Raw genomic sequence first — 57,671 nt, forward strand, 5'->3', positions numbered from 1 at the left:
GGTCGGGCCGTGCGGTTGGTGTCAGAAGTTGAGTTGCCAGGCGTCGAGGTAGCCGGCCTCCGAGGTGCGGTAGACGTCCTGCACCCGCAGCTTCCAGGTGCCGTTGGCGAGCTCGGAGGAGGCGTTGAGGGTGTAGGTGACGTGGAGGTTGTCGGTGGAGTCGGTCAGCGAGGCGTTGCGCAGCCGGTAGGCGGTGCCGTCCGGGGCGATCAGGTCGAGCTGCAGGTCGCCGCGGGCGGTGTGCTTGACGTCAACGGTGATCTTGAGGGTGGCGGGGGCGTTGCCGGTGCGGCCGGTGACGGTGATCGGGCTGGTGACCGTGCCGGTGCCGGGGATGCTGACGTTGGCGGTGTTGGCGAACGTCGTGGGAGCCGGGGCCGGAGCAGGGGCCGTCTGGGTGGTGCCGACGTGGAGCAGGGTGTTGGGCGAGCCGGTCTGGGCGTTGCGCACCAGGCCGGTGGTGGCGGAGTCGATCAGGGCGGTGCGGACCTGCGCCGGGGTGGCGGCGGGGTTGGTGGCCAGGTGCAGTGCCGCGGCGCCGGCGACGTGCGGGGTGGCCATCGAGGTGCCGCTCATCGAGCCGGTCGAGGTGTTGGAGGCGAAGGTGGAGGAGGTGATGGACACGCCGGGGGCGAAGATGTCGACGCAGGTGCCGTAGTTGGAGAACGAGGCCTTGGTGTCGGTCTTGTCCACCGCGCCGACCGTGATGGCCTCGCTGACGCGGGCCGGGGACACGGTGCAGGCGTCCTGGTGCACGCCCTGGGCATTGCCGTTGCCCGCGGCCACCGCGTAGGTCAGGCCGGAGGCGATCGAGTTGCGCACCGCCTGGTCGATCGAGGAGTTCGCGCCGCCGCCCAGGCTCAGGTTGACCACCGCCGGCTTCGCGGCGTTCTGGGTCACCCAGTTGATGCCGTTGACGATCTGCTCGCTGGTGCCGGAGCCCTGGCAGTTGAGCACCCGCACCGCGACGAGCTTGACCTGCTTGGCCATGCCGTAGGTGGCGCCGCCGACGGTGCCCGCCACGTGCGTGCCGTGGCCCTGGCAGTCCTGGCCGTTGTAGCCGTCGCCGATCGCGTCGAACCCGACGCGGGCCCGGCCGCCGAACTCGGCGTGCGCGGTGCGGATGCCGGTGTCGAGGATGTACGCGGTGACGTTGCTCGCCGTGGTGGCGTAGGTGTACTTGGTGTCCAGCGGCAGGTTGCGCTGGTCAGTGCGGTCCAGCCCCCAGGTCGCGCCGGACTGCGTGTCGCTCATGTGGACCTCGGTGACCGGCTGCACGTAGGCGATGCGGGGGTCCGCGGCCAACCGGCGGGCCTGGGCTTCGTTCATCTCGACGGAGAAGCCGTTGAGCGCGGACGACCAGGTGGTGCGGAGCTTGCCGCCGAACCGGTTCGCCAGTTCGCCGGCGGCGCCGCCGCGGCCGTCCTTGAACACCGCGATGTAGCGGTCGCCGACGACCTTGGCGCCCGGCACCGGCCGGATCTCGCCCTCGGCGGCCGACGCGTTCGCCACGCCACCCGCACCGAGCAGACCCAGCACCGCGATACCGAACGTCGCCGCTGCCGCCACCACACGCGTTGTGATCACTGAGACTCCCTTGTGAACATCTACCGTTTCGATGTCACAAGGTTCGAGGCCTCGAGTAGCGCGACCCGGTCGCGCTCGGTTGCGCTACGGTTGCGGCGATTCGGCCGACAAACCGGCCGGCAGCACGATCGTCACCATCGTTCCCTCGCCAGGCCGGGACGCCACCGAGATGTCGCCGCCGTGCCTCTCCACGATGTGCTTGACGATCGCGAGCCCCAGGCCGGTGCCCTGGATTTCGTGCTCGATCGCGAGCGAGGACCGGAAGAACCGGCTGAACAGCCTCGGCAGCTCGTCCTGCGCGATGCCGATCCCGGTGTCCGCCACGGTGATCCGCGCCTCTGCGCCGACTTGGCGCACCCTGACCACCACCGATCCCGCGGCCCTCGTGAACTTGACCGCGTTGCTCAGCACGTTCAGCAGTGCCCGGTCGAGTTGGTTCGGGTCGGCCAGCACCAGGATCGGATCAGGTCCGACCTGGCGAACCAGGGTGATCCCCTTCCTGATCGCAGCCGGCTCGACGCTCTCCACGACGGCTTCCACGGCAGCACCGAGCTCCGTCGGCTCGACAGAGGGCTGGAACTGACCGGAGTCGATCTTGCCGACGGTCAGGATGTCCTCGACGAGCCGCAGCAGCCGCCCGGTGTTGCGCTGGATGATCGACGTCATCTCCCGCTGGTCGTCGGTCAGCTCTCCGGCGACCCCGTCCACGAGCAGCTCCAGGTAGCCCGAGATGCTCGTCAGCGGCGTGCGCAGCTCGTGGGACACGTTGGCGACGAAGTCGGTCTTGATCCGGTCGAGCCCGCGCAGCTCCTCGACCACCTCCTGCTCACGCGCGTACGCGTCACGCAGGGCGCGTTCGGCTTCCTTGCGCTCGCTGATGTCCTTGACGAAGGCGTTGAAGCGGTACGGACCGGACGACTCCGGTTGCCACACGTACAGCTCGATCGGGAATTCCGCTCCGTCGCGGCGCAACGCGGCGAGCTCGATCTGCTGACCGAGCACGGATCCTTCGCCGGTGGCCTTCAGACGTGCGATTCCAGTCACGTGGTCGGCACGGAACCGTTCCGGCACAACGGTGTCCGCGAGCAATCTGCCCAGGATGGCGGTGCGCGGCCAGCCGAACATCCGCTCCGCCGCCGCGTTCCACTCGGTGACACGACCGTCCTCGTCCAGCGCGATGAACGCGTCGTGCGCCGTGCCGATGATCGTCCGCAGCCGGTGCACGGTCTCCCGCAACTTCTTCTGGTCGTGCACCAGCTCCGCGTGCTCGGACATCCGCGCGACGGCCTGGCCCACCTCTCGCCCCAGTTCGGTGACCAGGTCGAGGACGCGCGGACCGGGGCGGCGGACGCCGGGGTCGTAGAACTCCAGCACGGCGACCACGCCGTCCTCGGAGTGCACGGGGAACGCGAACCCACTGCCCACGCCGAGCTCCGAGAGGCCGAGGTCGCCCATCCACTTCGGACGGAGGGTGGCTGCCACCTCGCCGCAGATGCCGATGCCGGGCGGCACCGTCGTGTCCTCGATGATCTCCCGCAGCCGTCCGGAACGGCCGTCGTCCGGACCGTGCCACAACTTCGCCGACACCAGCTCGCCGGTGCCGGTGGGAACACAGACGTGCCCGATCGGCCACCCGGCGTGGACGCACACCTCGTCCAGGCAGGACTGCAGCACCTCGGCGAGGTCGGACGTCCGCTGTGCCACCGACATCACCCGGCCGCGCATCTCCACCGCGCGCGCCGCCTGCTCGGCGCCGAGCTCACGCTCGACCTGACAACCCAAGGCCTGCAACGCCTCCACCGCATCGTGGTCGAGGTGCTGGACCTTCTGAGCGGCGACGAACAGCACGCCGACCGGCTCCCGGTCGTCTCCGCGGACGGGCACGCCCGCGTAGAAGTGGACGGACCGCCCCGCGGACCGTCGCGGCTGGGCGAACACGACCAGGTCGTCAGCTTCCACGGTCTGCCTGCACAACGGAAGCAGCTCCTCCCGGCCGTGCGGCATGCCCCGCACCTCGTGCAGGTTCAGCACGTCACCTTCGACGAGGGCGATGCCCGCGATGGTGGTCCGGGCGAGCGTGGCGGCGACCAGCACCGCCGGACTGAACCCCGGCCGCTCGGTCACCACCGGCGGCTGAGTCGTCGACGTCCTGTTCACCGTGCTTCTCCCGTCCCGTTCCCCGGCAGGAGCACGGTCACCGTCGTGCCGGCGCCCTCGGCGGAGGTGAGCGAAACCCGTCCGCCGTGCCTGTGCACGATCTGCCGCACGATCGCGAGTCCTAGTCCGGAGCCGGGAATCGCCTGCTCGGTCGCGTTGCTCGCCCGGAAGAACCGGGTGAACATGGCGTGCTGCTCGGCTTTCGGAACACCCATGCCGGTGTCACTGACCTTCACCTCGACCCAGCCGTCACCGCACCGGCGCGAGGTCGCTCGGACGTCGCCTCCGGCAGGCGTGAACTTGACCGCGTTCGACAGCAGGTTGGTCAGGACCCGGTCGAGCTGCGCCGCGTCGCCGCACACCACCAGTCCCCCGGCGTTCTCGTGCTCCAGGCGAACTCCACCCACGTCCGCGGCGGGCCTCAGCGCCTCGACGACACCGTCGACGAGCTCGCCGACGTCGACGGGTTTCTCCTCCGTGATGACCGTGTCCGACTCGAGCTTGGCGAGCAGGAGCAGCTCCTCGATGAGTCCGCACAGCCTGATCATGTTGCGGTGGACGATGTCCAGCATCTTCCGCTGGCTGGCGTTGATCGTGCCGCCGTCTCCGTCGCGCAGCAGCTCCAAGTACCCGGCGATGCTCGTCATCGGGGTGCGCAGTTCGTGGGAGACGTTCGACACGAAGTCGGTCTTGCTGCGGTCCAGCGCCCGCAGCTCCCGGACGAGCAGCTGCTGTTCCTGGTACAGCCGGGCCTGGTCGACGCCGCGGGAGAGGTCGACGGCGACGTGCTCGAGCGCGTCCACCTCGACGGCGAGCCAGCTCCTGCCGCGACGGGAGAGAACCAGCACCCCGAACACGCTCTCCCCTCGCCCGAGCGGCAGGACCAGCACCGCGGGGTGCCGCAGGGCTGCGGGCAGTCCCAGTTCCGCGGCCTTGTCGGCGTCGTCGACCTCGGTGCTGCGCCGGTCCGCGTACAGCCTGCGCAGCGGCGCCATCGGCACCATGCGCTCGTGCTGAGCGGTCGACGAGGCGAGCGAGGGGAGCTCCGGCCGATGCCAGTCCGGTACGACGAGCTCCGCGGAGATGTCTTCGGGTGCTCCTTCGGCCAGCCACACGCACACCCGCTCGGCGTCGAAGTGCTCCCCGATCTCCGCAGTGGCAAGCTCGACGACGGCGTCGACGTCCAAATGCTCGCGGATCTTCATGCCGATGTCGGCGGCGATCTCCCGGTGGCGCTGCCGTTCCTGCTCCACCGCCTGCAGTTCGGCCGCTTCGTCGGCCAGCGAGTTGATGGACCGCGCGACTTCCCGGAGCTCCGCGATCCCGAGTTCGGGGATGCGAGCCTGCGCGTCACCCGCGGCCCACCTCGTCACCGTGTCACGCAACGCGGAGACGGACCTGCCGAGCCGCCGGGCGGCCGTGACCGCCGAACCGGTCGCCAGCAGGACGGCGACGGCGCCGCAGCCGACCAGGGCGAGCATCGCCTGACGCCGGGTCGCGGCGCTGCTCTGCCGCAACGAGGCGCTGCTGGAGTCGAGTGACTCGGCAAGCCGGGCGCTGGTCCCGAGGAACTCGTCCATGACCGCCGCACCGGTCGACAGCCGCGACGCCGTGTCCGCCGTCCCCGGCCGGGCCTCTCGGACAACGGCGGTCACGGCGAACCACCGGTCCGCCAGCTCGGCCACCCTGCTGGTCGCCTGCCGCTCGTCCGCCACCGCCAACCGGACCAGCTCGTCCGTCACCTGGGCGTAGCTCTGGCGACCGCGGTCGTAAGCCTCGCGGAATGCCTCGTCGCCGTTGTAGGTGTACCCGCGCAAGCCGCGGGAGCTGTCCAGCATCAAGCCGCGCAGCTCGGAGTTCAGGTGCTGCATCGGCTGGACGCGGGAGGTCAGCTCCTCCACCGAGCTCGCGACCGTCGACACAGCTCCCAAGCCGAGCAGGAGCAGAACCACGACGACGGCCACGAGCGGCCCGAACGTGAGGACGAGCAAGTGCCGGAAGGACTGTCCAGAGCTCATGGCCGTTTGCCACCTCGGGGTGTCGGGACGGTGAATCCGCGCCGGGGCATGACTCCCCATGAGCGCTCGGACCGGCGCAGCGCCGCCCACATCCCCCACATGCGCCATCGTGCGGTCCGCTGCCGATAGCCGATGTTCTCCGCGAGCGCGGCGAAGAGCGCCATCCCGAGGTCCGCCCACCGGCGGTACCGGCGGAACGAGTACTCCTCGACGGTGAGCGCGCAGACGGAGATCAGGAACGCGAAGCCGTAGGCCGCCGCCGTGAGGGACACCGCGAACGACAGGGTGATCGTGCCCGTGGTGAGTCCGAACACCAGCACGAGCGCCGCCACGAACTCGGCCAGCGGGGTGATCAGTTCGAACAACATGTGGTAGGGCAACGTGAACAGGCCCACGACGCCGTACCTCGGGTTGCCGATCATCCGCCGGTGCTTCACCAGGATCTCGGTGAGGCCGCGGTTCCACCGCTTCCGCTGCCGGCCGAGCACCAGTGCGGTGTCCGGCACCTCCGTCCACGACACCGGTTCGGCCACGAACACGATCCGGTAGTCCTGCCCGTCGTCACGCATCTTCCGGTGGATCCGGACCACCAGCTCCGCGTCCTCGCTCATGCAGTCCGGATCGAGTCCGCCCACCGCCACGACGACGTCCCTGCGGAACAGGCCGAACGCCCCGGAGATCACCAGCAGCCCGTTGAACCTCGACCACGCGGTCCGGCCGAGCAGGAAGACCCTCAGGTACTCCACGGCCTGGATCGCGGGCAGCAACGTCGTCGGCATCCGCACGTCGACCAGCCGGCCGGCCACCACCCGGCACCCGTTGGCGACGCGGACGGCGCCACCCGCAGCGACCACCCGGAACGGATCGTCGAGGAACGGCCTGGCAACGCTCATCAACGCGTCCGGGTCCAAAATGGAGTCGGCGTCGACCATGCACACCAACGGGTGCTGGGCAAGGCACAGCCCGGTGTTCAGCGCACGGGTCTTCCCCCCGTTGTCCTGACGCACCACGACGAGCGGGATCGCACGAACGGCCGGAACGTACACCGACCGCACAACCCCCCGCTGCGGCAGCTCGTCCGAGACGACGACAGGAAGGTTCACGAGCTGGAACTCGGCTTCAAGCCGGGCGAACGTCTCGTCGGTGGACCCGTCGTCGATGACCACGACCTCGAACACCGGGTAGCGCAGCGCGAGCATGGCCCGTACCGCCTCGACGATCCCCGCTTCCTCGTTGTGCGCGGGCATCAACACCGACACGGCAGTGGTGAGCGGACCCGAGTACAGCTCGTCCACCGCCAGGAACGGTTTGCGCCTGCCCTCCCGCGCGAACTCCACCGCCGCGACCGACAGGAACACGAGGTAGCTGCAGTTGATCAGCAGGAAGTAACAGGCCGCCACGAGGCCCGCCACCTCGACGGCCTCCCTGATCACGCCGCCCTCGCTCCCGTGCCATCGGCCCTGGTGGTCATGGATGGCTCCGAGCTGCCGCAGCCAGGCGCGCGTGGGTGATCTGGTCCCACGCCAGTGCCTCGGCGGCGTGCGCGGCGGCGGCCGCGCCGAGGCTGCCACCCGCCACGCTCGCGAGGGTGTCGCGGCCGTGGTCACCGAGCCTGAGCAACGAGCGGGACGCGTTGTGCGCCAGCCGATGCGGCTCCTCGGCGAGCAGGAAGCCGAGGGTGTCCGCGGCCGCGGGATCGCCGAGCACGCCGAGCGCCTCCGCAACCACGATCCGCAGCTCGTCGGGACTTCCACGGCCGACGAACCTGATCAGCACCGGTGCCGTGGCCGGGGTCCCCGTCCTGGCGAGCGCGCGTACGGCCGCCAGCCGGACCGGCAGTTCGGCGTCCTCGTGCAGAAGACGGACGAGCAAGGGGAACGCGGCCACCACGCCTCCGCATCCCAGCACCTCCGCCGCCACCGCCCGAACCGTCGCATGTGGATGGTTCAGCGCGTCGACGAGCACAGGATGCGCGGCGGCACCCAGCGCCAGCAACGCGTGCGCCACGACGTGCGGCGGCACCGGCCGGGAGCAGCTGAGGCCGCCCAGCAACGGCCGGGCGGCCCGCGCGTCCGCGAGGACGCCCAGTGTCCTGGCGGCCGCCACCCGCACCTCCGCACGCGGGTCTCCCATCAGCGACACCACCTGGGGCAGGTCTTCGCTGCTGCGCAACAACCCCACCACGCGGACGGCCTCGATCCGCAGGTGGGCTCGTCTGGAGCGCAGGCCACGTCGTGCCGAGTCGAGGACCCCGCGGCGGGTGAGCAGCTCGACGAGCAGCTCACGCGCCGCGCCGCTCACGTTGCCCAGCAAGGAGATCACGGTCGGCTCCACCGCGCCCCAGGCCCGGTGGTCCAGCGCGACCAGCTCCGAGAGCACTTCCGGATCGCCGAGCAACCGGAAGACCAGCGGCCGCAACCGCTGCGCCTCGTGCTCACGGCGAGCCCGGCGGCGCGCCGATGCCACGTGGTGCACCGTGATGAGCAGCCCCAGTACCAGACTCGACACCGCACCCGCCAGCACTACGGCGGAGCCCACCGAACTCATGGGCCGACCCTGGCGAGCACGGCGTGCACGCGGCTGAGCAGTTCGCGGGGACTGAACGGCTTCGTCACGTAGTCGTCGGCACCCACGCCGAAGCCGGACTCGACGTCGGCCTCCTGCGCGCGAGCGGTCAGCAGGATCACCGGCAGGGTCTTCGTCGCGTGCTCGGACCGCAGTCTCTGACAGACGTCGAGTCCTGACATGCCGGGCATCATCACGTCGAGGATGACGAGATCCGGGCGCTCCGCCGCCACCGCGTCGAGCGCGGCCGACCCGTCGGCGACGGCCGTGACGTCGAACCCGTCCTGCATCAGCTTGAACACCAGCAGATCGCGGATGTCGGCGTCGTCCTCCGCGATGAGCACGGCGGTCATGACACACTCCCAAGTGCCGCCCACACGGCGGCGCGGTCGAACGGTTTGAGCAGCATTCCGTCGACGTCGTCGACGCGGATGTCCGCGGGATCGAGCATCGAGGTGACGAAGACCTGACAGTGCCGGGTTCGCTGGTGCGACCGCAGTTCGCGGATCACCCACCGCCCGTCCTTGCCGGGCAGCACGATGTCGACGACCACCGCGTCCGGTGGATCGGCCAGCGCCAGGTCGAGCCCTCGCTCTCCGGTCTGCGCGAGCACGACCTCGTGCCCCATGGCCCGCAAGTGGCGCGCCAGCAGACCGAGGATGTCCTGATCGTCCTCGATCACCAGCACCTTCGCGACCACGGGGCACCTCCGGTCACTCTGCTCACGCCTGCCGGAACCGCCCGGAGACCCGATGCTGACACAGGGTTCGCGGTGCCAGGCCGCTCAATACCGCAAACTGGTGACCGTCCACTGTGGTCAGGCGCTGCGCAGGCCGATCAGGCCGCGGTCCAGTGCGGTCATCAACGCCTGCGCCCGGCTCGAGGCGCCGAGCTTCTCGTAGAGCCGCGCCACGTAGGTCTTGGCCGTCGACGTGCTCATGTGCAGCGCCCGAGCCACTGCCGGCACGGACAGCCCGTCCTGAAGCAGGCGCAACACCTCGGCCTCGCGCGGGCTCAGCGGTGAACGGGCACGCGACTCCCGCAGCCGGGTGAACGCGTCCGCGAGTCCCGTGGCGGTGAAGGACGAGGCAGCGACGGCGGCGTGCCTGATCGCGCCCACGATCTCCACCAAGGTCGAGGTCTTCGGCACGAACGCCGACACCCCTGTCTCCATCGCGCGGAACAGCACGTCGTCCTCGCCGTTGGAGGTGAGCACGACGATGCCGATCGACTGCCAGCGGTCCCGCAGCTCGCGGGCGAGCGTCAGCCCGTTGCCGTCGGGAAGTGTCACGTCGACAGTCACCACGTCCGGCTTCGTGGTGGCGATCAGGCCAAGCGCCTCGGCCGCCGTGGTCGCCTCACCGACGATCTCCACGTCCGTCTCGGTCTCGAGCAGCCGGGTGAGCCCGAACCGGGCGAGGGGCTGACCGTCCACGACCACGAGGCGAATCGACATGACGTCCTCTGCTTCCCGCTGACAACTGTGTGCCTCAATGAAGCGGCTCGTCCGTTGTCAGGCCGGGTGTCGAACGGTTGCTGTTCGGTTGCGGTCAACCGGCGACCAGGCTGTCGTAGATCTCGATGCCCGCCGGTCCGATGATGATGATGAACAGTGCCGGGAAGATGCACAGGAGCAGCGGAAACAGGATCTTCACCGGCACCTTCTGGGCCTTCTCCTCTGCCGCCTGACGGCGCTTGACCCGGATCTCGCCGGCTTGTTCGTGCAACACCCGCGCGGTCGGGATGCCGAGTTCGGACGCCTGGATCAGCGACGAGGCGAACGTGTGCACCGCGTCGACGGTGGTGCGGCCGGACAGCGCCCGCAGCGCCTCGACCCTGGACTTGCCCAGCTGCATCTCCTGCAACATGCGGGAGAACTCCACCGACAGCGGACCGGAAGTGTTGCGGGCGACCTGGGACACCGCCGCGTCGAAGCCCAGCCCGGCCTCGACGCACACCGTGAGCATGTCCAGCACGTCCGCGAGCTCCTTGGCCATGAGCGCCTGGCGCTTGGTCGCCGCGTTGTGCACCAGCAGGTCCGGCAGGAAGAAGCCAACCGCGGCGCCCACCAGTGCGTAGGCGATCAGGGTCAGCGCGGACCCGAGCCCGTACAGAGCACCGATCGGTGCCAGCGCGATCAGTCCGATGCCCTTGAAGGCCATCACCCGTTCGGGGGTCCACCTGGACGGGTTGCCCGCCAGGTCGAGCCGGTGCTCGAGCGACGCGGTGGTGGAGCCTGGCGAGAGCCGGGCAGCCAGCGCGCGCAGCCGGTCGAGCACGGGAGGCAGTGCCTCGCCGTCCGTCTCGGCGACGTCGGCGGGGCCCTGGCCGTAGGTGGCCTCGATGTGGGCGAGCCTGCGTGACATGCGCGTCGAACCCGTGGTGGCCGCCACGACCTGGACACTCACCAGCGTCAACGCACCGGTGATGGCACCAACGGCCACCACGAGCAGCAGTGTTCCGTCCACCTCAGACCTCCACCTTGATCATCTTCTGCATCCAGAACCAGCCGATGCAGAGGCTGACCGCCGTCGCGCCCAGCAGCATCCAGCCGACCGGACGGGTGTAGAGCGGTTCGACGTACTCCCGGCGGCTCACGAACAGCCAGAGGCCGAGCCCGATCGGCAGCGAGATCAGCACGTACGCCGACATCCGGCCCTCGGCGGTGAGCGCCTTGATCTGCCTGCGCACGGTCGCCCGCTCACGCATGGTGCCGACGGTGGTCAGCAGCAGTTCGGCGAGGTTGCCACCCACCTCGCGCTGGATCCGGATCGCCATGACCACCCAGGAGAGGTCCTGGCACCGCATCCGGTCGGCGGCCTTGTCGAGGGCGTCCTCGACCGAGACGCCGAGCCGGGTGCGGGCCAGTGACCGGGCGATCTCGCCCGCGATGGGCTGGGTGCCCTCGCGCACCATGCTGTCGAGCGCCTGCGGCAGCGAGAAACCGGAGCGCAGGGCGCCCGCGACCAGTTGGAGCGTGTCCGGCAACTGCTCGCCGAACAACGTGCGCCGCCTGCCGATCCGGAACTTGAGGAAGAAACGTCCGCCGAGCCAGCCGAGCAGCGCCCCGAGCGGTCCGCACACCATCGGCGCGCCGGTGACCGCCGCGAGGACCACGCCGAGCACGACCGCGATGCCGAAGCGCACCAGCAACCACTCCGCCGGACGCAGCCGGACGCCGGCCAGGTCGAGGTCGAACTCGATCCGCTCGCGCAAGCCGCGGGCGGCGATGATCCGCTCGCTCAGCGCCAGCAGCAGGCGCATCGGCCGCGACGGCTCCTGCACGGCGCCCGTCTCCGGCTCCGCACCGTCGCGCACCCGGTAGCGCCGCACCTCGGCCAGCCGGCCGGGCCGCGCCCGCCGGACGACGCGGCGGCGACCGAACCAGAGCCAGCCGAGTCCCGAGAAGACGGCGAAGCTCGCGCCGAGCACCGTGCCGAACATCCAACTCGGTGCCGCGGGCGCGACGGCGCCGCGCCGATCAGGGGCGTGCACGACGGTCTCCGCGACGAGGTCTCCCACTCGGACGGTCAACCGCACCTGCCTGCCGGAGAGCTCGTCTGGCACGGCAGCCCTCACCTCGAGCCGCTGCGGAGCGGCCGCGGCGAACACCGCCGCACCAGCCCGCGCGTCGCCGGCCGCCACCACGTGGCCGCCGCTGCCCTGTGCGAGCCGATCCCGGCCTGCGATCGCCGCCGCCGCGCCGTCGAGCGCCACCACATCGGCGGTGACGCCGGTTTCGGACAGCACCTTCAGCGCGGCGTCGAGCGAGGCGCCACCGTCGGCGTCCTCACCGTCGGACAGCACGAGCAGCCTGCGCGCGCCGGGCGTTCCGGCCAGGCTGCGGGCGGCCAGCGTCACCGCGTCGTTGAGCGCGCTGCTACCGGCGGTGCCCACCCCGGCGAGTGCGGCCGTCACCCGCTGCCGGTCGGCGGTGACCGGCACCGCGAGCGCCGGCCGGTCCGAGAAGGTGACCAGCCCGGTGTGGACGTCCGCCGGCAGCGCCGCCAGGTAGGCGGTGAGCACGCCGCGTGCCGTTGCGATCGAGGGACCGTTCATCGTGCCGGTCGTGTCGAGCACGACGACCACCGCCCGCGTCGGTTGCGGCTCACCGACGACCGCCGCGCTGGCGGGCACCGGCGTGCCGTCGACCTCGACCCGCACTCCCTGCTGGCCGAGCGAACCTGGCACGTCGCGTGCGGTGATCGTGACGTGCGCCCGGCCGTCCTCGACCTTCACCGAGCCGACCTCCACCGCCGGGTCCGCGGCCGCCGGGAGCATCGACGCTCCACAGAGGACGATCGCGACCGAGATCATCCTGAGGATCATCGGTTCCCTCCGAGCATCTGTCCGTGCACGTTGTTCGGGGACGGACCGCTTGCGGTCCTCAGGCGGGCAGAAGAGCCGTCCACAGCAGCTCGGGGCCGACGCCGCCGGGGAGCGGGGCGAGCCGGCCGGCCACCTCGCGGACCTCGGGAGCCACGTCGCCGATGAGACCGGCCTTGGTGCGGGTGGGTCATCTCTCCGCGGAGAAGAGGCCGGTGGGCAGCGGGATGCCGTGCTCGGCGAGCCGGTCGGCGAAAGTCGGACGCAGACCCGTCGAACGCAGGGTGCCGCGGAACTTCCCGTGCTCGTCCACACCCGCCGCGAAGTCGAACACGAAGAGGTCCTGGAGCGTGATCACGTCACCCTCCATGCCGACCACCTCGGTGATGTGCGTGATCCGCCGGGTGCCGTCCTTCAGCCTGGCCTGCTGGATGATCAGGTCGAGTGCGGAGTTGACCTGGTCCCGGATGGCGCGGCTGGGCAGGTCGACGCCCGCCATGAGCACCATCGTCTCCAGCCTCGACAGCGCGTCGCGCGGCGTGTTGGCGTGCGCGGTCGTCAACGACCCGTCGTGCCCGGTGTTCATGGCCTGCAACATGTCCAGCGCGGCGCCGTCGCGGACCTCGCCGACGACGATCCGGTCCGGCCGCATCCGCAGCGAGTTGCGGACGAGCTCGCGGATGCTCACCTGGCCGCGGTTCTCGACGTTCGCCGGGCGGGACTCCATCCGCAGCACGTGGTCCTGCCGCAGCTGCAGCTCGGCTGCGTCCTCGATGGTGACGATGCGCTCGTCTTCCGGGATGAACGACGACAGCACGTTGAGCGTCGTCGTCTTGCCCGAACCGGTGCCGCCGCTGACGAGGATGTTCAGCCGCCCGCGCACGCACGCCGACAGCAGCTCGGCGACGGCGGGGCTGATCGTGCCGAACCTGATCAGGTCCTCGACCTGGAGCGGGTCCGTGGCGAACTTGCGGATCGTCAGCGACGAGCCGTCCAGCGCGATGGGCGGCACGACGGCGTTGACCCGGCTGCCGTCCGGCAGCCGCGCGTCCACCATCGGGCTCGCCTCGTCCACCCGCCTGCCGACCCGCGACACGATCTTGTCGATGATCCGGCGCAAATGACTCTCGTCGGTGAAGGCGGCGTCCACCAGCTGGAGCTTTCCCTTGCGCTCCACGTAGATGTGGTCCGGCCCGTTGACCATGACCTCACTGACATCGGGGTCCCGCAGCAGCGGCTCCAGCGGGCCGTGACCCAGGATCTCGTCGGCGACCTCGATCGCCATCCGGCCGCGGTCGGCCAGGGTCATCGGGGTGTCGTCCTGCTCCAGCACGGCCTGCAGCGAGTTGCGCACCCGCAGTTCGAGCTCGTGCTCGTCCAGGCGCTCGTCGTAGAGCTTGGGGCCCAAGGTGTCCAGCAACGCGCCGTGCACCCGGCGCTTGACCGCGGCGAAGTGGTCCGGCGTGCGCTCCCTGCGGGCCTCGGGCACCGCGACGGACGTCGCCGGCACCGGTTCGCCCTCGGTCCTGACCGGTGCGGTCAGCTGGACCAGTCGGTCGCTCAGCCTCATCCGGACCTCCTGCGCAACCCGAACAACCCGCGCCGGGCGGCGGCCGGCTCGTGCTTCGCGCCCGCGAGAATCCGCGAGGCGATCTCCCGGAACGCGGCGCTGACCTGGTGGTCGGGCTGCTCGACGGTGATCGGCACACCCCGGTTGATCGAAGCGGGCACCGCGAGGCTGGCCGGCACGCGCACGGCGACGCTGGTCTTCACGACGCTCTCGACGTCGGCCACCGTGAGCCCCACTCGCGAGTCCTCCCGGTTCAGCACGATGAGGCGCCGGTCGCGCGGGTAGGACAGCATGTCGAGCATGTCGATGGTGAGCCGCAGGTTCTTCAGCGTCGGCACGTCCGGGGTGGTGAGCAGGACGTGGTGGTCGGCCTCGTCCAGCACTGCCAGCACGTGCTCGTTGAACTGCGGCGGCGTGTCGATGACGACGTAGTCGAACATGCGGCGCAGCACCCGCAGCACGTCCGTGACGAGCGAGGCGGGAATCTGCTCCGAGTCGCCGGGCTCGACCGGCGCCAGCACGCAGTCCAGCCCCGGCCGGTAGCGCGTGAGCAGACCGGACACACCGGTCTCGTCCAGCTGGCCTTCCATCGCCATCGCGTCCACCAGCGTGCGGACCGGCGTGAGCTGCAGGGAGATGGCCACGTCACCGAAGGCGAGATCCAGGTCCACCAGGCAGACGCGGTTGGCACCGCCCGCCTGCAACACGACCGCCAGGTTGGTGGCCGTGGTCGTCTTGCCGCAGCCGCCCTTGGTGGCGAACACGACCGCGATCTTGCCCTCGGCCGACTGCTGAGCGGGAATCGTGACGCCGGCGGGGGCAACTCGCGACAGGTCCCGCGAACGCAGGCACGACTCGGCGAGCAGGTCGAGGTCGGTCTCCGGCACCACCTCGCGAACCCCGGCGCGGATGGCGAGGGCCAGCACGGTCACCTCGAGCCGTTCGCGCAGCAGTACGACGCCCAGTGCCGGCCGGACGAGGCGATGGGCGGAGGTGAAGTCGAGCGCCTCCGTCAGGTCCACATCGGACCCGATGACCACCAACGTCTCGAGCGGGTCGGACGCGAGCAGGCGTCCAGCCGCGGCGAGATCATCCACATGGGACACTTCGCCGCCCATCGCTCCGGTCAGCGGTGGTATCACCGCCTTCGTCCTGGTGCACAGGATTGCCATGACTGTTCCACTCCTACTTGGCCGGGTCGAAGACGGACCTGCTGTCCGTGCCGTTGCCCGGGGCGATCTGCGAGCTGTCGGTGAGCAGTGCGAAGTGCAAGGTGCCGAACTGGGCGCGCTGGATCAGGCGCTCGGCTTCGGCCTGGGTCGCCGCGACGGTCACCAGCACACCGCCCTGGCTCTGCCCTTCACCCGCCTTCGCGTTCGGAACCGGCGGCGCGCCGAGCGCGAGCACCTCGACCTTCGGCAGCAGCAACCGGGTGACCTGCGTGCTCTCGTGCTGCTTCTCCAGTCCGGCACCGGACGGCGTGCGCGACTTCTCGTCCATGACGGTGTGCGTGTCGAACACCGCGATCTGCGAACCGGCCTTGACGTAACCCGCCACCCGTTGCGGGGCGCCGAGCTCGATGCTGACGGCGACCTTCCCCTCCGGGATCGGCAGGCCGGCAGGCGTCGGTTTGGCGGCCGCGAACATGGGCTTCAGCAGGAGCTGGCCCGCTTGGACGTCAGCGGTGGCCACCAGCTTGGCGAGATCCGCGCCGATCTCTCCCAGCGCGTTCTGCGGCACCGTCTCGGCAGGCATCTTCTCCATGCGCAGCATGCCGTTGCGCAAGGCGGCACCCGCACTCGTGCCCGCGGGCACGCGCTTGTCCGCGACGACCACGGGCACGGCGCGTTTGCCGGCCAGTGCTCGCGCGTCGGCGCTGCGCACGTAGAGCAACACCGCGACGGTGCCGACCGCGGCGAGCAGCAGTGTGAGACCGATGCTGAGCAAGCGTCGTTTCATGATCCTTCTCCGAAGTCAGCCGAGCATGCGCACGGCTGTCGCGCCCATCTCGGGGCCGCCGAGCACGGCGTCAGCGGGCAGCAGGCTGTTCGTGAAGTAGCCGTAGATGCACTTGTCGTCGCCCTTGCAGTGGTTCTTGGCCGTGAGCGACGACGCCACCTTCAAGCTCGGCAGGTTGTAGCCGGTGACCACGAAGGAGGCGAAGCCCTTCAGGTGGAAGTAACCCTCGTGCCCGGTCCCGCCCGCGCCGTCGTACACCGGAATCAGCAAGGTCGACTTGTAGGTCTTGGCGTCGGTGAGCTTCGTCTGGCACGCGCTCGACACGCTCACTCCGGGGTCGCTCTGGTAGACACCGTTGAGGTCGACGTACGCCTCGCAGGTTCCCGTCGCGTCCGCCAGCCAGCCGAAGCCACCGGGCAGGGCCCAGCCAGCCGGGTTACCGGAACAGGTCGTTCCCGATGTGGTGTGCAGCTTCAGCACGCGCTCGAAGCTCGGGGCGACCGTTCCGGACTCCGGCGCGAACGCGGTGCCGCCGGCGGTCGCGGTGTTCCACTCGCACAGCGAGATCGTGACGCCGAAGCCGTAGGTCGCACTGGGTCCGCCCCAGGCCACGCGGGTGCACGCGGCCACGCCGCGTCCTGTGTAGCCGGAGCCGAGCAGGACCTGCCCGAACGTCGCAGGCAACAAGGTGGATCCGTCCGCCTGCCGGGTGCTCGTCCTGACCTCGACGAACTTCGCCCCCACCGGCCGCTCGCCGAGGCAGCCCGCCGCCTCGCCGTCGTCCTCGGGACAGGGGTCCAGCAGGCCGTTCGCGTCCACGCCGCAGACCAGATCCACTGTGGACGATCCGTCGTTGGAGTTCGCGTTGGCGTAGTTCAGCGCGATGCTGCCGGTGCAGCCGGTGTTCTCGGCACACGTCTGGGCGAGCGCCAGCGCCGCCGCGTCCGACGCGTTCTGCAGCTGGGCACGCTCGTCGTACAACCGGCCGACGTCGAGGACGAGCGCACCGCCGCCGAGCAGCAGCCCGCCGCCCAGCACGAGCGCGACCAGCGTGGTGACCGCGCCCCGGTCGTCTCGCAACAGTGCCGTCAGCCGAGACATCGCATGACTCCTCTCCCGATGAGAGTGATCGGGCCGATGCCGCCACCGATCGGGGTGACGAAGGTGAAGTGGTGAGTGACCGTCACGACGGCGTCCGCCGCCGCGAGATTGGCGGGGCACGAAGTCACGTCGACCTCGACCGCGGACAACGTCCGGGCGGCGTCGAGGGTGCGGGTGCTCGCGTCCGGTTCACCCAGCGCCGCGAGCCGGGCGCCTTCCCTGGCCGCCTGGGTCAGGACGACCTGTGCGTGCAGGGCGCGCCCGAAATCGATGATGCCGCACAACACGAGCAGCAGAACCGGCAGCACGAGCGCGAACTCGACCGCCGCCGCGCCACGATCGTGGTTCGCCGTGGGAGCCGGTCCGTGGTGATCGGCTCCGAACAGCGGCGGCGTCATCGCCATCAGCCCGCAGCGGGCGCGGCAGGCAGTTCGTCGCTGACGCTGTCGAACAGTCCTTCGAGCTGACCGCCGAGCGTCATGACCACGCCGATGACCGCGACGGCGATCAGACCGACCATCAGGCCGTACTCGACGGCGGTGGCGCCGCGCTCGCGGTTGTCGAACCGGTCGCTGATCCAGAGCTGCAGGTACGCGATTGCTGTGGACATCTTGTTCTCCTCCTGTGGTTTGGGCGATCCCTCACCGCCCGACGTGGACAACTGTGCGGCACGGGCAACCCCCGCAGACAGCGGGCGAACGGCCAGAAGAATTTGCGAAACACCCGATGGGGACGACGTCTTGTCGTGCGATCGGAGGACAAAACCGGGTCCTGTGTGGACGCTGGCCTAACGTCGCAGGCGTGCACCTCACGACGGCCGCGGCCGGAGCAACCGCGGGTCTGCTGGCGGGACCGTGGATCCGCGCCGCGGTCTTCCGGCTGTCCGTACCTCCGGACACGCCCGACCGGACGGCGTGTCCCCGCTGCGGGAGCCGGCTGCGCTCCGCGAGCGCCTGCCGTTGCCCGTCCTGCCGCGAGCGCGTGGCACTGCGTTGCGGTGCAACGGAAATCGCGGCCGCAGCAGTGCTCGGCGCCATCGCGTACACGGTGGGGCCGCGGCCGGAATTGGTCGCCTTCGCCTGGCTCGCCGTCCTGTGCGTCGCGCTCGCGACGATCGACCTGATCGTGTACCGGCTGCCGGACCGGCTCACCCTGCCCGCCTACCCCGTGGTCACCGCGTTGCTCGCAGGCGCGGCGCTGATGAGCTCCGAACCCGACCGGTTTCTCCGCGCGGTGCTGGCGGGCATCGCGCTCGCGGCCTGCTACCTGGTGCTCGCGTTGATCAGTCCGGGCAATCTGGGCCTGGGTGACGTCAAACTGGCCGGACCGCTCGGCATGGTGCTGGGCTGGGTGGGCTGGGGGCCGGTCCTGCTCGCGACCGTGTTCGCGTTCGTCCTGTGTGGACTTGTCGGCGCCGTCCTGCTGGTCGCGCGACGTGCGAAGGCCGGCACAGCCCTCCCGCTCGGGCCCTTCATGGTCTATGCCACGTTCGTGGTCCTGCTCATCACCGTTAGCGAGTAATCCGCCGTAAACACCCGGCGGTCACCACTCATTCGTGTGAGAAACGCTCCGCCCCAAGGAGCAATCTGCGCCCATTCCTCACCGCATGAACAGGGCCGAACCACGGACGGATGACGTGAAGGTGATCTTCCTGCTGCGCACATACGTTTGATCGTGAGTGAACCAGCAGGAGGAACCATGCCACGTGTACTCGTAGTCGAGGACGATCCGGACATCGCCCGGATCGTGGCGTTGCTCCTGGCCAGGAACAACTACCAGGTGGACCGGGTGTCCGAGGGCAAGGCCGGGCTGCGGGCGGTGTACGACTCCAAGCCCGACCTCGTCTTGCTGGACATCGGACTGCCCGGCATGGACGGCCTGAGCGTCCTCGAACGAGTCCGCGATCTCAGCGATGTGCCGGTCCTGCTGCTCAGCGCACGCGACCAGGAGTCGGACAAGATCCGCGGGCTGCGCGCGGGTGCCGACGACTACCTGACCAAACCCTTCACCACCGGGGAACTGCTGGCCAGGGTCGAGGCGCTGTTGCGCAGGGCGCGCCCGGCGCAGTGGTCGGAGCGCGTCTACGACGACGGGTCGCTGAAGATCGACCCGCTGTCCCGGCTCGTCCAGGTGGACGACCGCGAGCTGTCCCTCACCCCGATCGAGTTCCGATTGCTGTGCATGCTGACCCGCAACGCGGGCGCGACGCTGTCCACCGGCCAGCTCCTCGCCGAGGCGTGGGAGGACCCGACCGGGATCGGATCGGAGCGCGTGAAGTTCACCGTGCTCAGGCTCCGTCGCAAGCTCGGCTGGGACGACTCGGCGACCTCGCCGATCGAGTCGGTGCGCGGCGTCGGGTACCGCTACCGGCCTCCGCTGCGCACGCGTCCGCGCGTCGAGAGCGGGATCAGCGGCCGCCCCGGTCGTTGACGAACACGTTGAGAGCAAAGGAGGTTGGACATGGCCAGCATCAACGGGCAACGTTCGGCGAACGGCATAGACAAGCGCCGAGCCAGGATCGTGCTAGCGGCGGTCTACGGACTGTTGAGCGCCGTCAACCTCCTCGTGATGATCACGGAACCCACGGCGTGGCAAGGAGCTTTCGCGACGGTTCTGCTCGTCGCGGCGCTGTGGCTGTGGTTCGGCCCGAAACCGGGGAGCACCTCATGAGCAACCGCGACTTCTGACCTGCGGTACCCACGACCCAGCCCCGGTGTCGGCAGACAGTTCCGCGCCCCTGCCGACACCGGGGCCTGCCACTCGTGTCAGGCGGCGGACAACAGCGCGGTCACGTTGTGCGGAATAGTCCGGCACGCTTGATTGCCATACCGGAACTGGCGCTGGAAACCACCCCGCGCATTGATCCCCAATTTTGGGCATTATGATCATCGCGTTTGCGGCCGATGACACATACTGCGTGGTGTGACCAATCCGAAAACACCGTCTCCCGCAGACTCGCCGCCCATCTGGGCGCCGGGCACGACCGGCTCCGAAACACCCAACACCGCCCGAGTTCGCGACTACTGGCTGGGCGGCTCGCACAATTCAGCGCCCGACCGGCGGCTGGCAGAACAATTCACGCTCTGCGCTCCCCAGCTGCCGTACCTGGTGCGCACGCACCGAAACTTCCTGCGCCGGGTGGTCACCCGGCTCGTGCGCGACGGGGTTCGCCAGTTCGTCGATCTGGGCAGCGGAATGCCGACCGTCGGCAACGTGCACGAAGTGGCGCGGCGGTCGGCTCCCGAGTGCCGCGTGGTCTACACCGACATCGATCCCGTCGTGGTGGCCGAATCGCGTGAACTGCTGGCGGGTGACGACCTCACGGCGTACCTCCACGCCGACATTCGCCGGCCAGAACAAATCCTGGACTCGCCGGACCTGCTCGGCCTGCTCGACCTGAACGAGCCCGTGGCTCTCCTCGCGATCGACGTGCTGCACCACGTTCCCGACTCCGCTGAGCCGGCGCGGCTGCTGACCACCTGCGCGGAGGGGCTGGGACCGGCGTGCCGGCTCGCCCTCTCCCACACCGGCTGTGACGAGCTCCTGATCGACGCCCTCCGGCTCTACAGCGACATCTACAGCAAGCCGTTGCCCGAGTTCGCCTTCCGCAGCTCGGCTGAGGTTCGTGATCTCCTGGCGGGGTTCGAGGTCACCGAGCCCGGCCTCGTCCCGATCCCGCTCTGGCTTCCCGATGACGAGACCGAACCGGACCAGAACCCCGAGCACTTCAGCGGCTGCGCCGCACTCGCACGCAGGCGATGAGGCACCACACGGACGAAGCGGCGACGGAGAGCTTTGCGAGGACCATCCGTCACCGCCTGTCCGTGGACACGCCACGTGCCGTGGGGCACACAGCCGCGGCAATGTCCCGTCGACGCCGACGCCGCCCCTGCCAAGAACAGGCCGAGCACGCCGGACACTCCTTCAGAAATAGAAACAGGCATTTTTCGCCGGGTTTGTCACCCTGCGCGAATGAAATATTTCGCTCATCACACGCCGGGGTGGCGAAGGTGCTGCGCCGGGCACCAATGCACACCAGCGCGCGCTACGGCTTCACCCTTTTTTGCGACCCCGCACACCGCAGCGCGCGACGTAGCCTTGCCGAACAGACCTGCACGAGTTCGGAGTCCCGATGTCAATCGCAATGGAATCGGTCCTTCCGGTCGGCGTACCGCTTTACGACCTCACGCTGACCGGCATCTTGCTCCTCGCCTGTGGAGCCGTTTTGAGGCTGGCGGCCCGACCGAAGCCGAAACCGGCCAAGCGAAAGCAGAAGCTGCCGGTGCCGCGGCACGTCGAACTTCCGAGGCAGCGCACGCGGACAGCCCTCACTCGGGCTTGGGACGTGGTTCGAGGAGACCGTCACACCGCTGCGTGATGTCGTCGGAAAAACTTTCGTGCGCGGCCTTGAACGCCGCGATCACGCCGTTCGGGATGCGGCCTCGGCCGCACACACCGACCCCTTGTTCCTGCGCCCACGCACGGATGCGGGCCATGAGCTCGTCGTGGGTCGAGTAGGAGGCAACAGCGCTCCACTCCACCCGGCGGGCTGCTGGGAGGAACGGAGCCAGCGCGGCACGGAGTTGCTCCTGATGAGCCGCGCTGAGGTCGATCTCGTAGTGCACCCCGTCCACGCCGAAGGAGACCGTCGACACGTCCTCACCGCCGGTCCCGTCCAGATCGTCCGTCTTGTTGACGATGATCCTCACCACCACTGCGCACACCTCACCGATGACAGATGACGGCACCTGGCACGGGTGCGGCGGGCATCAGGCCCACCGCACCCGCTCGACCGGCAACTCACCACCGGTACCCAGACACCGATCAGACCGCGATTGCCGATCCGGTCCGGGTGTCGTCGGCGTCCGCCGGGCAGGCGTCCGCAGCGTCCGCGTCCGCGTCGGTGTCCGGCCACTCGCCCACGGCAACACCCGAGGCGTCCACGTCCGCGAGGACGATCGCCTCGGCGTCGACCGCCGCGCCCAGGCCGACACCGAGGCCGAGGCCGAGGGCCAACTCGGCGTCGAGGCCGACCGCAGCAGCCACGTCCAGCCCGATGCCCAGCCCGACGCCCGCTGCCACGTCGGCGGCGGCAGCTACTCCGACGCCCACCGCGACATCGGCGTCCACGTCAGCGTTCGCGACGACCACCACGCCACCATCCACGTCCGCATCGGCGTTCGCGACGACCACCACGCCGCCGTCGGTGTGCGTGGACGCCGCGTCGGCGGCACAGTCAGCGTCAGCCGCGTCGGCGTCGGCGTCGGCGTCGGCGCAGTCCGCGTCCGCAGCGTCGGCGTCGGTGTCGGTGTCGGTGCAGTCCGCATCCGCGGCATCCGCGTCGGCGCCGGTGTCAGCGCAGACGGCATCCGCGTCAGCGCTCGTGCTGGACGAGGCGTTCGCGTCGACACCAACGCCCACGCCCACACCCACGCCGGCTTCGACACCCACACCCACCCCGACGCCGACAGCGGCGGCAGCTTCAACGCCAACCCCAATGCCCACACCGACTCCGGCAGCCACTGCGAGGTCGACCTCGGCGGCAGCGGCGACCGCGACGTCGACATTGGCGGCAGCGGCGACCGCGACGTCGATGTCGGCGGCAGCGGCGACGGCGACCGCGACGTCGGCGTCAGCGGCGGCGGCGACGTCGACGTCCGTGCCGGCCGCGTTCACGACCGTGTCGTCGCAGGCCGACTCCGCGTCCACCGTGCACGTCGGGTCGTCTTCGGGGGTCGAAGTGGCCGTCACGACGTCGTCTTCTGGCGTGCCCGTCATCGTCGCGCCAGGATCCTGCGGCGTCTCCGCGACCACCGGTGCTTCCTGCGGAGCGGGCGTCATGTGGTGGTTTTCCTGCACCTGCGCGTTGGCAGTCCCGAACCCGTTCGCGAGAACTGCGGCACCTGCCGCGGCAGCCGCGATGAGGCCCTTGTACAGCTTCTTCTGCATTACGTTTCCCTTGTTTCACATTCTCGGAACGAGGTCGACAGCCCTCGTGACTCGACGGGGGATGCGCGCACAACACCGCAGTGAAAGTTCACATCGGAACCGCGGCGGCGGCGCAGCAGAACACTAGCCACGAAGAAAGCTCAAAACCAAGTCGGATCATCAATTATGGGGATGTGCAGACCCGATTTTGGGGAGGCCGACCCAAATCAGAGCACTGACGGGAGGGAGGCGTTACGCACCGAAGGAATCGACCAATCGCAAGTTCGGCGCCTCGGGTGTCACGACCGTCAGCGGTGCCGTCCGGCGCAGTTGCGTCAACAGCTCGGACACCTCGCGCGCCGCACTGGTGCATCGGCCGCAGGTGGCGATGTGCCGCTGGACGCGGACCCTCATTCCCCGTCCGAGCCGGCCGCACAGCCACGCGGCGAGGTTGCTCGCGGACAGCGAGCACTCCGCCGCCCCCGTCGACTTGACGTGCATCTGCGCGTAGGCGACCCGGAGTCCCTCCCGCGCCCTGAAAGCAAGAGCGGCCAGCGCGTTCGGATGGATGCCCAGCAGGCCTGCGACCGTCGTCGTGGGCCTCTTCTCGATCTCCAGCTGGACCAGCACGGTCCGCCAGCGGTCGGGCAGGCTCTCCAACGCGCGCAGAGCCAGGTCCGCGTCCAGCCTTTCGATCAGCGGATCCCTGTCGATCACGGGCACCACCTGCTCGGAGAGATCGGCCTGCCGATCGACGAGACGATCGACCGCGAGCTGCTTGTAGAAGGTGGTGCGGACCGTGGTCAGCAGGTAGGCGCGGAACAACGTGGCCGGCCCACCACCGGACACGATCCGGTTGAGCACCTTGGTGAAGGCCTCCGCGACGAGGTCGTCGGCTCCCTGCGACGTACCCAGCAGCCGGCACGCGAAGCTGTGCGCACACGCGTGGTACCTGCGGTACAACTCACCGAAGGCATCCCGGTCGCCGACCCGGACGGCGTGCATGAGGGACGAATCCGACCTGCACGCGCTTAGCTCGTCGCAGCCGTCGAGATCCTCGGTCATCTCACCTGCCCCTTGTTCTGCGGTCGTGACTGACAATGCGCAAGACAAAACTACAGCCAAGCCCTCCGGAACGCACCACGCGAATCTCCATTCCGAAGAGATCCCACTCGGTCCGCGTGCCGAGGTGACGCAGCAGAACGAAGTCGGCTAACCTCTCAGGCACAACTCCTCCGATGGGGTGATAATAGAATCTCAATCATGTGAACAAGGTTCACCACCGGACACAGAAATTTTATCTCCTGTTGTCGATGACGAACATCGAGGACGACGGGCGGAGCAACTTCGGCGCCAGCGGATCATCGGGGTCCGGCAAAGCGTGCAACTCGTCGATGGCGTCGCTCAACCCGCCGGTGTACTCCCACAGGACAGCCGACACGGACGAGCGTCGCGGGCCGCGGCAGTCCTCGTTCCGCAGGCGGGCCACCGTCACGTCGTGCAACCCGCGCACGGTCATCGTCTCCGTCACGGTCCGTCGCTCGCGAGTGCCGTAAAGGCACTGGACACCGGCCAAAGACACCGGCAAGAAGATCCAACCGGTGCCGTCACTCGCCAGCGACGCCAGCTTCGCCAGAGCAGGGTGGCTGTGCACGGCTTCGAAGTACTCACGACTGATCACAACGGCACCGCCTCCCGTTCATCGACGGCTGTCGCCGTGGCTCTTCGCCACCAGATACCGGCCCCGCGACGTCCGGCCTGCCGACACCGAGATGCCGTGCAGCGTCTCGACCACGTAGGCGGCGAGGTGACAGCGGCACCAGTCGGCCAGATGACCTGCCAGCCTCGCCGGTGTCGGATCGCCCACCAGCACGTCGTTGAGGTGACGGCCTTCCAGCTCGCTCGTGACGTACCGCCGCAACGGCTCGAGGGCCGCGCTCTCGGCAGGCGCGTCGGTGGGCAGTAGTCCGGCCGCGTGCAGAACGACCTCCACCGACCACTGGTGCATGTGCACGCCGTGGCACGGATGAGTCGCGCGCAGGCCTGGAATCTCGTGTGTGGCGACGAAGGTGTAGTGCTCGACGATCTCGTACATGTCCCCGCTTCACGAGCGTCGTGCGAGCGGGTCCGCCGCCGCGTAAAACCGGCTCCCCTGGTCCACCAGCTGGGTGGCGGCATCCCTGAGCGCCGCGCGCAGGCGGCCCACCTGCAACGGTGACAGGTAGACGGGGCCGAAGGACGTTCCCTCCACCGCGACGCATCCACGGCCGAGCCGGACCACCACGTTCGCCTGGCGCCGCTCGTCGACCCCGCCCTCGGCGGTGGGCGACGCCGGTCGCCGGTGCAACCCCAGCCTCATCAACATCGACAACCGCGGCCACCTTCGAAAGTGATGCCTCATCAACAGCTCCTCGTCGATCCGACCGGGGACGCACACAGCGGAACCGTGGTGGCGAGGAAGGAGAGAAACTCGCCACCACGGCCCCTGGAGGCGACGGCCTGACGACCGGTGAAGCCCGAAGAACCGGCCGTAACGGGGCACGTCCGTCGCCGTGAATGTGGACCTCGGGACGACGGCCTCATTACGGCCCCGTCACCTGAGTCACCCGGAGGGGTTTCCGCCGCAGCGGGACAGCAGGGACATCTCGAAAGCCTTCGCGACGGCGTGTGCCCGGTCGCGTGCTTCGAGCTTGCGCAGCACGTGGTTCACGTGCGTGCGAACGGTTTCCGTGCCGATGCCGAGGCAGCCGGCGATCTCCACGGCGGTCCGTCCTTTCGCGACCTGGTGCAGCACCTCGAGCTCCCGGCGCGACAACGGCTTGCCGCCCTGGGCCACCGCGGACAGTCGCACGGGACCGAAGCAGCCGCGCAGCTGCGGATCGACGAAGCTGCCGAGATCGACACCGAGCCTGATCGCCGTCACCAGACGGTCGGAGTCCGCCTCGATGGGCACCAGCGACCGTGCCCCGTGCAGACGCGCCCGAGCCATCGCTTCGGCGCCTCTGGCCTCCTGACCGATGAGGCCGACGACGATCATGCCGGTGAACAGGCGGGTCAGCAGCTCGCACAGCTTCCAACCAGGATCGCTGCCGGACGTGATCAGGACCGCGTCCGGCGCTCCTCTGTCGCACAGCTCGACCGCGGCGGGCGCACCGCTCGCCGCGCCGATCCAGGCGAGACCGGGCTCGCCGGCGACGACGGTCTGGACACCGTTGTGGAACAACGGCACCGAGTCGACGAGCGCGACACGGAGTGGTCTGTCGCGGTTCTGCCGGCAGGTGTCGAGCCTGGCCTCGGCCAACGGCTGCGTCACGTTCACCCGCAACGCACCGGCGGGCCGGGCCGGAATTCCTCGTGCCCTTCTCGATTCGAACCGGACCGTCCAGGCCGGACGTCCACCGACATGCTGGCGGCCGGTGGTTCCTTCGGTGCCTCCTGCTGCTCCGGGCCGCGCGCGGTGACACAAGGCTTGGCGTCCAAGGCTTCGCTGACCGTCTCCTGCGGCACGGCGATCGCCGGCTGTTCGACGGAGGAGGCGGTCACGACCGCGTCCGGCACCGCCGCCGCAGCCGGTTCGGGCACAGCCCGCTCCGGACGCACCGGAATCGCCACCGTCGTCGTCACGGACACGGTTTGCGGCTCGTCGGCGCCGACACTCTGCATCACGTTCGCGACCGCGTCGGGTGCCTTGGTGAAGGAGTCGAACGACGCCCCTGCCAGTATTGCGAGCGGCACGACCAGAGCACCTACGAGTCCCCTCTTCGTGCAGTCACCGCATCTGGAGCGCACCTCCTTCTTCGGTCGCACCAATCGATGTTTGCCCGCTGCCTTCCGGCGCGACATGCCGACTCCCTCATCGTGTGAATCATCGCGCGTTGATCGACGCACAACGTTTGATGACCTTGGTGAGCGAGCTGCTTACGCGGGAGGCCAGGAGTTCACCGGAGCGGGCGAACTTCGGTGGACACGCGTAAGTGGACCGCGAAGCCGGTGTCTACCAACGTCGTTGCCATGAGGCGTGACAGGAGGAGACCAGTCGTGATCAGTACCATGCCGGCCCGTGTGTTGCGGGTCGCCGTGATCAGCTCCGCTTCGTCGCTGGAGCGGGGCGTCGCCCCGATCATCCGGGAGAGCCGCGAGCTGGCGTGGATCGGCTCGGCGTCCGACAGCGACTCCGCGATCCATCTGTGCCAGGTGGACAGTCCGGACGTGTTGCTGGTCGACTCGGCGAGCGACCCGCGGTGGGACCTGTCTCTGTTGCTGACGGCGATGTTCCCGGACCTGGTGATCGTCGCGCTGTTGCGCAGGAACACCCGCAACTCGGTGGCCGCGGCGTGGGCCCGCTTGCACGGCGTCCGCGGCATCGTCGGGCTCAACGCGGACGCCGAGGCGCTGCTGACCACGATCCGCACGACTGTCCAGTCCGGACAGTTCGTGCACCCGGACGCGATCAGCACCACCTGACGCACCGTTCGTCACGCTGCCTGGCGGCGGCGAGCAGCGAACACGAGCAGGATTCCCGCAAGGAGCAACGCGACGCCCACACCGCAGAGCGACCTGAGGTCCATGCCGGTCGCGGCGAGTTCGTCGACGGGAAACGGCATACAGGTGTCGGTGGTCAGCGCGGTCCCGCCGACGGTCACCGTGGCCTCGCTCCGCATGCCGCTGCCACCCTCCGCCGGACCAGGTGCGCACGCCGGCCCGCCGGCATCGGCTTCATCGGGCGCGACACGCACGGTGGCGACGTAGCTGTGGCCCGCACCCGACGCGAGACGCACGCCGCGGGCGATCCAGGCGTCCGAGCGGCCGTTCCAGCTCGGGTTCGTGGGAGCCGCGTCAGGACTCATCCGCACCACCAGATCGGTCGCCTCTGTCCCGGCGCCGAGGCGAAGCCGGTCGTCCAGGTCGTAGGTGATGTCGGCAGTGCCGCGGTTCACCACGGTGATCCGGTAGTCCACGACGACGGCACCGTCCGGCTCGCGCCTCGGCGAGCCGGGCAGCACCTCCTCGGTGATCGTCGCCCCGGGGAACGGAGCGCACGCGCCGGCGGTGCGCACGACGCCGTCGACCACCACCGCGGCGGTGTTCAGCGCACCTGTGCCCTCCTCGTCGTGATCGAGCGCGCAGTCGAACGACTCGGCACGCGCGTTGGCCGGAGGCGCCGCGACGACCTTCACGGGGTAGACGTGCCGTTCTCCCACCGCCAGCGGAACGCCGGTGCGCACGACGGGCTGGAGAGCACCGTTCCACTCCGGCGCGCCGTCGATCACCGCGGAGCGGATCGTGGTGCCCACGCCGTACCTCAGCGTGTCGTGGAGGCTGTACGTGGCCGGCGCCGTTCCCTCGTTGGCGACGGTGATCCGGTAGCTGATCTCGTAGTGGCCGTCGCCGAGCGGAGTCGTGCGGACGACGTCCTCGGCCACCGAGACGCCGGTGAGCGCACCACACGCCACAGCCTGTTCCGTGACGCTGTTGGTGAACATCGTCGCGACGTTGCGGAGACCGGTCGTGCTCTCGTCCGGATCGACGACGCAGTCCGCCGCCTTGCCGGTGGCCGCGAACGCCAGCGTCACCGTGACGCGGTAGACGTGGGTGTCACCGCCGTCGATCCGCGCACCTGAAACCAGCTCGCCGGATCCGCCCCATCCGCTGTCCGGCATCGGAGTGTCGCCCACCGCGGTCACCACGGCCTCGTCGACCTCGACTCCGGGTCCGAACCGGAGGTCGTCGGACAGGTCGTAGTGGCCCGCTCCGGCACCGATGTTGGTCACCGCGATCTCGTAAACCGCGGTGTGAGCCCCGGCCTCGTGCGGATCGAGCGCGGTCATCGTCTGCCTGATCGACAAGACGGGTGCCTCGGCGCACGCCCAAGCCGTGCGGGGCATGCCGTGGCTCGTCGCGATCGTGCGGCCGAGGAACCCGGATCCGGGTTCCTCGGCATCGACCAGGCAGTCGGTGCTGCTGTTCGTCGCGTGCACGACGTTGACCACGTACACGACCGTGAGCAGATAGGTGTCACGTTCCCCGGCGCCGATGGTGACGTCGCTCGCGATCTGCTGGTCGTCGGCGCCGTTCCAGCGGGGATTCGCCGTCGTGGTGGCCGACACCACGCTGATGCCCTCGCCGGGCAGGAGTTCTTCGGTCAGGTCGTAGGTCGTCGGCACGGCGCCGGAGTTCTCCACGTCGATCTCGTAGACGACGGTGACCGTGGCGTCGCCGTTCGCCTTCGGCCAGCCGGACGGCACCGTTTTCGTGACCGAGACGTGGGCGATGGCGGCACACGCGGTGGCGCTCTTCACGACGCCGTTGCTCGTGACCTTGGCGGTGTTCCGCGTCCCGGTTCCGCTCTCGCCGGAATCCAGCGAGCAGTCCAGCGCACCAGGAGCCGGGTCGTGCGGCGGCGCGGCGACCACGGTCACCGTGTAGGCGTGGCTCGAGTTGCCGTCAATCGGCACGTTCCCCGCGACGAGGGCGTCGTTCGTGCCGTCCCACCCCGTGCTCGGCCCCGCGGCGGACGGAGCGACGACGTCCGCGCGGATCAACTCCACGCCGGTGCCGTACTCCAGGGAGTCGGCCAGATCGTAGCGAGCGGCACCCGCGCCGTCGTTCGTCACCGTGATCTCGTACGTGATCGTGTAGGTGCCGTCGCGGTTCGGCACGGTGGCGGTCACACCCTTGGTGACGGAGATCGCGTGAGGGTTGCCGACGACGGCCTTCTCCCCGAAGAACGGCTGCGGCGATCGGAGGTGTGTGTCAGCGGGTCCGGCGAACCTGTCAGCTTGCTGAGCCGACAGCGCGAGCGGCGGGCTGACCGCGGTGCCGAGCAGCAGGGTTACCGCGCAGGCTCCAGCCAGCCGTGTCCAACAGGACATCAGTACTTCCTCCAGTGATCACACCTCGGTTCTTCTGAATGCAGACCCCTGAGAGGAAAGGGATGACGCGTAAAAACGCGATCTCACGAATTCGTGTGAAAAAGGGCTGATGACCTGGGCAGATGAGGTGAGAATGCCCCGTGTGATGGCGAACCCAGCTGAGTTGACCGGCACGTTCGTGGTGGCCGTGGGTGAACGGCAACGCACGCCTTTCCTGGTCTTCTACAGCGATGAACGCGAATACGAGCTGCGTCTCGACCTCAGCACCCACTGGCGGGTGCGGTTCGACGGCACGGAGGCGTGCGCATTCCTCGGCGAGGACTACCGATGGCGGCTCGGTCTGTCCGGCAAGTACAGAAGTGTCCGGCCGCACCACCTGGAAGTGCTGTCACGGCTGAGCGGGATGACCGTGGACGAGGCGCGCAGGGACAGCGACGCCGCGTTGCGGATCACGTTCTCCGACAACGTCGTGGGCAAGACCCATCTCACCGTCACCGACGAACGGCGGTGGGCATCGGACACGCCGTGGCACCTGGTCCGCTGCCAGGACACGTCGGTGGAGGTCGCGTGGCGGCTGTGCGCACTCGACACCGCCGTCCCCACAGGACGTCACGCGGCCCGATGACACGTCTCGGGCAGCTGATGACGATCTCCGGCACCAGCGCCGCGCAGCTCGCCTTCAACGCGGGTGCCGCCCTCGTCGCAACCCGTGTGCTGGGCCCGGATGAGCGCGGGATCATGGTGCTCGGCATGACGATCGGCAGCCTCTGCGCATTGCTCGGCGGATTCGGCACCGGATCGGCGTTCCGACGGCAGTTCTGCCTCGCCGGCGGGAACCGGCCGGCACTGACGTCCGCGTACACACGGTGTTCCACCGCGGGAGCACTGTCGGCGGCGCTGCTGGGTGTGGCGAGCACCGCCGCCTCCGCCCCGCTGATCGACGCCGCACTGGCCAGCCCGCCGTTTCTCCTCGCGGTCGGGTGCTACTCCGCTGGACAGGTGGTCGTCGGTCAGGTGGTCGACGCGTGGTTCGCCGACGGCCGGTTCCACCGCGGTGGAGTGACCGCGGCGGTGACGAGCGCGGGCGGACTCGCCGGCGTGGTGCTGGCATCGGGCGCCGAAAGCGCCACGTCCCTCCTGCTCGCTCAGGCAGCCGGTGTCGCCGTGCTGGTGGTGGCCGAAGTCGCGGGGTTGCGGCGTGGTGGGTTGCTGAGCTGGGTGCCGGTCTCCGCCGGCACCGTCACCGGGCTGATGCGTCTCGGTGCGCCGACGCTCGGACTGTCCATCGGCCTCGTCGTCGTGCTGCGCGCGGACCGGTACGTCATCGGGCTCACGGCGGGCACGGCGGCGGTCGGCATCTACTCGCTCGCGGCCACGCTCGGCGAGATCCCGCGGATGCTTTCGGCAGCACTCGGGCAGCTGTGCCTGCGCGACATCTCCCTCGGCCGGGGCGCGCCCAACCTGGTCAGAACGACCTTGCTCGCGGTCGCGACCACCGCCGTGGCAGGTCTGCTCGTGGCCCTCGCGGCGTGGTTGCTCGTGGTTCCGCTCTTCGGGCAGGAGTTCGGCAGCGCCCGTGAGCTGCTGGTGGTGCTCGTCGCCGCAGAGGTGTGCTTCGCGCCGTTCGTGGTCGCGAGCCGCGGCCTGATCGGCGGCGGGTGGACCACGGCGGCGGGCGTTCTCGGCGCAACGGGCGCGGCCGGCGCGATCGGTGTTTACGGTGTCACCGGCTCGCTGGGCGGTGCCATCGGGGTCGCCGTGGGATCCGTTGTCCTGTACGGAGCACTGTCCACCGCGGCGTGGACGATGCTGCGGCGGCGTGTCTCAGCGGCTGGAGTTGACCAGCTGGGCGGCCGGTGACCCGACGACCACCGTCCCCGGTAGCACGTCGCGAGTCACGACCGCCCCGGCGCCCACCAAGGCTCCCGCGCCGACAGTGCGACCTTGCAGCACGACCGCGCCCGATCCCACCGTGACCCCGGTCTCGAGCCGGACGTTCCCGGCCACGTTGGCTCCTGGCAGCACGGTCACGTAGTCCTCCAGTTCGGTGTCGTGCCCCACCGTGGCGTTGTAGTGCACCTGGCAGTGCACACCGATCTCGGCACCGCTCGAGATCGTCGTGTTGGCGTGCACGATGAGGCCGTCTCCCAAGATGGTGCACGGACCGATCACCGCGCTCGGGTGGATCAGGCTGCCCGGTCGCAAGCACAGCTCGTCGAGCAGCCGGGACATCTTCACGCGTGCGTCCGGGTCCGCGATCGCGACCACGTACAGCGCCCCTGCGTCCGTTTCCTCCGGCAGGCACACGAGATGCGCTCGAACGAACCGACCGGCCGCGACGTCGTCCACGAACGCGGTGACCTCCTGCCCCAGAGCGACGCAGATGTCCAACGCCTCCCGGCCCGCACCACCGGCGCCGGCGATGTAGAAGTACGTCATACCGCCTCCTCAGCTCAGGGAAATCCGGGGTTGAGCCCGCCGGCTCCCGTGATTCCGCATGGCCGCAACACCTGCCGGATCGTCCGCAGGATGATCAACAGGTCCAGCCGTGCGCTTCGGTTCTCCAGGTACCACAGGTCGAGTTCAATGCGTTCAGGCCAGCTCAAGGCGTTGCGCCCGCTCACCTGAGCCCATCCGGTGAGGCCGGGCCGGACCGAGAGCCGCTCTCGCTGACGCGGGCTGTAGTGGCGGGTTTGTTCCGGCAGAGTCGGCCGCGGGCCGATGAGGCTCATCTCACCGCGCAGGACGTTCACCAGCTGCGGCAGTTCATCCAGACTCGTGCGGCGCAACACCGCGCCCAGTTCGGTCTCCCGCTCCCGATCGGGCTGCCCCGGCCACTGCGGCGGTCGCATGGTGCGGAACTTGACGATGAAGAACTCCGCTCCGTGCAGTCCGCTGCGGCGTTGCCGGAACAGCACTGGTGGTCCCAGCCGACAGCGGACCAGTACGGCCACCACGACGAGCACCGGTGCGAGCACCGCGAGTCCTGCCGCCGCGACCACGACGTCCACCACGCGCCGGATCATGCCGTGGCCACCCGGAGCACCTTGGTGAGGGCGGCGGCGGTGTCCTCCATTTCGGCCTTGGACAACGTCGGGTGGACGAGCAGCGTCAGCGAGGTGCGTCCGAGACGCGCGGCGACGGGCAGTTCCTCCGGTGTGCCCGGTACCGCGGCGAACGCGCGTTCGCGATAGATCTCGTAGCATCCGCCGTGCAGGCACGGAGTGCCTTCCGCGCGGACGGCGTCGACCACGAGATCCCTGCTCCAGCCCGGCAGCAGTCGTTCCGGTCGCAGCTGGACGGCGAACTTGTAGTACGCGTGCTCCACCCTGGCCGGCGGCAGGGAGAGCTCGACGGCCGGCTCGGCGGCCAACGCGTCCAGCAGGATCGCGGCGTTGGCTCTGCGTTGCGCCACCCAGCCGCCGAGACGGCGGAGGTGGTTGCGCCCGATCGCCGCCTGCACTTCCGTCATGCGCGCATTGGTGCCGAAACTGTCGTGCAGCCACCGGAAACCGGGCGGATGCGGTGAGTGCACGGCTGTCCAGCTCTTGCCGTGGTCCTTCATCTCCCAGCAGCGCCGCCACAGCGACTCGTCGGACGTGGTGATCGCTCCACCCTCACCCGCCGTGGTGAGGATCTTGTCCTGACAGAACGACCAGGCGGCGATGTCCCCGATGCCGCCGACCATCCGTCCACTGTGGACCGCCCCGTGCGCCTGGGCGCAGTCCTCGACCACTCGCAGGTCGTGCTTGCGCGCGAGTGCCAGCACCGGGTCGATGTCGGCGGGATGTCCGGCGAGGTGCACGACGACGACCGCTCTCGTGCGGCCGGTGATCGCCGTCTCGACGGTGCTCGCGGTGAGACACCCGCTGGCCGGGTCCACGTCGACGATCACGGGACATGCCCCGACCGCGACCACCGCGCTCGCGGTCGCGATGAACGTGGCCGCGGGAACGATCACCTCGTCACCACGACCGATGTCGAGGGCCCGCAGCGCCAGTTCCAGCGCAACGGTGCCGTTGGAGACGGCGACCGCGTAGTCCGTGCCGACCGCAGCGGCGAACTCGGTCTCGAAGGCCCGGCCGTGCACGCCGGTCCAGTAGTTGACCCGGCCGGAGGCCAGCACCGTCGCCGCCGTTTCCAGGTCCTCGTCGTCGAAGTACGGCCACGGCGGCATCGGGGTCGTGCGCACCGGTATACCGCCGTGAACGGCCAGCTCGCTCATCGGATCCGCATCCTCGTGAGAGCGACGAGCAGCAACCCGATCCCGATCTGCACCGGAACCGGCGCGAAGCTGTTGCGCACCTGGATCAGCAACGGCAACAGCACCACGCCGACCACCGCGTCGGACCGGCGCTCGAGCCGCACCAGCAGTGCCCCGAGCACCGCCATGAACAGCACCACGCCGACTGTGCCGAAGTTGTGGAACGCCTCAGCCACTGGCGAGCCTCCGATCTGTCCGACCCGGTTCGCGATCTCGACGTTGAACAACCTGTCGTCGTAGGTGGGTGGCCCGCCGTGCCAGCCGAGGAGAGACTCGAGAAACCGCACAGGAACGGCGACGAAGGTCACCCCGGTCCGCAAGGGCTCGTCCCAGCTGAGCACCACCACCACGGGGCGCAGTGAGAAACCCATCTCGGCGACGGCGTCCAGCGGCGCGGACAACCATCCCGACGGCGACAGCGGTGCCAAGCCACCGAGCCGGGTCTGCCGGACCACACCGGCGAGCAGCAACACCGCCACCGCGCCACCCAGCGTCCACAGCGGACGGATACGGCGCCGTCTCGCCTCGATCACCGCCATGGCCGCCAAGGGGAAGAGCACCTCGCCGCGAGTCCCGAGTGGCAGGGCGATCGCCGCGTACAGGGCGAACCCGGTCCAGCCTGCAATCCGCGCGCGCCCACCCGCCGATACCGCCAGCACCGCGCCCATCCCGGAGCACAGGGTGCCGAACGCGAGCACGGTGTCGGACCCGTTCGCCTCCACGAAGGCGTGGTAGCCACCCCAAAGGAGGTCGAGCCCGCCGGCACGCGTCAGAGCGGCGGCGAAGACTCCGAGCCCGGCCAGTTGGACGACCACCCCGAGCACTCCAGCCACGTGGCCGCCCCGGTTCGCGACGACGGGCGGCGCGCCACGACCGGCCAGCCCGGCGGCCAAGGTGTACCCGGCCATGGCGAGCACGGCGAGCGACACGGCTTGCGGCGTGTGCGGGTCCTCGAGCCACCGCGCGTCCTCGAAGACCGAGTCGGCGCGCACCGCGACGCTCAGCAACAGTCCGCCGTGGAAGAGACCGAACAACACCAGGTAGGCCGCTGCGGGCCGGTAGAGGCCCTGAGGATGCCCGCGGACGAGCACGGCGAGGCACAGCGACCACGAGGCCCAGAAGATCGCGGCCGCCGAAACCACGTCATGGGGTGGCGAACGCAATGCCAGCGCCGCCACGACCACCGCCGCCAGTGCCACCGCGGCGGTGCGGCCCAGCGGTTCCGGCGTACGGGCGAACGCGCTGTCCTCCAGCACGGGCACGGCACCCGTCTCCACTTCGGAACGTCCTGGGCGCCCGCGCACCGGTTCCGCCTCACCAGCAGGCCGATGACGCCGCACCGCTCCGCCTCCACTTCCGCGGAGACGGAGCGGCCCGTCACCAGCCGGACGCCGCGGACCGCTCATCGCGACGCGGTCCACACCGTGCGCCACCACTGGTCGTCCGGTGACAGGGCGAACTCCGAGTCGCGGATTCCTTCGGCGATCACCGCGCGTCCTGACTGCGGGATGCTCGCCAGAGCGAGCGCTGTGGCCGCCCACCTGACCGGGCCCGCGCTCAACGGCAGGACGTCCAGACCGCGCACCCGAGACGCGAGCTCGCGGAGGCCGGGCAGGTCGGTCGCGAGGACCGGCACCCCCGAGGCGAGCGCTTCGAGCACCACACCGGGCAGCCCTTCCCGGTGTGACGGCAGGAGCAGCACGTCCAGCGTGGCGAGCACCGCCTCGGGACGGTCGGTGTGGCCCAGCAGGTGAACCGACGGATCCGCCGCCACGCGCGGTACGACGGAGGTGAGGTCGTCGATGCCACCGGGTCCGACGACGGTCAGGCGCACGTCGGGACGCACACGGCGCGCTTCTGCGAACACCTCCAGCAGGAACCCGCGGTTCTTCTCCGGTGACGCACGGCCGATGTGTCCCATTGTCGGTGCACCCGGTTCCCCCACGCGGGGAACGAACCGGAAGCGGTTGCAGTCGACCTGGTTGGGCACGACGCGGTACCGGCGGTCGTGCGGGGGCGGAGCGGCGAACGCCAGCGCGGCGCTGGTCACACCGAGGACGTCGGTGGCGGAGTTGCAGATCATCTCGCGCAGCACGGAGCGTTGGAACCTGCGCCCCAGGGTGTCGCGCCGTCCGTCACCCTCGCTGCGCAGACGTGCGATCCGCACGGGCACACGCGCGGCCGAAGCGACGGCGAGCACCAGACCGCTGACGAGGCTCACGTGCGACTCGACCACGTCGGGCCGCAGCTTGCACAGCACGTCCCACAGCCGCACCGGAAAGGTCGCCTTGGGGTTGAGGGGGCAGCGACGGATGTCGGCTCCGGCAGCGCGGAACTGCGGGGCGAGCAGACCCTCGTGGGGTCCGAGCGTCACGAAGGTCTGCTCGACGCAGGAGGCCGGGATCGCGCGGCAGTTTCGCAACGCTGCGGTCTCCACGCCGCCGCGGTCGAGCGCCCCGAGGACGTGCACCACCTTCACGGGATCCTGCGTCATGTGCTCCTCCTGTCGGGCAACGCGGCGGGAATGTGCGACAGCCACACCGAGAAGCGCTCGTCGAGCAACGCCTTCTCGTACGTGCGAGCGAGTTCGAGGTTGCGACGTGACTGCTGCTCCCACTCACGTGGATCGGTGAGCAGCCGGCCGATGACGCGGGCGAGCGCCACCTCGTCGTCGGCCTCGACCAGACATCGCGGCTCCAGCAGCTCCGGAATGCCGCCCACGCAGGTGCCCACCGCGGGCAGCGCTCTGGCCATCGCCTCGATCAGCGCGCGTGGCAGCCCTTCCGCACGGGACGGCATCGCGAACAGGTCCGCTGAGTCCAGCAGCACGGTCATGAGCCGGCGGTCGTGCACCGGTCCGATGAAGGAGACCCGGTCGCCGATCCCGAGTGACTCCGCCACGCCCACCAGCTCATCGTGTCGTTTGCCGCCGCCCACCAGCACGGCGTGCACGTCGAGCCGCGAGTCGACCAGGCGCTGCAACGCCCGCAGCAGGACGTCGTGGCCCTTGTAGAGCTGTTCGTGGGTGCCGACGGCGATGATGCAGAAAGGCCCGGGGAGCCACTTGCGCGGCTGGTCGAGCAGCGTGCCCTCGGCCATGCGCACGTTCGACAAGGCGATGGTGAACCGCCCTGGCGTTGCGGGATAGCGGCGCTGCAGCACGAAATTGGTCACGTACAACACCGCCGACGCACGACCCACGACCCATCCCGTCAGGCGGGCCGCGGCTGTCGCCACCGCTCTGCCGACCGGGCCGAACGTCCCTGCGGCGAGCACGTCGAACGCGTCTCCGATGACTTCGACGGAGTACTTGCGGCGCAACAACCTGCACGCGATGGCGGCGAGGAACCCGATCGCGCCCGGCTGTTGCAGCACGATCACCTCGGCACGCGCGACCGCGCGGGCGATCGCCGGAACGAGCCGGGGCAGTGCGCGCAGCAGTCCTGCCGGACCGCGGTAGTTCTGCAACGGTTGCAGATCCTCGCTCTCGGCGCCCGGTTCTTCAGTTCTCGCGACCACGCGCAGCCGGTCGCCCTGGTCGAGGTACCTCGCGAAGGCACCCGGCACGACCGTCTCGCCGCCGAACCTCATCTCGGTGAAGAGGCTGATGAGCCGGCCACCGGGTGCGCGGGCGACCGGAACGTCCGCGGCGTTCTCGACGACATCGGCCACAACAGCCGCCGCACGCGCGCTGTCGAAGAAGCGCACGACCCGATCGCGCACCGCGTCGGACCGTTCCGCCAACAGACCCGCCCTGTGCTCGGCGTAGGCCTCGTTCAGCGCGGCGACCAGCGCGCCGGGGTCGTCCTTCGGCACGATCCAGCACGCGTCCCGATCGACGGCCTCCGGCAGGGCACCGGCGTCGCTCACCACGCTGGGCACGCCCATGGCGCCGGCCTCCAGAGCCGCGCCGTGGTTGTCGGACAAGGACGGCGACACGCTGACGTCCGCGGCCGCGTAGTACGGCCGCACGTCGTCGACGCTGTCGTACCACGTCACGGACGGGTCGTCGGAGAGCCGGAACCTCGCGACCAGCTCCCTGCGGTACTCCGTCCCCTCCTCGTCGAACCCACCGCCGACCAGCACGAGGCGGCTGCCCGGATGCTCGGCGCTGAACCTCTGCCAGGCCGTGAGCAGCACGTCGTGGCCTTTGATCCCACGTCCTTTGTGGACGAATCGCTTCGGCGCGTACACCAGTGCGACCATGATGACGACGAAAGCATCACCCGCACCGACTCGCGCACGCGCCTCGACGCGCTCGGCTGGACTCGGAGGCCGGAACAGGACTGTGTCGACCCCGTAGGGCACGACGGGCGTCCGCGCGGGCGGGTGCCCGAGCTCGCGATAGCGCCGTGCGGTGAACCGGCTTCCGCAGATGGTCACGGTGTCCAGCCGTGCGGTCATCCTCTCCAGCAGCCGGATCAGCCGTGACTCCAGGTACAGCGGACCGGGCACCATGTGCACCCGCGCCGCTCCGGTCGCGAAGCCGGCGAGCCGCACCGCGAGCGCCGAGGCGAGCAGGTGGTAGTGCAACACGTCCGGCTGCAGTCGCCGCAGCAGGTCGCGCAGCTTCAGCAGACTTGCCAGCGTGTGCAGCGACGGCCGGAACCGGAAGTCGAACGGACTGTCCACAACGGACACCGCTCGGTCGGCGAGTTCCTTCCGCAGCCGGCCGTCACCCGGCGGCAGCACCGCGACGACATCGTGCCCACGTGCGAGCAACGCGTCGACGTGCGGTGTCGTCCACATGCATCCGCGATTCGTCTTCAGCACGAGCACGACGCGCAGCCGACGTGCAGGTGCGGTTTCCTTCATCGTCACAGGTACTCCACATGCGCCGCGGTGAGCCGATGCCGGGTGTCGAGCACGCAGTCCGCCGCCCGCTCGACGAGGGGGTAGTCGACGTCGTCGTGGTCGGCGAGCAGGACGACGATGTCGGCGAGCCGCAGCGCGTCCTCGGACAACTCGATCGGTTTCACACCCGGCGGGCAGCGATGCTGCTCGACGTGGGCGTCCACCACCTCGATCCGGGCACCGAGCATCGCGAGCAGTTCGGCGATGCGCAGCGCGGGTGATCCGCGGATGTCGCCGGTGTTGGCCTTGTACGCGAGTCCCAGCAGCACGACCACGCTGTCCGCCACGTCCTTCCCACGCCGGGAGAGCGCAGCGCAGATCCGCTTGACGACGTAGTCGGGCATCGTGTCGTTGATCTCGTTGGCCAGTTCGACGAACCGGAACGGCCGATGCAGCTTGTGCTGCACCCGCCAGGACAGATAGGTCGGGTCGACCGGCAGACAGTGTCCACCGACTCCGGGCCCCGGCGTGAAACGCATGTACCCGAACGGCTTGGTCGACGCGGCGTCGATGACCTTCCACACGTCGACGCCGAGTTGACGTGCGAAGAGGGTGATCTCGTTGACCAGCGCGATGTTGACGTGCCGGAAGGTGTTCTCCAGCAGTTTGGTGAACTCGGCTTCCTTCGTCGACGACAGCGGCACGGTGGTGCCGACCAGTCTCGAGTACAGCGCCTCGACGACGCGCAGCGAGGACTCGTTGACGCCCGAGATCACCTTGGGTGTGTTGGCGAGCGTCCAACGGGTGTTACCGGGGTCGATGCGTTCCGGGCTGTAGCCGACCGCGAAGTCCACGCCTGCGACGAGCTCGCTGCCCTGTTCCAGCAGAGGGACGAGCAGCTCCTCCGTGGTACCGGGATACGTGGTGGACTCCAGGACCACGAGCGAGCCGCGGCGGATGTGCGGTGCGATGGATGCGGCCGCCGACTCGACGAAACTGAGATCGGGTGTTCCGCGGGTCAACGGGGTCGGCACGGCGATGATCGCGGCCGTGAAGTCCTCCGCGTCCACATAGGACATCGACGGGAGGTAGCGTCCGCTCTCCAGCGCCGCAGCGAGCTCGTGGTCCGGCACGTCAGCGACGTAGGACCGCGCTTCCCGCAACGACGACACGCGGCTGGCGTCGAGGTCGATCCCCACGACCGAGAACCCGGTCTCGACAGCCCGCATCGCGATCGGCAGGCCCACGTATCCCTGCCCGATCACCACGAGCTTCTCCTGGCCGCACGCCGCGGTCATGCGCTCGACCTCGAGATCTCCGCGGTGACCAGCGCTTCCATCCACTCGATCGTCCTGCACAGGGCTTCCTCCAGTGAAACCCGATGTATGTAAGGAAAAAGCTCACGCAACGCAGCTGTGGACGCTTGTGAGTGCCGAATGTCGCCGTTGCGCACAGGATGGTGCACCACGTCGAGCTCGCGGCCCAGCAACGCCGAGAGCATGAAGATCAGATCGTTGAGGCTGGTCCGCGTGCCGAACGCGAGGTTGACCGGGCCGGCACAGCTGACGGTGCGCGTGACGCAGTCGGCCAGCACGTCCACAACCGACCCGACGAACGTGAAGTCACGGCTCTGGTTTCCGTCACCGAACACCACGAGCGGCTCTCCCCGCAGGGCCGCCCAGATGAACGAGGGAACGACGGCGGCGTACGGGTGCCCCGGCAACTGATGCGGCCCGAACACGTTGAAGAAGCGGAACACCGTGCACGGCAACCCGAAGCAGTGCTGAAACGACAGGGCGTACGACTCCGCGGCGAGCTTGCTCGAGGCGTACGGGCTCGCCGGCCGGCACGTCATCTCCTCGGACTTCGGCAACACGGGATTGAGTCCGTACACCGAGCTGGACGAGGCGATCACGACATGCGCACCCGTGGCATTGGCCGCCTCCAGCACCTCCAGCGTTCCGGTCACGTTGACGTCGTGACTGCGCCGCGGGTCCAGCAACGACCGCTGCACGGACGGAACCGCTGCGAGGTGCACCACCGAGTCCGCGCCCGCGCACGCCTCCATCACCGCGTCACGGTCGAGCACGCTGTGCACTCGCAGCTCCACGTCGATCCCGTCGAGATTGCTGCTCCTGCCGGTGCTGAGGTCGTCGAGCACGACCACGTGAGCTCGCCTGCGCACGAGTTCACGGCAGAGATTGGCACCGATGAACCCCGCGCCACCGGTGACGACAACCTTCACGACGTCACGCGCACATCGGTGTGGGCGGCACGCGGAGCCGGGACGGTTCCGGTCGCGCACTCCGCCATCACCTCGACCTCGCCGTAGTCGACGGCGAGCGACAGCAGATACGCCGGATCGAGCGGCGGCACGGCGACCTGCGAGATGGCCGGGTGCGACGGGCGCTGGTCGAGTTCGCCCGGCCCGAACAGTTCCTCGTGCAGCTTCTCCCCCTCGCGCAGTCCGGTGTAGACGATCGGTGCGGACCTGCCGGAGACCTCCATCAACTGACGAGCGACGTCGGCGATCCTCAGCTGCTCCCCCATGTCGAGCAGCAGTGCCTCGCCGGAGCGGCCGATCGCCACCGCCTGGAGCACGAGCTGCACCGCTTCCGGAATGGTCATGAAGAAGCGACTCACGTCGGGGTGCGTGACGGTGATCGGGCGGCCTTGTGCCAGCTGCTCGGTGAACGTGCTGAGAACCGAACCCCTGCTGCCGAAGACGTTGCCGAACCTGACGGACAGGTACTTGCCGTCGGAACGCGTCGCCGCGTCGGAGGTGAGCCGCTCACCGACCCTCTTGGAGCTGCCGAGAACACTCGTCGGGTTCGCCGCCTTGTCCGTGGAGATGTTGACGAACGTGCTCACGCCCGCCGCCAGCGATGCTTCGAGCACGTAGTAGGTCCCGAGCACGTTCGTCTTCCACGCTTCGAGCGGGTACTGCTCGAGGGCGGTGAGGTGCTTGAGCGCCGCGGCGTGGAAGACCACGTCCGGCTGGCACCGAGCGAAGGCGGCTCGCACGGCCTCGCAGTCCCGGATGTCCGCCAGTACGACGTCCGGCGAGTCGAGCAGCGCCTCGCCGTACATCGACAGCCGCACGGCGTGCAGCGCCGACTCGTCGCGATCGAGCATGAACAGCTCCGCGGGCCCGAACCGGTGAATCTGGCGGCACAGCTCCGATCCCACGGACCCGCCCGCGCCGGTGACGAGGACTCGCTTGCCCACGAGGTGCTCACCAGCGGTGTCGGAGCAGGTGTGGACCTGCTGCCTGCCGAGCAGCTCGGCGAGGTCGAGTTCGCGAAGATCCGCGACACCGACCTGGGAGCCGAGCACCTCGTGCAGCGACGGCAGCACCTGCAGGCCGAGGCCGGTCTGCTGCGCGATCTCGGACATCTCGTGCAGCAGACCGGGATCAGGCTCCCGCAGTGCGACCACGATCAGCGTCGCGCCCGTGCGTGCGGCGACCGCCGCCACGTCCGCGGTGGTGCCGCTCACCGGAACGCCGCGAATGCGCAGCGCCTGCTTCGCCGGGTCGTCGTCGACGAGCGCGACGGGGAGGTAACCGCTCGCGGGGTCGCTCAGCATCGACCGGACCAGTTGCTCCCCGGTGACACCAGCGCCCAGGATGACCACTCGCCGGGCGGACGCTCGTTCCGGCGTGGCCCAGCGCTCGTGACTCCACCTGACCGTGCAGCGTCCCGCCCAAGCCAGGAACAACGCGACGAACGCGGACGTCAGCGGTACGGATCGGGGAACGGGTGGAATCGTCCACCAGAGGTCGACGACGACGGCGAACACACCGGTGATGACGGCGACCCACGCCAGGCGCACCGCCTCCTCGAGGCTGCCCACCGGGTAGCGCCCGCTGTAGAGATGTGCCACCAGCCCGACAACGACGGCGATGGTGAGCACGATCAGCGTGAACTCGGCGAATCGCGGGCCCTCGACGTCTGTCGCTTCCAATGCGTAGCGGAACCAGGTCACCGCCGCGATTGCGACGGCCCACGCGGAAACGTCGATTCCCCACAACAGGAACCGACGTCGCCATTCGATCAAGGGCACTGGATCACACCTCATTCCGCCTTCACACCGGCACTTGATGTGGTCAGACCCGCGAGACAGCGATCCATTACCCGCGACTACCCGAAAGTGTTGCCCACTTGCGCATCCGGAAACTCTTGGCACAATTCAGCAATCATCTCCGAGGCAATACCGATCAAACTCCGAAAGGAACCCGTGTCTTTGCGCGGTTATCTCCTGCTGCTCCGCGAACGTTGGCGGGTGGTGACGGCGGGCCTGGCACTGGGCGCCTGCGCGACGGCGGCGGCCACCTGGGCCGTCACCCCCGTCTACGAGGCGGAGGTGACGCTGTTCGTCTCGGCGCAGGACGTGGACGGCGACGCGGCACAGGCCTACCAGGGCAGCCTCATGTCACAGCAGAAGGTCAAGTCGTACACACGGCTGGTCACCAGCGGGCGCATCCGTCAGGACGTCGAACGCCGAGGACTCGCGCCGGGCCCGGACTCGATTCGAGCCGAGGTCCAGCCGGGCACAGTGCTGCTGACGATCACCGCCATCGATCCGTCGCCGAACCGGGCACAGCACCTGGCCGACGCGGCGGCCGAGGCGTTCACCGGGCTCGTCGCGGAGCTGGAGAGGCCGGTCGGCGGTGGTCAGCCCGCCGTCGCGGCGAAGGTGGTCGAACCCGCGAGGCTGCCGGCCACCCCCGTGTCTCCTCGTCCGGTGAGCAACGGCGTGCTCGGTGTCCTGATCGGGCTCGCCGCCGGCGTCGGTGCCGCACTGGTGCGCAACGCGCTCGACACGTCGGTCCGATCGGTGGAGATGCTCCAGCAACTGGTGGCAGCGCCGTCGCTGGGCACCATCCCCTTCGATCCTCGCGCTGCAGCACGACCGGCGATCACGTACCCGCACTCGACATCGGCACGCGCGGAGTCGCTGCGGCGGGTGCGGACGAACCTCCAGTTCGTCGATGTCGATCATCCCGCCCGCACGATCGTGATCACCAGCTCCATGCCCGCAGAGGGCAAGTCGACGCTCACCTGCGATCTCGCCGTCGTCCTCGCAGAGGCGGGGCGGTCGGTGGTGGTGGTCGACGCCGACTTCCGCGCGCCCCGCATCGGCGACTACCTGGGTCTGGAGTCCGCCGTCGGCCTGACCAGCGTGCTGATCGGGCACGCGCGGCTCGAGGAAGCACTGCAGCCGTGCGGCTATCGCGGCATGACCGTGCTCGCGAGCGGTCCGATCCCTCCGAACCCCAGCGAGTTGCTCTCCTCGCGCTACGTCGTGGACGTGCTCGAACTCCTGGCAGGCCGCTTCGACGTCGTGCTCGTGGACACACCGCCGCTGCTGCCCGTCACCGACGCGGCGATCCTGGCGAGCCGGTGCGACGGCGCGATCCTGGCCGTGCGGCACGGCAAGACCACGAAGCAACAGGTCCAGGAATCCGGCAACGCCCTCGAAGCGGTGTCGGCACGACTGCTCGGCACGGTCACGACGATGACACCGCGAACCCGTCTCGGCGATGCCTACCGGTACCACCGCGCAGACGAACAGGAAACCGCGCCCCTACCGCAAACGCATGTCCGTCAGGAGCACCGGCCATGACCGTTCCGGAACCGGCGGGCGGGACGAGGAACACACGGCTGGCAGTGCTGTCGGCGTTCGCGCTGTGCTTGCTGGTCACCGGACTGTGCGCGGTCATCACTCACGAAGGACGAGAGATGCCACAGTTGCCACCGGTCTTCAGCTCACTCGACGCGGCGCAGCGTCCACCCAGGTGGACGGAAGGCCTGACGTTCCTGCTCACGAGCAACGATCCCGCTGCGTACTCCGACCGCAGCGAAGTGATCATGCTCGTCCGGTTGTCCGCAGACCGCAGAGCGGCGACCGTCGTGTCGATCCCGCCCGACAGCTGGGTCGCGGTCCCCGGACACGGTGTGGCCAGGATGAGTTCGGTGTCCGCATTCGGCGGACCCGCGCTGATGGTCCGCACGGTGGAGACGCTCACCGGGGTGCGGGTGGACCACTTCGCGATGACGGATCTCACCGGTTTCCGGGCTCTGGCACAGGTGGTGGGCGGCGTCGGCCCGGTCGATCCGAGCATCGCCGATCCGTGCGAGCGGCAGCAGGAGGCGCTCAGGGCGCTGATCTCGAAGGTGATGGCGAGCGGAGTGCTGAACAGCCCCGGCCGGGCACACGGCTTCGCCGACGCGGTGTGGCGACACGTCCAGTTCGACGACATCCTCACGACGCACGCGCTGCGGTCGCTCGCCTTCGAGCTCAGGGAGCTGGACCCGGCCGCCGTCACGTTCGTGACGGCACCGATCTCGGACGGCACACGTGCCGGTCAGCTGTGGGAAGCGTTGCGCCACAACCAGATCAAGCACTATCTCGAAAGCACACCGCGGTGAGGAAAGGTTTCCGCATCCTGTTCGTGTGCAGCGGCAACATCTGCCGCTCCCCCTTCGCCGAGTTGTTGACCAGGTACCTGCTCGCACAGCGGCTGCCGCACGACCAGATCACCCGCTTCGCGGTCGCGAGCGCGGGAACTCAGGCCGTGACCGGAGCGGCGATGCACTCGCTGACCCGTGACCAGCTGCCGCGGTGGGGCATGGAACGGGTGGCCGGCGAGAGGCACATCGCCCGCAAGCTCGACCGGATCGCGCTGGCCTCGGCGGATCTCGTGCTGACGGCGGACCGCGAACACCGGGCGGAGGTCGTCTCCACGCACCCGTCGCTGCTGCACTCGACCTTCTGCCTGCGGGAGTTCGCCCGCCTGCTGGCACCGGTGTCACTGCGCCGCACCGGTGACGACCCCGTGCTCCGCGCGCGGGCCGCGGTCTCGACCGCGGCAGTGCGCCGAGGCTGCGTCCCGTGGGTCGACAAGACCGCTGACGTCGTGCCCGATCCGTACGGCCGGTCCCGCAACGCGCATCAGCTGAGCACGGACCTGATCGGCGACGCGCTGCGTCAGGTGCTCACCGTGATGTTCGACGCTTGAACAATCCGCCAGAACCGGGGTGCGAGGCCTCGGGTTGCACGACTGGCGGCACCCGTCTTTTCCGAGGAGCACATGTGGCCACCGTCGTACCGCTGTCACTGACTTTGGAGGTGGGCCGTCATCGGTGCAGCACGCTGGTGTGGGCGCTGCAGACCGGACAGGCGGCCGACGGCGCGGAGCGGTGGCTGTTCGACTCCTCGGCGGTGCGGTGGTTGCTCGACCGGGTGGCCGACGGCGAGATCAGCCCCGAGCGAGCCGTCGAGCTGGTGCACGAGGTGTCGCGGTGGAACAGCGGCTGTTGCTACTGGTGCGACCTCGCCGCCGCCACCTACCCGGAGGCGCTCCGCCGGCACCGGGACGCGCTCGCGCAATGGCAGCGGCAGCAACAAAGCCTCACTCCGGAGACGCACCCGTACCTGCTCGACAACGGCACCGTGCACAGGTGGAACTGCTCGGCCGCGCCACCGGCTCGGGGCCCCGGGCATCCCGGCGCGGACCTGCACGCCTACTCGGCGTGGCACGGCCCGCTGAACGGAGACCTGGACCGGATCATGGCCGAGCTGTGGGAGGAAACCCGGACGAGCAGGCGGGTCACCGAAGTGGAACTCGACCAGTGGTTGCGGCTGCGCAACCACCACGCCGGCTCACCCTGGTGCCCGCGGTGCTCGCCGGAACTACCTGGCGAACCTGCACCCGGCTAGTCGCACAGCCCGGAACGGCGCCGGACGAATTCACCGTCGGCGTTCCAGTCCGCGCCACCAGCTCACGACTCCAGCACGCAACAGCTTCCCCGCACCACGGCCGGGAGACCGTCGGGCGCGCACTCCATCCGGCCGACGACGCGAATGCGGTGCCCGCCGTGCTCCGGGGCCAGTCGCACCTCGACGTCCATCGGCTCTCCGCGCCGCAGCAGCGCCTGCCACTCGCCCTCGCCCGCGACCGCCGACTCGAGGCGGGCCTGCACGTCCGGGCCCGCACCGAAGATCTGACGCAGCCCGTTCGACACGATCAGCCTGCCGCTCATGAGGTCGAGGGAGAACACGCCGAACCCGGCATCCGCCACGGCATCGACGGCGTCCGCGAACTCGAGCCGGTCCGCCGTCGAGGAACCGTCGTCCGTGATCGGCCGGTGCTCGCCGGCCAGCCAGCCCGGCAACCAGGTGCACAACACGGATTCGTCCACGGGAGTGATGCGGACGGACACACCGGGGGTCCGCGCGAGATCCGTGAGCGGATGAGGCGCCGCCACGACGTGCTGGACGGCTTCACCGGACCGGGACACCTGCGTGAACGTCCTGCGCAACAGCGCGGCGGTGTCTTCCGGCAACAGTTGCCCGAGCGTCAGGCCGGCGACCTGATCGACCCCCAGCACCTCCGTGGCGGACTTGTTGCCCATTTCCACGCGATAATCCACAACGTCCGCAGGATCACCCTCGCGCTGAATCGGCATCCAAACCAATGCAGCTTCCTGCATCAGATCGACGACCTCCTGCAAGCGCAGCCCATTAGCCAAGACCTGTCTCGCCCCCTACTTGAGTAACCGCCGCCGTGGAGCTATCCAAGACTACGGTCCGCAGCGGTCTCGCACCTCAACAGGAGGAAACGATCCATCAGATCGTGACGTTTGCCCTCACTTCGGTCCAAACTGCAGTGACAAGTCGTCACAAGTCCTGACCAGATCCTACCGGGAACGTCCTTCACCCACTGGTGTGCGTTAACTCGTTCGAGTGATGGTCGGGTACGCCGCGCAATATCTCGAATGTTCGACACGGACAAAACAACCGGAATCAGGCCACGAGCCGGTCGTCGGGAGGCACCGTGCGGCCGAGTTGCTCCAGCAGATCGGTGACCTCACGAGCGGCGCCGGTGCAGTTGTCGCAGAGTGCCAGGTGGTCCCGCACCCGCTGCCGCACGCCGCGCACTCTGCGCCCGGCCAACACCGCCGCCAGGTTGTCGACCGCCTCACGACAGACCTCCTCGGCCGCGGCCTTCACGTGCATCTGCACGTAGGCCAGCCGCAGCCCCTCGCGGGCCCGGAAGGCCAGCGCTGCCACCGCGTTCGGCCGCATGCCGAGTGCGTCCGCCGCCGCTGACGTGCTGAGCCGCTCCAGCTCGAGCAGCACCAGCACGGACCGCCAGCGCTCTGGCAAGCTGGCGAGAGCCCTGCTCGCGAGCTCGGCGTCGAGCCTCGCGGTGACGGGATCGTTCTCCTCGGCCGGCAACAGGAGCTCGGTCACCTCCACACGCCGGTCGACCATCCGGTCGCACGCCACCTGCTTGTAGAACGTCGTGCGAACCGTGGTCAGCAGGTAGGCGCGGAACATCTCCGTCGGACCGCCGCCCGCGACGATCCGGTTGAACACTTTGACAAATGCCTCGGAAACGAGATCGTCGGCACCTTGCGACGTACCGAGCAGCCTGCAAGCAAGTCCGTACGCGTCCACGAAATTCCTGCGGTAGAGCTGGACGAAAACCTCTCGGTCTCCGGCGCGAATCGCCTGCACAAGACCGGAATCGATGTCCTCGACTTCGTCAGTCATTTCACCTGCCTCAGGTTTCCGATTCCCTCTCCGTCTCCCCCACCGGTGAACCACAAAGCTACAGCGAGCAGTTCCCCCAGGGAAGGCAACGCTCCGAAACACCTAACTTGTCGCCCCAACAGGTGCGCGCTATGCGGCTCGAATCATCGCAGCGCATCCCCAATTTTGCGTAGTACTCACTCGTACGAGTGACCTGCTGCGCGAGGAAGCCCGCTCGAACGCTGCACGGGAATCACGTGCGCCGGGCTTGCGCACGTCTCGTCGTCCTCCAGCCCGCCCAGACTGATGACGGCGGCGCGGAGCGCCACCCGCAAGCGGTCCACCTGCGCCGCGGACAGGTGGATCGTCTCGTGATCGGCACTCTCCACGATCACGCACTGCTCGGTCAGCGCCACCACGGTGGTGGCGCTCCTGCCCTGCTCGTCGCGGCAGCGGACCGTCCACGAACGACTGTCGTCCGTCCGCCGGAGGAGCCGGGCCACCACTGACGACAACCATGCTTCGCGATGAAGACTGAACATCCACGACCTCCTCGAGATGGAACTCCAGAGATCACTTCGGCAGGAACGACAACTCGTAGGCCCTGGCCACGGCGTGCGCGCGGTCCCTGGCGTCGAGCTTTCGCAGGATGTGACTGACGTGTGTGCGCGCGGTCTCGGCGGTGATCTGGAGCCGCAACGCGATCTGCACCGCCGTGCGGCCTTCCGCGATGAGCTGCAGCACCTCGAACTCGCGGCGCGACAACGACCTCCCACCCCCCGTTCGCGCACCTTCCACGGAGGTGGCGAAGACGGCGAGAGCGGGGTCGATGTGGTGACCGACGGTCGCCCCCGCCGTGATGGCCTGCACCAACCGTTCGGGATCGGCGTCCAGCGGCACCAGCGCCCTGGCACCGTTGATGCGCGCCATGGCGATGCTGTCAGGGGTGCGAGCCTCCCGTCCGAGCAGCGCCACCACGGCGAGGTCCTTGAACAGGCGGGTCAGCAACTGGCAGCGGTTCCAGCCCGGATCACTGGCAGAGGTGAGGAGAACGACGTCGGGACGTGCCGACTCGCACAGTTCGACGGTGTCCCTGGTGCTGCTCACCGCGTCGACCCACTCCAGGGCGGGATGTGCCGAGACGACGGTCTGCACGCCATGTCTCAGCAGCGGCAGCGATTCGACCAGCGCGATCCGGAGCGGACTCGCGCGGCCGTCTCCCACCAGCGACATCTCTTCCGCACCTGCATCCATTTGCTCAACCCCTGATCGATCTTCCATTGAGTAACGCCAAGCCATCGACGGTTGTACGACCCCGGCGGTTGCTCACCCACGCGCATCCACCTCGTCCGAGTGAGCTTGGAAATGCGCGGAACCTCGTCCGCCCGGCACTGGGGGAACTGCCGCCGTGATCGTGAGCGACGTTCACCGGCCGGTGTGCTCGATCGCCGACCACTCGCAACTCACTCCGCTCGTCAACCCTTGTTATCGCTCACATTTTCGGATCGGCAACATTGCCACAAACCCGTCGGTGTCATGGCCGGGTGGGCCATCGGTGCTGCCCACGTCGGCGCGTCTCGTTGGGGCGCAGGAGTGGTGCCGCAGCGGCAGGAACGGCCGCGAGGTCTCGAACGACACCTGCCCGGTCACGACGATTCACGCCGGCCGCGTGCGTGGCCCCGTCGCCGGAAAGGCCGGCACGCCACGAACACGATCGTCAGCACGACCGGCAGCAGGCCCGGCACCGCCAGCAGAAACTGCCACCACGTCGTCAACCTGGTCCACCAGGGGACGCTGCTCTCGGCTTTCACCACGGTGTCCCCGCGGTTGACATCGGCCCCGCAGGTCACCGACAAGCCGACCGCCGAGGCGCAGGCGATCACCGTGATCTCCGCCCCCTCCGCAACCGCTCCGACGGCGACGCCCAGCTCGAGCTGGGCCGTCGCACCGGCGGCGACGTCGACGAGCCACGTCGTCTCGGTAGGTCCCTGCGCCTGGCCGCTGCCCGTCCGGCCCACCACGAGCGATGACGGTGTCGAGAGCGTCACCTCGAGCTGGTCGAGCTGCTGATCGGTGTTGTTGCGGATGCCGATCCGGTAGGTGGTCGACTGATCCTCGGTGACCGTCACGATCCCGTCGTCCACGGCCACGACCACGTCGTCGTGGGAGCCGCGCTGCGCGGCCAACGTGATCGTGAGGGCCACGACGAAGGCCATCGCGGAGGCCATCCACGGACGGCTGGTTCTGACGGGGACGGAATCGGTCATCGAGCGGGCCTCCACCCGTTGCACGGCAAACTTTCACTCCCAGACCGCACCGGGCACATCAGATTGCGGACTTTCGGTCTCACTCACCTGATCGTGCGACCAATTGCACGTCCACAGTGGATTGATCTCCCTCAAGAGAGTGATCATCTCGTGATCCGATAACACCGCTGGTGTGCTCCGCGATCGATGTCACAGGCGGCAAACACAACCCCGCGGTCCCCTGGAGTGATCTTGAATCAGCTACCCGCTCAGCCACCGGCTCTCCTGCGCATGTGGTGGAGCATCCCGAACTGGTCCCGCCTGCTGCCCGTGCTCGGCGGCGCAATGCTCGCGCCGATGGTGCTGATGCCGATGTCCACACCGCCGGCGTCAGAGCACGCGCCGGACGTCGCGTCCGCTCCCGTGCCACCGGCGAATCCGGTGAGCCCGACGGCCCCGCTCACCACGGTCGGTCAGGTGGCCGTCGCCGGCCGCGCCGCTGCGGTCGAGCCGAGCACCACGGGTTCCGCGGGTTCCGCTGCGCAGGCCGCCGCGCCGAGCTCTTCCGCCACGCCGGCCACCAGGCGTCCGGAGACCACCGGCACCGTCCCGGACGGCACCACCCCGACCGTCAGCACCCCGACCGTCAGCACCCCGGCGGTGACGCCGTCGCTCCCGCAACCGGTGGCGCCGGCCGCCGTTCCCCAAGCGCGCGTCAACGAAACCTCCGCTCCGTCAGTGCAAAGAGGACTGTCTTGCCCGGACTCCGGCAAGGCCGGCGCGCACCTCGCCGGCTCGCTGGGCACGTGCGCGGTCGTCCACGAGCTCTCCCTCGACAGGCCGGGCGCATGAGCGGCGACGACAACCGGATGGACAGCGCAGAGGCCCGTGCACTGCACACGTTCCAGCGCGGGCCGTCCGCCCACCGGTGTCCGGCCGGACACGGTGCCTTGCGGGTGTGGCCGGACGCCGACGCGCCGACCGGCATGTGCCTCGTCTGCACGACGTGCGGACACCGCACCGAGGTGGACAGCACGACGGCCGATCGGTCCACTGAGGACGAGCCGACCACGCGGAACGAGCAAGCTCCGGCAGTGCGGCTGCCCGACGGCATTGCGCCGCGCGGGCTTCTGCCCAACGGCACGGTGCGCACGACCGGTTGGGCGCAGTTCGGGAACATGCCCGTCTCCACGGGCGTTATGGCGGCGCTGGCCGCGTTCTCCGCCGCTGTGCCGCTGGCGCCGGTGGCACCGCTGATACCGGTCGTCGCGCCACCGATCGGCTATCTGGCCTGGAGACTCGGCGCCAAGTGGCGACCGGCCTCGCAGGCCGTCAACACGCGACGCGTCCCGACCGCGGCTCTCACCGCAGGACAGCTGATCCGCCTGTACGGCACAGCCGGTCCGGTCGGCGAGGTCAGCAGTGTCACCGCGGATGTGACAGGACGTCTCAAGGTGCGGATGGTCGGCGGCCTGGAGCTGCTGCGACGCCCTGATCAGCAGATCTGGCAGGTCGACCTAAGAACCTGACCGGACAGGCCGCTGTGCTCGCCGCCGCTGAGGCGGTGAGCACGGCATCGCCTGCGCACGAGCAGTTCACCTGTTGCGGTGACTCCCTCCGTCGTAATCCGCTGATGCTTCTCGGGTCTGTCACGTGTGTACGAGTCCACACGACCGCCGGGGGTCGGCGGGGACCGGAGGCATGCCGTGCCCCGCACGAGGAAATCCCGGACGCTCCGGTCTCTGTCGCGGGTGCTCGTCGTCTTCGCCCTGAGTGCGGTTTCGGCGACGGTGGTGACCGAACCCGCCACCGCCGATGTCATCATCCCGCTCACCCAGGTCTACGACCTGGTCGTGCCACCTGGCTCCGGGGCTCCGCCGACGAAGGAATCCGACACGGCGGCGGTCGTCGTGACGAATCTGGCCGTGGCCAAGGAGATCTGCACCGACGCCGATTGCGACGACGGTCCGTGGAGTGACACCGCGAGCCTGCTGACCGGGTCGACCGCGTACTGGCCGATCACCGTGACCAACACCGGCGAGGCCGGTCTGACCGGCATCACGCTGAACGACCCCACCGCACCGTCCTGCGCCGCAGCACCGTTCGACCTCACCGCGAACGCCCCGAAGACGTTCTACTGCTCGACCACGAGTCTCACGAAGAACACGACCAACACCGCGACCGCGCAGTACGTGCCACCAGGTGCTCCGCCCGGCACCGAACCGGTGATGACGCAGCAGGCTGGCGCGACCGCGAATGTGCACGGCCTGAAGCTGGTGAAGGAAGTCTGCGCGGCGTTCAGCGAAACCGACTGCGGCCCAGGAGGTCCAGGGCCGTGGGGAGGCGTCGCGAACATCCCGAGCGGTTCGTCGGTGTACTGGCGGATCACCGCTACCAACACCGGCGACGTCGACCTGACCGGCATCACCCTGACCGACCAGGACGAGCCGGGCTGCGACGCGGAGTTCGACCTGGCCGCAGGTGCGTCGGCGTCGTTCCACTGCTCGACTGACGAAGTGACCGGAAGCGTGCAGAACGAGGCCACCGCGTCGTTCGGCATGATGGGGTGGCCGGAGGAGGCGACCACGGAAGCCATCGCGGAAGTGAGCGTCACCGATCTCCACGTCGAAAAGGAGATCTGCGCCGCGTGGACCGCGGCGGAGTGCGACACGGGCCCGTGGGTGTACTCGGCGACCATCCCGAAGGGCTCGACCGCGCACTGGCGGATCACCGTGACCAACACCGGCGACGTCGATCTGACCGGCATCACGCTGAGCGACCCCACCGAGCCGTCCTGCGCCGCAGCACCGTTCGACCTCGCCGCAAACGCCTCGAAGGCGATCCGCTGCTCGACCGCGAATGTCAAGAAGACAACGACCAACGAAGTGACTGCAACGTACACACCGCCGGGTTCGCCACCGGACACCGCACCGATCAGCACCGCTCCGGCCGACGCGACCGCACGGGTCTCCGACCTCGCGGTGAGCAAGGACGTCTGTCAGTCAGCGGTGCCGGAGGCGTGCACGGAGACGGGCAGCGGGCCGTGGGCCGACACCCACGTCGTCGAACGCGGCGGTACGGCACGCTGGCGGATCACGGTGACGAACACCGGCGAAGCCGATCTCATCGGGATCACGCTCCACGACGCGGTCGAGCCGTCGTGCTCGACCGGCGGTCTCGACCTCGCGGCCGGGGTGTCCGTGACGTTCGCCTGCTCGACGACCGACCTCACCGCGGGGATGACGAACACCGTGACCGGGCGGTACGTGCCGCCCGGCGCCCCGGCGGCCACTCCACCGGTCAGCACTCCACCCGACAGCGCCTCGGTGCGGGTGGCGGGTCTGGACGTGCGCAAGGAGGTCTGCCTCACCGAGAACGCCACCGCGTGCGACAACTGGGGCGAGACGGCGACCATCCACAGTGGAGGGACGGCGCACTGGCGCGTCACCGTCGTCAACACCGGTGAGGTCGACCTCGATGTGGTGACCGTGCAGGACCCGGTCGAGTCCGGCTGCACCACGACCGCCTTCGCCCTGGCCTCGGGTGCGGAGAAGACCGTCCACTGCGCGACCGCAGGACTGACGCAGGGGGTCGTCAACACGGTCCGAGCGGCCTACGTGCTGCCAGGAGGAGGCCCATCCGTCGTGACCGGCCCCGACTCGGCAAGTGCCGAAGTGGCACCGGCGTCCGCACCACCCACCAGTCCACCGCTCGCGGTGACCGGCGATGACATCTGGCGCCTGGTGGCCATCGGCCTGCTGCTGGCGGGGCTGGGCGTGATCCTGCGGTTGTGGGGTTGGAGGCGTACTTGAGGCAGAAGGCGTCAGGGCACCCGAGTGGCCCACTGCCATCAGCTGTTCCGCCGTGCAGATCGGCCGCACGTCCGGTGCCCCGGTCGAGTCACAGCCGCCACTCGACGACGAGGCGTCCACTTGCGGATTCGCCGGTCGGGCCTGTTCCCATCTGCTGTGTGCCCCGCCGGGGGCACCAGCATCATTCGCACAAGCGCCGGTCAGGCTCTGACCAGGCGCTTGTTGCCTTTTCGGCGATCGTTTCGCGATCACCCGGTGGTGGCTGGGGTCATTCGCGCCGACGCGCGGCACAGGGTGGCGGTGGGCAGCTCTCCCCGGCTGAGGAGATCGTCCGCGCCTCCAACCTCGATTGGACGATCGTCCGTCCCTCTGGCCTGTTCGACACCGAGGTGGCGAGCGAGTACCGCATCGCCGTGCCAACTACCTCAACGTGTTCGTGAAAGAGGCACTGCGAATCGGCAAGTGACCAGCAGGACGTGAGCCGCCGCCATCAAGCGTTGCGGTCGTGAGCCTTGCGACGGCGGCGCACCAGCAGCGTGGCACCGGCCAGCAACGCCATCAGCAGGAGCAGCGGCGGCACCGGCCCGACGGCGGTGAGCCAGTTGACCAGGGCGTTCTGCACCACCCCTGCCGCGTCGACGACCGGGTCGGCCGGGTCGGCGCCGCCGAGGAACAGCCGGAGTTCGTAGATGCCGTAGTAGGTGACGTACAGGCCGACGAGCACCAGGAGTGCGCCGCCGATCCGGGAGATGTGCGGCAGCAGACTGCGGGCGCGGGACGTCACGGCGGTGCTGGCCAGCGCGGTGGCCACGGCCAGCGCGGTCACGACCAGGCCCATGCCCGCGGCGTAGGCGACGAACGCGGCGACGCCTTCAACGACGTCGCCGCCGCGTAGTGAGCTGCCCGCTACCGCGAGGAAAGGGCCGATGGTGCAGGACAGCGAGGCGATCGCGTAGGCGATGCCGTAGCCGAACATCGAACCCAGGCGCTGGTTCGGTGCGCCTTTGCGCGGCTTGGGCACCAGCAGGGTGATCTCACGGCCGGCCAGCAGCAGTGCGCCGAGCACTACCAAGGCCGCGCCGATCACCACGGTGACGAACGGCAGATAGCGCTGCACGGAGGCGAACACCGGCGCGATCACGATGCCGAACAGGCCGAACACTGTGACGAAGCCGAGCGTCATCAGGGCGCTGGAGCCGAGTGCGCGGGCCAGGAGTTGGGCTCGGGTGCGGTCGGCCGCGCCGGTGACCACGAGGGTGAGATAGGCGGGCAGCATCGCGAAGCCGCAGGGGTTGACCGTGGCCACCATGCCGGCGACCACGGCCACTAGCAGGGTCTCGGTCATGCGAGCTTGGTCAGCCGGTCACGGAGGTCCTTTTCGGACAGTTGGCTCGTGACGACCTCGACCTTGCCCGTCTTGTCGATGAAGGCGTAGGCGGGCTGGGCGGTGACGCCGAACCGCTTCCACACCGCGGAGTCCGTGTCGGCGATGTGCTGGAAGGACTTGAGGTCGTACTTGTCCACGAAGCCCTGCATCGCGGGCACCTGGTCCAGTGCGGCCACGCCGACGAACGTGACGGAGGAGCCGAGTTCCTTTGCCGCCTTGGCCATTCCGGGGGCCTCGCGCTGGCACTTGGGGCACCACGGCGCCCAGAACCACAGCACCACCGGCTTGCCGGCCAGGCTCTCGCCGGAGAGTTCGGCGCCGGCCACGGTCTTGGCGGTGAACCGCAACTGTTCCGGCGCGGCGACCGCGGGCTGGGTTGGCGCGGTGGCCGGCGTTGACGCGGATGTGGAGGTGGGTGGGGGCGCCGTGCTGGGGGCTGAGCCGGGTTGGGCGCCACACCCCACCAGGAAAGTCACGGCGAACGCGGCGACGGCCGCGCGCTTGGAGAACATCAGCTACCTTCCTTCGGCTACTGCTGACCGCGATACTGCCGGATGCGGTCAGGTGGCAGATGTTACGAAGTGCTGACGGGCCCTTCAGGTCAGCCTGTGCTGCACCGCGAAGATCGCGGCTGCCGTGCGGGAGCGGACGCCGAGTTTGGTCAGGATGTTGCTGACGTGCCGGTGCACGGTTCGTTCGCTCAGGCAGAGTTCGGCGGCGATCTCGGCGTTGGTGCGGCCGTCGACGATCAGGCGCAGCACCTCGATCTCCCGCGGGCTCAGGCCGGATCCACCGCTGCCCCGGTCGGACAAGAGGCTGTGGGCGCGGTTCGCGTCCGGGCGTGCGCCGAGCCGTTCGAAGGTCGCCAGTGCGGCGTGGAGTTCCATCCGGACGCCGTCCTCGTCGCCGAGTGCTCGGCACGCCTGCGCGATGTGCACTCCGGCGAGGGCCATCTCGTACGGCACGCCCAGATCCCGCCAGCCGTTGACCGCGTCGCGAAGGTGCACGAGCGCGTCGGTCGGACGGTCTTCGGCCAACGCCACGGCTCCGCGGGCTGCTGCAACGGTGGCTCGTGCGGCTGTGGTGGGGTAGACCTCGGCGATCTTCTCCATCTCGGCGACCGCGGCCTCGGCCGAACCGATCTCGCCCGCGGCGATGTCGACCTCGACGGCCGCGGGCAGGAGTGCGAACCGGTCGGCCGCCAATGCCTGCTCGGCGAGCGCCCGCTGCAGGCCGGTGTGTGCCGCCTGCACCTCGCCCTGGCTCAGCCGGTGCAGGGCCAGTCCCGGCTGCGCCACGCGGCCGAACATCACCGCCTGCTGGTAGGACTCGTCAATCCCCGGATCGCCTTTCAACCTTCGCGACTCGCCCAGTTCGTACCACGCGTGGCCGGCCACCAACTGCCCGTCGACGGCCAGGTCGCGGCACGCCTGCTCGAGCTCGGCCGTCGCCCGTGTCCAGTCACCGCGCAAGCGCATCAGGAGCGCTCGGTAGATCCGGCAGTTCCCGAAGTAGGCGCCACCGAGTCGAGGCAGTTCGCCG

Annotated in this window: 57 protein-coding genes (1 of these 57 running past the window's edge); 15 read left to right on the forward strand and 42 right to left on the reverse strand. The window is 69.3% G+C overall.

The features are described from left to right. Positions 1–21: 21 nt before the first annotated feature. From DI276_RS27715 to DI276_RS27790, 16 genes are all read right to left on the reverse strand, one after another. Entirely contained in the window at positions 22–1,587 is a 1,566-nt protein-coding gene (locus DI276_RS27715) for a S8 family serine peptidase (RefSeq protein WP_112268603.1), read from the reverse strand. An 84-nt stretch (positions 1,588–1,671) separates the two neighbouring features. Next, complete coding sequence (locus DI276_RS27720; protein ID WP_112268605.1) at positions 1,672–3,744, reverse strand: ATP-binding protein; 2,073 nt, start codon at positions 3,742–3,744, stop codon at positions 1,672–1,674. Further along, positions 3,741–5,762, reverse strand: coding sequence for an ATP-binding protein (locus DI276_RS27725; protein ID WP_198680956.1), 2,022 nt, complete (start codon positions 5,760–5,762; stop codon positions 3,741–3,743). Before DI276_RS27725 ends, DI276_RS27720 begins: the two co-directional genes overlap by 4 nt. Further along, positions 5,759–7,195 (reverse strand): glycosyltransferase family 2 protein, encoded by a 1,437-nt coding sequence (locus tag DI276_RS27730; RefSeq protein ID WP_112268609.1) that lies wholly within the window; start codon positions 7,193–7,195, stop codon positions 5,759–5,761. Before DI276_RS27730 ends, DI276_RS27725 begins: the two co-directional genes overlap by 4 nt. Positions 7,196–7,229: 34 nt before the next feature. Then, positions 7,230–8,309: a HEAT repeat domain-containing protein gene (locus DI276_RS27735; protein ID WP_157984983.1), complete on the reverse strand. Its 1,080-nt coding sequence runs from the start codon at positions 8,307–8,309 to the stop codon at positions 7,230–7,232. Continuing rightward, complete coding sequence (locus tag DI276_RS27740; RefSeq protein WP_112268613.1) at positions 8,306–8,680, reverse strand: response regulator transcription factor; 375 nt, start codon at positions 8,678–8,680, stop codon at positions 8,306–8,308. The genes DI276_RS27735 and DI276_RS27740 overlap by 4 nt, the downstream gene beginning before the upstream one ends. Beyond that, positions 8,677–9,027 carry a response regulator gene (locus tag DI276_RS27745; protein ID WP_157984984.1) on the reverse strand — a complete coding sequence of 117 codons (351 nt, stop codon included), beginning with the start codon at positions 9,025–9,027 and terminating at the stop codon, positions 8,677–8,679. Before DI276_RS27745 ends, DI276_RS27740 begins: the two co-directional genes overlap by 4 nt. Before the next feature lie 117 nt (positions 9,028–9,144). Then, entirely contained in the window at positions 9,145–9,783 is a 639-nt protein-coding gene (locus DI276_RS27750; RefSeq protein ID WP_112268617.1) for a response regulator transcription factor, read from the reverse strand. Positions 9,784–9,877: 94 nt separating this feature from the next. Continuing rightward, on the reverse strand, positions 9,878–10,795 hold the full coding sequence (locus DI276_RS27755; RefSeq protein ID WP_112268619.1) for a type II secretion system F family protein: 918 nt from the start codon (positions 10,793–10,795) through the stop codon (positions 9,878–9,880). A 1-nt stretch (position 10,796) separates the two neighbouring features. Continuing rightward, positions 10,797–12,656: a type II secretion system F family protein gene (locus DI276_RS27760; RefSeq protein ID WP_112268621.1), complete on the reverse strand. Its 1,860-nt coding sequence runs from the start codon at positions 12,654–12,656 to the stop codon at positions 10,797–10,799. Between the two features lie 187 nt (positions 12,657–12,843). Next, positions 12,844–14,223, reverse strand: a complete 1,380-nt coding sequence (locus DI276_RS27765) for a CpaF family protein (protein ID WP_112268623.1) — start codon at positions 14,221–14,223, stop codon at positions 12,844–12,846. Next, positions 14,220–15,395 carry an AAA family ATPase gene (locus DI276_RS27770; protein ID WP_112268625.1) on the reverse strand — a complete coding sequence of 392 codons (1,176 nt, stop codon included), beginning with the start codon at positions 15,393–15,395 and terminating at the stop codon, positions 14,220–14,222. Before DI276_RS27770 ends, DI276_RS27765 begins: the two co-directional genes overlap by 4 nt. Positions 15,396–15,408: 13 nt before the next feature. After that, entirely contained in the window at positions 15,409–16,182 is a 774-nt protein-coding gene (cpaB, locus tag DI276_RS27775) for a Flp pilus assembly protein CpaB (RefSeq protein ID WP_112268626.1), read from the reverse strand. Between the two features lie 15 nt (positions 16,183–16,197). Further along, the gene (locus tag DI276_RS27780; protein ID WP_112268627.1) at positions 16,198–17,283 is read right to left on the reverse strand and encodes a pilus assembly protein TadG-related protein; all 1,086 of its coding nucleotides are present in this window, start codon (positions 17,281–17,283) and stop codon (positions 16,198–16,200) included. Continuing rightward, positions 17,271–17,681, reverse strand: coding sequence for a TadE/TadG family type IV pilus assembly protein (locus DI276_RS27785; protein WP_112269269.1), 411 nt, complete (start codon positions 17,679–17,681; stop codon positions 17,271–17,273). The genes DI276_RS27780 and DI276_RS27785 overlap by 13 nt, the downstream gene beginning before the upstream one ends. A gap of 5 nt (positions 17,682–17,686) precedes the next feature. Next, positions 17,687–17,893 (reverse strand): Flp family type IVb pilin, encoded by a 207-nt coding sequence (locus DI276_RS27790; protein ID WP_112268628.1) that lies wholly within the window; start codon positions 17,891–17,893, stop codon positions 17,687–17,689. Between the two features lie 191 nt (positions 17,894–18,084). Here DI276_RS27790 and DI276_RS27795 point away from each other — a divergent pair, with 191 nt between their 5' ends. From DI276_RS27795 to DI276_RS27810, 4 genes are all read left to right on the forward strand, one after another. Continuing rightward, entirely contained in the window at positions 18,085–18,804 is a 720-nt protein-coding gene (locus DI276_RS27795) for a prepilin peptidase (protein ID WP_157984985.1), read from the forward strand. Between the two features lie 177 nt (positions 18,805–18,981). Continuing rightward, positions 18,982–19,713 (forward strand): response regulator transcription factor, encoded by a 732-nt coding sequence (locus DI276_RS27800; RefSeq protein WP_112268630.1) that lies wholly within the window; start codon positions 18,982–18,984, stop codon positions 19,711–19,713. 30 nt (positions 19,714–19,743) lie between these two features. Then, positions 19,744–19,953, forward strand: coding sequence for a hypothetical protein (locus DI276_RS27805; protein WP_112268631.1), 210 nt, complete (start codon positions 19,744–19,746; stop codon positions 19,951–19,953). 252 nt (positions 19,954–20,205) lie between these two features. Further along, positions 20,206–21,045 (forward strand): SAM-dependent methyltransferase, encoded by an 840-nt coding sequence (locus DI276_RS27810; protein WP_157984986.1) that lies wholly within the window; start codon positions 20,206–20,208, stop codon positions 21,043–21,045. Between the two features lie 566 nt (positions 21,046–21,611). Here the strand turns inward: DI276_RS27810 and DI276_RS27815 are convergent. From DI276_RS27815 to DI276_RS27850, 8 genes are all read right to left on the reverse strand, one after another. Continuing rightward, complete coding sequence (locus tag DI276_RS27815; RefSeq protein ID WP_198680957.1) at positions 21,612–21,992, reverse strand: histone-like nucleoid-structuring protein Lsr2; 381 nt, start codon at positions 21,990–21,992, stop codon at positions 21,612–21,614. Positions 21,993–22,107: 115 nt separating this feature from the next. Beyond that, complete coding sequence (locus tag DI276_RS51290) at positions 22,108–23,232, reverse strand: hypothetical protein (protein WP_198680958.1); 1,125 nt, start codon at positions 23,230–23,232, stop codon at positions 22,108–22,110. 231 nt (positions 23,233–23,463) lie between these two features. Then, positions 23,464–24,216, reverse strand: coding sequence for an RNA polymerase sigma factor (locus DI276_RS27825; protein ID WP_157984987.1), 753 nt, complete (start codon positions 24,214–24,216; stop codon positions 23,464–23,466). Between the two features lie 292 nt (positions 24,217–24,508). Then, positions 24,509–24,892, reverse strand: coding sequence for a hypothetical protein (locus DI276_RS27830; protein WP_112268637.1), 384 nt, complete (start codon positions 24,890–24,892; stop codon positions 24,509–24,511). An 18-nt stretch (positions 24,893–24,910) separates the two neighbouring features. Continuing rightward, complete coding sequence (locus DI276_RS27835) at positions 24,911–25,306, reverse strand: 6-carboxytetrahydropterin synthase (RefSeq protein WP_112268638.1); 396 nt, start codon at positions 25,304–25,306, stop codon at positions 24,911–24,913. Between the two features lie 9 nt (positions 25,307–25,315). Continuing rightward, positions 25,316–25,576 carry a hypothetical protein gene (locus DI276_RS27840; RefSeq protein WP_157984988.1) on the reverse strand — a complete coding sequence of 87 codons (261 nt, stop codon included), beginning with the start codon at positions 25,574–25,576 and terminating at the stop codon, positions 25,316–25,318. Positions 25,577–25,813: 237 nt separating this feature from the next. Further along, on the reverse strand, positions 25,814–26,530 hold the full coding sequence (locus DI276_RS27845; protein ID WP_112268642.1) for a response regulator transcription factor: 717 nt from the start codon (positions 26,528–26,530) through the stop codon (positions 25,814–25,816). Beyond that, entirely contained in the window at positions 26,527–26,946 is a 420-nt protein-coding gene (locus DI276_RS27850; RefSeq protein WP_112268644.1) for a hypothetical protein, read from the reverse strand. Before DI276_RS27850 ends, DI276_RS27845 begins: the two co-directional genes overlap by 4 nt. Before the next feature lie 303 nt (positions 26,947–27,249). On the opposite strand from DI276_RS27850, the gene DI276_RS27855 reads away from it, so the two are divergent. Next, positions 27,250–27,675: a response regulator gene (locus DI276_RS27855; protein ID WP_112268646.1), complete on the forward strand. Its 426-nt coding sequence runs from the start codon at positions 27,250–27,252 to the stop codon at positions 27,673–27,675. 11 nt (positions 27,676–27,686) lie between these two features. Here DI276_RS27855 and DI276_RS27860 read toward each other — a convergent pair whose 3' ends face one another. After that, positions 27,687–30,083, reverse strand: a complete 2,397-nt coding sequence (locus DI276_RS27860) for a hypothetical protein (RefSeq protein WP_112268648.1) — start codon at positions 30,081–30,083, stop codon at positions 27,687–27,689. A 145-nt stretch (positions 30,084–30,228) separates the two neighbouring features. Here DI276_RS27860 and DI276_RS50260 point away from each other — a divergent pair, with 145 nt between their 5' ends. Both DI276_RS50260 and DI276_RS27865 read left to right on the forward strand, forming a co-directional pair. Next, positions 30,229–30,708, forward strand: coding sequence for a hypothetical protein (locus tag DI276_RS50260; protein WP_157984989.1), 480 nt, complete (start codon positions 30,229–30,231; stop codon positions 30,706–30,708). After that, positions 30,705–31,943, forward strand: a complete 1,239-nt coding sequence (locus DI276_RS27865; RefSeq protein WP_157984990.1) for a lipopolysaccharide biosynthesis protein — start codon at positions 30,705–30,707, stop codon at positions 31,941–31,943. Before DI276_RS50260 ends, DI276_RS27865 begins: the two co-directional genes overlap by 4 nt. Here DI276_RS27865 and DI276_RS27870 read toward each other — a convergent pair. The 9 genes from DI276_RS27870 to DI276_RS27910 all read right to left on the reverse strand — a co-directional run bounded on the left by DI276_RS27870 (position 31,908) and on the right by DI276_RS27910 (position 43,206). Continuing rightward, on the reverse strand, positions 31,908–32,522 hold the full coding sequence (locus DI276_RS27870) for a NeuD/PglB/VioB family sugar acetyltransferase (protein ID WP_112268652.1): 615 nt from the start codon (positions 32,520–32,522) through the stop codon (positions 31,908–31,910). The two genes, DI276_RS27865 and DI276_RS27870, sit on opposite strands and share 36 nt — an antisense overlap. 14 nt (positions 32,523–32,536) lie before the next feature. Next, on the reverse strand, positions 32,537–33,109 hold the full coding sequence (locus tag DI276_RS27875; protein ID WP_112268654.1) for a sugar transferase: 573 nt from the start codon (positions 33,107–33,109) through the stop codon (positions 32,537–32,539). Continuing rightward, positions 33,106–34,308 carry a DegT/DnrJ/EryC1/StrS family aminotransferase gene (locus DI276_RS27880; RefSeq protein WP_112268656.1) on the reverse strand — a complete coding sequence of 401 codons (1,203 nt, stop codon included), beginning with the start codon at positions 34,306–34,308 and terminating at the stop codon, positions 33,106–33,108. The genes DI276_RS27875 and DI276_RS27880 overlap by 4 nt, the downstream gene beginning before the upstream one ends. Further along, the gene (wzy, locus tag DI276_RS27885; protein ID WP_112268659.1) at positions 34,305–35,624 is read right to left on the reverse strand and encodes an O-antigen polysaccharide polymerase Wzy; all 1,320 of its coding nucleotides are present in this window, start codon (positions 35,622–35,624) and stop codon (positions 34,305–34,307) included. Before wzy ends, DI276_RS27880 begins: the two co-directional genes overlap by 4 nt. 125 nt (positions 35,625–35,749) lie before the next feature. Further along, complete coding sequence (locus DI276_RS27890; RefSeq protein ID WP_112268661.1) at positions 35,750–36,841, reverse strand: glycosyltransferase; 1,092 nt, start codon at positions 36,839–36,841, stop codon at positions 35,750–35,752. Further along, positions 36,838–39,162, reverse strand: a complete 2,325-nt coding sequence (locus tag DI276_RS27895) for a glycosyltransferase family 4 protein (protein WP_232837000.1) — start codon at positions 39,160–39,162, stop codon at positions 36,838–36,840. The genes DI276_RS27890 and DI276_RS27895 overlap by 4 nt, the downstream gene beginning before the upstream one ends. Positions 39,163–39,164: 2 nt before the next feature. Further along, positions 39,165–40,439 carry a nucleotide sugar dehydrogenase gene (locus tag DI276_RS27900; protein ID WP_112268665.1) on the reverse strand — a complete coding sequence of 425 codons (1,275 nt, stop codon included), beginning with the start codon at positions 40,437–40,439 and terminating at the stop codon, positions 39,165–39,167. After that, a complete protein-coding gene (locus tag DI276_RS27905; RefSeq protein ID WP_112268667.1) occupies positions 40,436–41,386 on the reverse strand; it encodes an NAD-dependent epimerase/dehydratase family protein in 951 nt (316 codons plus the stop codon). The genes DI276_RS27900 and DI276_RS27905 overlap by 4 nt, the downstream gene beginning before the upstream one ends. Further along, positions 41,383–43,206 carry a nucleoside-diphosphate sugar epimerase/dehydratase gene (locus tag DI276_RS27910; protein WP_198680959.1) on the reverse strand — a complete coding sequence of 608 codons (1,824 nt, stop codon included), beginning with the start codon at positions 43,204–43,206 and terminating at the stop codon, positions 41,383–41,385. Before DI276_RS27910 ends, DI276_RS27905 begins: the two co-directional genes overlap by 4 nt. Positions 43,207–43,386: 180 nt before the next feature. Between DI276_RS27910 and DI276_RS27915 the strand changes: the two genes are divergently transcribed. The 4 genes from DI276_RS27915 (at position 43,387) to DI276_RS27930 (ending at position 46,866) form a co-directional block, all read left to right on the forward strand. Continuing rightward, positions 43,387–44,769 carry a polysaccharide biosynthesis tyrosine autokinase gene (locus DI276_RS27915; protein WP_157984991.1) on the forward strand — a complete coding sequence of 461 codons (1,383 nt, stop codon included), beginning with the start codon at positions 43,387–43,389 and terminating at the stop codon, positions 44,767–44,769. Beyond that, positions 44,766–45,575 carry an LCP family protein gene (locus tag DI276_RS27920; protein WP_112268671.1) on the forward strand — a complete coding sequence of 270 codons (810 nt, stop codon included), beginning with the start codon at positions 44,766–44,768 and terminating at the stop codon, positions 45,573–45,575. Before DI276_RS27915 ends, DI276_RS27920 begins: the two co-directional genes overlap by 4 nt. Next, positions 45,572–46,165, forward strand: coding sequence for an arsenate reductase/protein-tyrosine-phosphatase family protein (locus DI276_RS50265; RefSeq protein ID WP_157984992.1), 594 nt, complete (start codon positions 45,572–45,574; stop codon positions 46,163–46,165). Before DI276_RS27920 ends, DI276_RS50265 begins: the two co-directional genes overlap by 4 nt. 74 nt (positions 46,166–46,239) lie before the next feature. Further along, entirely contained in the window at positions 46,240–46,866 is a 627-nt protein-coding gene (locus tag DI276_RS27930) for a hypothetical protein (RefSeq protein ID WP_112268675.1), read from the forward strand. Between the two features lie 62 nt (positions 46,867–46,928). Here the strand turns inward: DI276_RS27930 and DI276_RS27935 are convergent, their stop codons facing one another. The 5 genes from DI276_RS27935 to DI276_RS27955 all read right to left on the reverse strand — a co-directional run bounded on the left by DI276_RS27935 (position 46,929) and on the right by DI276_RS27955 (position 50,951). After that, the gene (locus DI276_RS27935; protein WP_157984993.1) at positions 46,929–47,615 is read right to left on the reverse strand and encodes a hypothetical protein; all 687 of its coding nucleotides are present in this window, start codon (positions 47,613–47,615) and stop codon (positions 46,929–46,931) included. Positions 47,616–47,952: 337 nt separating this feature from the next. Next, positions 47,953–48,705, reverse strand: a complete 753-nt coding sequence (locus DI276_RS27940) for an RNA polymerase sigma factor (protein WP_112268678.1) — start codon at positions 48,703–48,705, stop codon at positions 47,953–47,955. A gap of 176 nt (positions 48,706–48,881) precedes the next feature. After that, on the reverse strand, positions 48,882–49,226 hold the full coding sequence (locus DI276_RS27945; protein WP_157984994.1) for a hypothetical protein: 345 nt from the start codon (positions 49,224–49,226) through the stop codon (positions 48,882–48,884). 31 nt (positions 49,227–49,257) lie between these two features. Further along, the gene (locus DI276_RS27950) at positions 49,258–49,938 is read right to left on the reverse strand and encodes a response regulator transcription factor (protein WP_232836969.1); all 681 of its coding nucleotides are present in this window, start codon (positions 49,936–49,938) and stop codon (positions 49,258–49,260) included. Positions 49,939–50,330: 392 nt separating this feature from the next. Further along, positions 50,331–50,951, reverse strand: coding sequence for a hypothetical protein (locus DI276_RS27955; protein WP_157984996.1), 621 nt, complete (start codon positions 50,949–50,951; stop codon positions 50,331–50,333). Positions 50,952–51,182: 231 nt separating this feature from the next. Between DI276_RS27955 and DI276_RS27960 the strand changes: the two genes are divergently transcribed. From DI276_RS27960 to DI276_RS53470, 4 genes are all read left to right on the forward strand, one after another. Then, the gene (locus DI276_RS27960) at positions 51,183–51,782 is read left to right on the forward strand and encodes a hypothetical protein (protein WP_157984997.1); all 600 of its coding nucleotides are present in this window, start codon (positions 51,183–51,185) and stop codon (positions 51,780–51,782) included. Next, entirely contained in the window at positions 51,779–52,459 is a 681-nt protein-coding gene (locus DI276_RS27965) for a hypothetical protein (RefSeq protein WP_112268688.1), read from the forward strand. Before DI276_RS27960 ends, DI276_RS27965 begins: the two co-directional genes overlap by 4 nt. A gap of 222 nt (positions 52,460–52,681) precedes the next feature. Then, entirely contained in the window at positions 52,682–54,742 is a 2,061-nt protein-coding gene (locus DI276_RS27970) for a DUF7617 domain-containing protein (RefSeq protein ID WP_112268690.1), read from the forward strand. A gap of 158 nt (positions 54,743–54,900) precedes the next feature. Continuing rightward, complete coding sequence (locus tag DI276_RS53470) at positions 54,901–55,182, forward strand: NAD(P)H-binding protein (RefSeq protein ID WP_198680960.1); 282 nt, start codon at positions 54,901–54,903, stop codon at positions 55,180–55,182. A gap of 50 nt (positions 55,183–55,232) precedes the next feature. Here DI276_RS53470 and DI276_RS27980 read toward each other — a convergent pair whose 3' ends face one another. The 3 genes from DI276_RS27980 to DI276_RS53085 form a co-directional block, all read right to left on the reverse strand. Continuing rightward, positions 55,233–56,087, reverse strand: coding sequence for a cytochrome c biogenesis CcdA family protein (locus tag DI276_RS27980; protein ID WP_112268695.1), 855 nt, complete (start codon positions 56,085–56,087; stop codon positions 55,233–55,235). Further along, on the reverse strand, positions 56,084–56,641 hold the full coding sequence (locus DI276_RS27985) for a redoxin domain-containing protein (protein ID WP_112268697.1): 558 nt from the start codon (positions 56,639–56,641) through the stop codon (positions 56,084–56,086). Before DI276_RS27985 ends, DI276_RS27980 begins: the two co-directional genes overlap by 4 nt. Before the next feature lie 84 nt (positions 56,642–56,725). Further along, positions 56,726–57,671 carry the 3' portion of a helix-turn-helix transcriptional regulator gene (locus tag DI276_RS53085; protein WP_157984998.1) on the reverse strand. 680 nt of this gene lie beyond the right edge of the window, so 946 of the gene's 1,626 nt are visible here — the last part of the coding sequence; the start codon falls outside the window, past its right edge; it ends in the stop codon at positions 56,726–56,728.

The organism is Lentzea terrae (assembly GCF_003265345.1).
Classification (GTDB): Bacteria; Actinomycetota; Actinomycetes; order Mycobacteriales; family Pseudonocardiaceae; genus Lentzea; species Lentzea terrae.

Bases quoted from the DNA above. Each gene is read 5' to 3' on its own strand.
- DI276_RS27725 (WP_198680956.1), bottom strand. From the start codon at position 5,762: ATGAGCTCTGGACAGTCCTTCCGGCACTTGCTCGTCCTCACGTTCGGG.
- DI276_RS27735 (WP_157984983.1), bottom strand. From the start codon at position 8,309: ATGAGTTCGGTGGGCTCCGCCGTAGTGCTGGCGGGTGCGGTGTCGAGT.
- DI276_RS27740 (WP_112268613.1), bottom strand. From the start codon at position 8,680: ATGACCGCCGTGCTCATCGCGGAGGACGACGCCGACATCCGCGATCTG.
- DI276_RS27750 (WP_112268617.1), bottom strand. From the start codon at position 9,783: ATGTCGATTCGCCTCGTGGTCGTGGACGGTCAGCCCCTCGCCCGGTTC.
- DI276_RS27760 (WP_112268621.1), bottom strand. From the start codon at position 12,656: ATGATCCTCAGGATGATCTCGGTCGCGATCGTCCTCTGTGGAGCGTCG.
- DI276_RS27765 (WP_112268623.1), bottom strand. From the start codon at position 14,223: ATGAGGCTGAGCGACCGACTGGTCCAGCTGACCGCACCGGTCAGGACC.
- DI276_RS27770 (WP_112268625.1), bottom strand. From the start codon at position 15,395: ATGGCAATCCTGTGCACCAGGACGAAGGCGGTGATACCACCGCTGACC.
- cpaB (WP_112268626.1), bottom strand. From the start codon at position 16,182: ATGAAACGACGCTTGCTCAGCATCGGTCTCACACTGCTGCTCGCCGCG.
- DI276_RS27780 (WP_112268627.1), bottom strand. From the start codon at position 17,283: ATGTCTCGGCTGACGGCACTGTTGCGAGACGACCGGGGCGCGGTCACC.
- DI276_RS27785 (WP_112269269.1), bottom strand. From the start codon at position 17,681: ATGACGCCGCCGCTGTTCGGAGCCGATCACCACGGACCGGCTCCCACG.
- DI276_RS27790 (WP_112268628.1), bottom strand. From the start codon at position 17,893: ATGTCCACAGCAATCGCGTACCTGCAGCTCTGGATCAGCGACCGGTTC.
- DI276_RS27800 (WP_112268630.1), top strand. From the start codon at position 18,982: ATGCCACGTGTACTCGTAGTCGAGGACGATCCGGACATCGCCCGGATC.
- DI276_RS27805 (WP_112268631.1), top strand. From the start codon at position 19,744: ATGGCCAGCATCAACGGGCAACGTTCGGCGAACGGCATAGACAAGCGC.
- DI276_RS51290 (WP_198680958.1), bottom strand. From the start codon at position 23,232: ATGCAGAAGAAGCTGTACAAGGGCCTCATCGCGGCTGCCGCGGCAGGT.
- DI276_RS27825 (WP_157984987.1), bottom strand. From the start codon at position 24,216: ATGCACGCCGTCCGGGTCGGCGACCGGGATGCCTTCGGTGAGTTGTAC.
- DI276_RS27835 (WP_112268638.1), bottom strand. From the start codon at position 25,306: ATGTACGAGATCGTCGAGCACTACACCTTCGTCGCCACACACGAGATT.
- DI276_RS27840 (WP_157984988.1), bottom strand. From the start codon at position 25,576: ATGTTGATGAGGCTGGGGTTGCACCGGCGACCGGCGTCGCCCACCGCC.
- DI276_RS27860 (WP_112268648.1), bottom strand. From the start codon at position 30,083: ATGTCCTGTTGGACACGGCTGGCTGGAGCCTGCGCGGTAACCCTGCTG.
- DI276_RS50260 (WP_157984989.1), top strand. From the start codon at position 30,229: ATGGCGAACCCAGCTGAGTTGACCGGCACGTTCGTGGTGGCCGTGGGT.
- DI276_RS27865 (WP_157984990.1), top strand. From the start codon at position 30,705: ATGACACGTCTCGGGCAGCTGATGACGATCTCCGGCACCAGCGCCGCG.
- DI276_RS27870 (WP_112268652.1), bottom strand. From the start codon at position 32,522: ATGACGTACTTCTACATCGCCGGCGCCGGTGGTGCGGGCCGGGAGGCG.
- DI276_RS27875 (WP_112268654.1), bottom strand. From the start codon at position 33,109: ATGATCCGGCGCGTGGTGGACGTCGTGGTCGCGGCGGCAGGACTCGCG.
- DI276_RS27880 (WP_112268656.1), bottom strand. From the start codon at position 34,308: ATGAGCGAGCTGGCCGTTCACGGCGGTATACCGGTGCGCACGACCCCG.
- DI276_RS27890 (WP_112268661.1), bottom strand. From the start codon at position 36,841: ATGACGCAGGATCCCGTGAAGGTGGTGCACGTCCTCGGGGCGCTCGAC.
- DI276_RS27895 (WP_232837000.1), bottom strand. From the start codon at position 39,162: ATGAAGGAAACCGCACCTGCACGTCGGCTGCGCGTCGTGCTCGTGCTG.
- DI276_RS27900 (WP_112268665.1), bottom strand. From the start codon at position 40,439: ATGACCGCGGCGTGCGGCCAGGAGAAGCTCGTGGTGATCGGGCAGGGA.
- DI276_RS27920 (WP_112268671.1), top strand. From the start codon at position 44,766: ATGACCGTTCCGGAACCGGCGGGCGGGACGAGGAACACACGGCTGGCA.
- DI276_RS27935 (WP_157984993.1), bottom strand. From the start codon at position 47,615: ATGCCGATTCAGCGCGAGGGTGATCCTGCGGACGTTGTGGATTATCGC.
- DI276_RS27940 (WP_112268678.1), bottom strand. From the start codon at position 48,705: ATGACTGACGAAGTCGAGGACATCGATTCCGGTCTTGTGCAGGCGATT.
- DI276_RS27945 (WP_157984994.1), bottom strand. From the start codon at position 49,226: ATGTTCAGTCTTCATCGCGAAGCATGGTTGTCGTCAGTGGTGGCCCGG.
- DI276_RS27950 (WP_232836969.1), bottom strand. From the start codon at position 49,938: ATGGATGCAGGTGCGGAAGAGATGTCGCTGGTGGGAGACGGCCGCGCG.
- DI276_RS27955 (WP_157984996.1), bottom strand. From the start codon at position 50,951: ATGACCGATTCCGTCCCCGTCAGAACCAGCCGTCCGTGGATGGCCTCC.
- DI276_RS27965 (WP_112268688.1), top strand. From the start codon at position 51,779: ATGAGCGGCGACGACAACCGGATGGACAGCGCAGAGGCCCGTGCACTG.
- DI276_RS27980 (WP_112268695.1), bottom strand. From the start codon at position 56,087: ATGACCGAGACCCTGCTAGTGGCCGTGGTCGCCGGCATGGTGGCCACG.
- DI276_RS27985 (WP_112268697.1), bottom strand. From the start codon at position 56,641: ATGTTCTCCAAGCGCGCGGCCGTCGCCGCGTTCGCCGTGACTTTCCTG.